General features: G+C 69.3%; 56 protein-coding genes (1 of these 56 only partly in view). 27 read left to right on the top strand and 29 right to left on the bottom strand.

Features of this window, described 5'->3' with window-relative positions; all coding sequences use genetic code 11:
* Positions 1-551, bottom strand: the 5' portion of a protein-coding gene (locus tag E1218_RS04035) for a LysR family transcriptional regulator (protein WP_202865757.1). 340 nt of this gene lie to the left of the window's left edge; only the first 551 of its 891 coding nucleotides appear in the window; its start codon is at positions 549-551; its stop codon lies off the left edge, out of view.
* A gap of 115 nt (positions 552-666) precedes the next feature.
* Between E1218_RS04035 and E1218_RS04030 the strand changes: the two genes are divergently transcribed.
* From E1218_RS04030 to E1218_RS03995, 8 genes are all read left to right on the top strand, one after another.
* On the top strand, positions 667-1692 hold the full coding sequence (locus tag E1218_RS04030; protein WP_132316362.1) for a hydroxyacid dehydrogenase: 1026 nt from the start codon (positions 667-669) through the stop codon (positions 1690-1692).
* Between the two features lie 12 nt (positions 1693-1704).
* On the top strand, positions 1705-2847 hold the full coding sequence (locus E1218_RS04025) for a mandelate racemase/muconate lactonizing enzyme family protein (RefSeq protein ID WP_132316360.1): 1143 nt from the start codon (positions 1705-1707) through the stop codon (positions 2845-2847).
* A gap of 9 nt (positions 2848-2856) precedes the next feature.
* Complete coding sequence (locus E1218_RS04020; protein ID WP_132316358.1) at positions 2857-4167, top strand: ABC transporter substrate-binding protein; 1311 nt, start codon at positions 2857-2859, stop codon at positions 4165-4167.
* Between the two features lie 5 nt (positions 4168-4172).
* Positions 4173-5114: a carbohydrate ABC transporter permease gene (locus E1218_RS04015; protein ID WP_132316356.1), complete on the top strand. Its 942-nt coding sequence runs from the start codon at positions 4173-4175 to the stop codon at positions 5112-5114.
* Positions 5104-5955, top strand: coding sequence for a carbohydrate ABC transporter permease (locus E1218_RS04010; protein WP_132316354.1), 852 nt, complete (start codon positions 5104-5106; stop codon positions 5953-5955). Before E1218_RS04015 ends, E1218_RS04010 begins: the two co-directional genes overlap by 11 nt.
* Before the next feature lie 3 nt (positions 5956-5958).
* Positions 5959-6777 carry a sugar phosphate isomerase/epimerase family protein gene (locus tag E1218_RS04005; RefSeq protein ID WP_132316352.1) on the top strand — a complete coding sequence of 273 codons (819 nt, stop codon included), beginning with the start codon at positions 5959-5961 and terminating at the stop codon, positions 6775-6777.
* 31 nt (positions 6778-6808) lie between these two features.
* Positions 6809-7264: a carboxymuconolactone decarboxylase family protein gene (locus tag E1218_RS04000; protein ID WP_132316350.1), complete on the top strand. Its 456-nt coding sequence runs from the start codon at positions 6809-6811 to the stop codon at positions 7262-7264.
* Between the two features lie 83 nt (positions 7265-7347).
* Positions 7348-7698 (top strand): YciI family protein, encoded by a 351-nt coding sequence (locus E1218_RS03995; protein WP_132316348.1) that lies wholly within the window; start codon positions 7348-7350, stop codon positions 7696-7698.
* Positions 7699-7788: 90 nt separating this feature from the next.
* Here the strand turns inward: E1218_RS03995 and E1218_RS03990 are convergent, their stop codons facing one another.
* From E1218_RS03990 to E1218_RS03965, 6 genes are all read right to left on the bottom strand, one after another.
* Positions 7789-7989, bottom strand: a complete 201-nt coding sequence (locus E1218_RS03990) for a hypothetical protein (protein WP_132316346.1) — start codon at positions 7987-7989, stop codon at positions 7789-7791.
* A 364-nt stretch (positions 7990-8353) separates the two neighbouring features.
* Complete coding sequence (locus tag E1218_RS03985) at positions 8354-9235, bottom strand: carbohydrate ABC transporter permease (RefSeq protein ID WP_132316344.1); 882 nt, start codon at positions 9233-9235, stop codon at positions 8354-8356.
* A 73-nt stretch (positions 9236-9308) separates the two neighbouring features.
* Positions 9309-10253, bottom strand: a complete 945-nt coding sequence (locus E1218_RS03980) for a carbohydrate ABC transporter permease (protein WP_132316342.1) — start codon at positions 10251-10253, stop codon at positions 9309-9311.
* 14 nt (positions 10254-10267) lie between these two features.
* On the bottom strand, positions 10268-11560 hold the full coding sequence (locus E1218_RS03975; protein WP_132316340.1) for an extracellular solute-binding protein: 1293 nt from the start codon (positions 11558-11560) through the stop codon (positions 10268-10270).
* A 92-nt stretch (positions 11561-11652) separates the two neighbouring features.
* The gene (locus E1218_RS03970) at positions 11653-12708 is read right to left on the bottom strand and encodes a LacI family DNA-binding transcriptional regulator (protein WP_132316338.1); all 1056 of its coding nucleotides are present in this window, start codon (positions 12706-12708) and stop codon (positions 11653-11655) included.
* A 35-nt stretch (positions 12709-12743) separates the two neighbouring features.
* Positions 12744-13454, bottom strand: coding sequence for an SDR family NAD(P)-dependent oxidoreductase (locus tag E1218_RS03965; RefSeq protein WP_132316336.1), 711 nt, complete (start codon positions 13452-13454; stop codon positions 12744-12746).
* A 55-nt stretch (positions 13455-13509) separates the two neighbouring features.
* Between E1218_RS03965 and E1218_RS03960 the strand changes: the two genes are divergently transcribed.
* Together E1218_RS03960 and E1218_RS03955 are read left to right on the top strand one after the other, a co-directional pair.
* Positions 13510-14088, top strand: coding sequence for a MarR family winged helix-turn-helix transcriptional regulator (locus E1218_RS03960; RefSeq protein ID WP_132316334.1), 579 nt, complete (start codon positions 13510-13512; stop codon positions 14086-14088).
* A 71-nt stretch (positions 14089-14159) separates the two neighbouring features.
* Positions 14160-16454 (top strand): ATP-binding cassette domain-containing protein, encoded by a 2295-nt coding sequence (locus E1218_RS03955; RefSeq protein WP_132316332.1) that lies wholly within the window; start codon positions 14160-14162, stop codon positions 16452-16454.
* Here the strand turns inward: E1218_RS03955 and E1218_RS03950 are convergent.
* The 8 genes from E1218_RS03950 to E1218_RS03915 form a co-directional block, all read right to left on the bottom strand.
* A complete protein-coding gene (locus E1218_RS03950; RefSeq protein WP_132316330.1) occupies positions 16428-17261 on the bottom strand; it encodes an SRPBCC family protein in 834 nt (277 codons plus the stop codon). The genes E1218_RS03955 and E1218_RS03950 overlap by 27 nt on opposite strands.
* A 32-nt stretch (positions 17262-17293) precedes the next feature.
* Positions 17294-18328 (bottom strand): winged helix DNA-binding domain-containing protein, encoded by a 1035-nt coding sequence (locus E1218_RS03945; RefSeq protein ID WP_165949113.1) that lies wholly within the window; start codon positions 18326-18328, stop codon positions 17294-17296.
* 91 nt (positions 18329-18419) lie between these two features.
* The gene (locus E1218_RS03940; RefSeq protein ID WP_132316326.1) at positions 18420-19208 is read right to left on the bottom strand and encodes an SGNH/GDSL hydrolase family protein; all 789 of its coding nucleotides are present in this window, start codon (positions 19206-19208) and stop codon (positions 18420-18422) included.
* A 137-nt stretch (positions 19209-19345) separates the two neighbouring features.
* Positions 19346-20392 carry a mandelate racemase/muconate lactonizing enzyme family protein gene (locus tag E1218_RS03935; protein ID WP_132316324.1) on the bottom strand — a complete coding sequence of 349 codons (1047 nt, stop codon included), beginning with the start codon at positions 20390-20392 and terminating at the stop codon, positions 19346-19348.
* Positions 20393-20394: 2 nt separating this feature from the next.
* A complete protein-coding gene (locus tag E1218_RS03930) occupies positions 20395-21171 on the bottom strand; it encodes an energy-coupling factor ABC transporter ATP-binding protein (RefSeq protein WP_132316322.1) in 777 nt (258 codons plus the stop codon).
* Positions 21168-21926: a cobalt ECF transporter T component CbiQ gene (gene cbiQ / locus E1218_RS03925; protein ID WP_132316320.1), complete on the bottom strand. Its 759-nt coding sequence runs from the start codon at positions 21924-21926 to the stop codon at positions 21168-21170. Before cbiQ ends, E1218_RS03930 begins: the two co-directional genes overlap by 4 nt.
* Positions 21923-22942: an energy-coupling factor ABC transporter permease gene (locus E1218_RS03920; protein ID WP_132316318.1), complete on the bottom strand. Its 1020-nt coding sequence runs from the start codon at positions 22940-22942 to the stop codon at positions 21923-21925. The genes cbiQ and E1218_RS03920 overlap by 4 nt, the downstream gene beginning before the upstream one ends.
* A gap of 43 nt (positions 22943-22985) precedes the next feature.
* On the bottom strand, positions 22986-24344 hold the full coding sequence (locus tag E1218_RS03915; protein WP_132316316.1) for a dihydrolipoyl dehydrogenase family protein: 1359 nt from the start codon (positions 24342-24344) through the stop codon (positions 22986-22988).
* 112 nt (positions 24345-24456) lie between these two features.
* On the opposite strand from E1218_RS03915, the gene E1218_RS03910 reads away from it, so the two are divergent.
* The 4 genes from E1218_RS03910 to E1218_RS03895 are packed head-to-tail and all read left to right on the top strand — an operon-like array spanning position 24457 to position 28600.
* Positions 24457-25959, top strand: coding sequence for a PstS family phosphate ABC transporter substrate-binding protein (locus E1218_RS03910; RefSeq protein WP_132316314.1), 1503 nt, complete (start codon positions 24457-24459; stop codon positions 25957-25959).
* A 9-nt stretch (positions 25960-25968) separates the two neighbouring features.
* The gene (locus E1218_RS03905) at positions 25969-26724 is read left to right on the top strand and encodes a metallophosphoesterase (RefSeq protein WP_132316312.1); all 756 of its coding nucleotides are present in this window, start codon (positions 25969-25971) and stop codon (positions 26722-26724) included.
* Complete coding sequence (tsaA, locus tag E1218_RS03900; protein WP_132316310.1) at positions 26724-27137, top strand: tRNA (N6-threonylcarbamoyladenosine(37)-N6)-methyltransferase TrmO; 414 nt, start codon at positions 26724-26726, stop codon at positions 27135-27137. Before E1218_RS03905 ends, tsaA begins: the two co-directional genes overlap by 1 nt.
* A 38-nt stretch (positions 27138-27175) precedes the next feature.
* Positions 27176-28600 (top strand): MFS transporter, encoded by a 1425-nt coding sequence (locus E1218_RS03895; protein ID WP_132316308.1) that lies wholly within the window; start codon positions 27176-27178, stop codon positions 28598-28600.
* Here the strand turns inward: E1218_RS03895 and E1218_RS03890 are convergent.
* Both E1218_RS03890 and E1218_RS03885 read right to left on the bottom strand, forming a co-directional pair.
* Entirely contained in the window at positions 28556-29290 is a 735-nt protein-coding gene (locus E1218_RS03890; protein ID WP_132316306.1) for a class I SAM-dependent methyltransferase, read from the bottom strand. The genes E1218_RS03895 and E1218_RS03890 overlap by 45 nt on opposite strands.
* 45 nt (positions 29291-29335) lie before the next feature.
* Positions 29336-31459, bottom strand: a complete 2124-nt coding sequence (locus E1218_RS03885; protein WP_132316304.1) for a peptidoglycan DD-metalloendopeptidase family protein — start codon at positions 31457-31459, stop codon at positions 29336-29338.
* 235 nt (positions 31460-31694) lie between these two features.
* Between E1218_RS03885 and lpdA the strand changes: the two genes are divergently transcribed.
* Together lpdA and E1218_RS03875 are read left to right on the top strand one after the other, a co-directional pair.
* Positions 31695-33092, top strand: a complete 1398-nt coding sequence (lpdA, locus tag E1218_RS03880; RefSeq protein ID WP_132316302.1) for a dihydrolipoyl dehydrogenase — start codon at positions 31695-31697, stop codon at positions 33090-33092.
* A gap of 101 nt (positions 33093-33193) precedes the next feature.
* Positions 33194-33655 (top strand): PGPGW domain-containing protein, encoded by a 462-nt coding sequence (locus tag E1218_RS03875; protein ID WP_132316300.1) that lies wholly within the window; start codon positions 33194-33196, stop codon positions 33653-33655.
* 31 nt (positions 33656-33686) lie between these two features.
* Here the strand turns inward: E1218_RS03875 and E1218_RS03870 are convergent, their stop codons facing one another.
* On the bottom strand, positions 33687-34583 hold the full coding sequence (locus E1218_RS03870) for a helix-turn-helix transcriptional regulator (RefSeq protein ID WP_132316298.1): 897 nt from the start codon (positions 34581-34583) through the stop codon (positions 33687-33689).
* A 182-nt stretch (positions 34584-34765) separates the two neighbouring features.
* Here E1218_RS03870 and E1218_RS03865 point away from each other — a divergent pair, with 182 nt between their 5' ends.
* The 4 genes from E1218_RS03865 to E1218_RS03850 all read left to right on the top strand — a co-directional run bounded on the left by E1218_RS03865 (position 34766) and on the right by E1218_RS03850 (position 40761).
* On the top strand, positions 34766-37588 hold the full coding sequence (locus E1218_RS03865; protein WP_132316296.1) for a family 78 glycoside hydrolase catalytic domain: 2823 nt from the start codon (positions 34766-34768) through the stop codon (positions 37586-37588).
* Between the two features lie 62 nt (positions 37589-37650).
* Positions 37651-38982, top strand: coding sequence for an ABC transporter substrate-binding protein (locus tag E1218_RS03860; protein ID WP_132316294.1), 1332 nt, complete (start codon positions 37651-37653; stop codon positions 38980-38982).
* 4 nt (positions 38983-38986) lie between these two features.
* Positions 38987-39913 carry a carbohydrate ABC transporter permease gene (locus E1218_RS03855; protein WP_132316292.1) on the top strand — a complete coding sequence of 309 codons (927 nt, stop codon included), beginning with the start codon at positions 38987-38989 and terminating at the stop codon, positions 39911-39913.
* Positions 39910-40761: a carbohydrate ABC transporter permease gene (locus E1218_RS03850; protein ID WP_132316290.1), complete on the top strand. Its 852-nt coding sequence runs from the start codon at positions 39910-39912 to the stop codon at positions 40759-40761. Before E1218_RS03855 ends, E1218_RS03850 begins: the two co-directional genes overlap by 4 nt.
* Before the next feature lie 45 nt (positions 40762-40806).
* Here E1218_RS03850 and E1218_RS03845 read toward each other — a convergent pair whose 3' ends face one another.
* Genes E1218_RS03845 through E1218_RS03810 form a run of 8 tightly spaced genes read right to left on the bottom strand, consistent with a single transcriptional unit; the run spans position 40807 to position 48289 of the window.
* Positions 40807-41544 carry an RraA family protein gene (locus E1218_RS03845; RefSeq protein WP_132316288.1) on the bottom strand — a complete coding sequence of 246 codons (738 nt, stop codon included), beginning with the start codon at positions 41542-41544 and terminating at the stop codon, positions 40807-40809.
* A complete protein-coding gene (locus E1218_RS03840; RefSeq protein WP_132316286.1) occupies positions 41544-42380 on the bottom strand; it encodes an amidohydrolase family protein in 837 nt (278 codons plus the stop codon). Before E1218_RS03840 ends, E1218_RS03845 begins: the two co-directional genes overlap by 1 nt.
* On the bottom strand, positions 42377-43150 hold the full coding sequence (locus E1218_RS03835) for an enoyl-CoA hydratase (protein ID WP_132316284.1): 774 nt from the start codon (positions 43148-43150) through the stop codon (positions 42377-42379). Before E1218_RS03835 ends, E1218_RS03840 begins: the two co-directional genes overlap by 4 nt.
* The gene (locus E1218_RS03830) at positions 43147-44316 is read right to left on the bottom strand and encodes a CaiB/BaiF CoA transferase family protein (protein ID WP_132316282.1); all 1170 of its coding nucleotides are present in this window, start codon (positions 44314-44316) and stop codon (positions 43147-43149) included. The genes E1218_RS03835 and E1218_RS03830 overlap by 4 nt, the downstream gene beginning before the upstream one ends.
* On the bottom strand, positions 44316-45650 hold the full coding sequence (locus tag E1218_RS03825; protein ID WP_132316280.1) for an ABC transporter substrate-binding protein: 1335 nt from the start codon (positions 45648-45650) through the stop codon (positions 44316-44318). The genes E1218_RS03830 and E1218_RS03825 overlap by 1 nt, the downstream gene beginning before the upstream one ends.
* A gap of 16 nt (positions 45651-45666) precedes the next feature.
* A complete protein-coding gene (locus E1218_RS03820) occupies positions 45667-46548 on the bottom strand; it encodes a carbohydrate ABC transporter permease (protein WP_132316278.1) in 882 nt (293 codons plus the stop codon).
* The gene (locus E1218_RS03815; protein WP_132316276.1) at positions 46545-47441 is read right to left on the bottom strand and encodes a carbohydrate ABC transporter permease; all 897 of its coding nucleotides are present in this window, start codon (positions 47439-47441) and stop codon (positions 46545-46547) included. Before E1218_RS03815 ends, E1218_RS03820 begins: the two co-directional genes overlap by 4 nt.
* The gene (locus E1218_RS03810; RefSeq protein ID WP_132316274.1) at positions 47438-48289 is read right to left on the bottom strand and encodes an NAD(P)-dependent oxidoreductase; all 852 of its coding nucleotides are present in this window, start codon (positions 48287-48289) and stop codon (positions 47438-47440) included. The genes E1218_RS03815 and E1218_RS03810 overlap by 4 nt, the downstream gene beginning before the upstream one ends.
* 91 nt (positions 48290-48380) lie before the next feature.
* Here E1218_RS03810 and E1218_RS03805 point away from each other — a divergent pair, with 91 nt between their 5' ends.
* The gene (locus tag E1218_RS03805; RefSeq protein ID WP_132316272.1) at positions 48381-49064 is read left to right on the top strand and encodes a GntR family transcriptional regulator; all 684 of its coding nucleotides are present in this window, start codon (positions 48381-48383) and stop codon (positions 49062-49064) included.
* On the opposite strand, the gene E1218_RS03800 is transcribed toward E1218_RS03805, so the two are convergent.
* Positions 49025-50155, bottom strand: coding sequence for an aminotransferase class V-fold PLP-dependent enzyme (locus tag E1218_RS03800; protein WP_233711988.1), 1131 nt, complete (start codon positions 50153-50155; stop codon positions 49025-49027). The genes E1218_RS03805 and E1218_RS03800 overlap by 40 nt on opposite strands.
* 26 nt (positions 50156-50181) lie before the next feature.
* Here E1218_RS03800 and E1218_RS03795 point away from each other — a divergent pair, with 26 nt between their 5' ends.
* The 4 genes from E1218_RS03795 (at position 50182) to E1218_RS36975 (ending at position 53085) form a co-directional block, all read left to right on the top strand.
* A complete protein-coding gene (locus tag E1218_RS03795) occupies positions 50182-50934 on the top strand; it encodes a glycerophosphodiester phosphodiesterase (RefSeq protein WP_202865755.1) in 753 nt (250 codons plus the stop codon).
* A gap of 86 nt (positions 50935-51020) precedes the next feature.
* Positions 51021-51698: a hypothetical protein gene (locus tag E1218_RS03790; protein WP_132316268.1), complete on the top strand. Its 678-nt coding sequence runs from the start codon at positions 51021-51023 to the stop codon at positions 51696-51698.
* Between the two features lie 65 nt (positions 51699-51763).
* The gene (locus tag E1218_RS36980) at positions 51764-52333 is read left to right on the top strand and encodes an MFS transporter (RefSeq protein WP_233711987.1); all 570 of its coding nucleotides are present in this window, start codon (positions 51764-51766) and stop codon (positions 52331-52333) included.
* 50 nt (positions 52334-52383) lie between these two features.
* Positions 52384-53085, top strand: coding sequence for an MFS transporter (locus E1218_RS36975; protein WP_233711986.1), 702 nt, complete (start codon positions 52384-52386; stop codon positions 53083-53085).
* Here E1218_RS36975 and E1218_RS03780 read toward each other — a convergent pair.
* Positions 53078-53830: an SAM-dependent methyltransferase gene (locus E1218_RS03780; RefSeq protein ID WP_132316266.1), complete on the bottom strand. Its 753-nt coding sequence runs from the start codon at positions 53828-53830 to the stop codon at positions 53078-53080. The genes E1218_RS36975 and E1218_RS03780 overlap by 8 nt on opposite strands.
* A gap of 177 nt (positions 53831-54007) precedes the next feature.
* Positions 54008-54184: a hypothetical protein gene (locus tag E1218_RS03775; RefSeq protein WP_165949112.1), complete on the bottom strand. Its 177-nt coding sequence runs from the start codon at positions 54182-54184 to the stop codon at positions 54008-54010.
* A gap of 537 nt (positions 54185-54721) precedes the next feature.
* Between E1218_RS03775 and E1218_RS03770 the strand changes: the two genes are divergently transcribed.
* Positions 54722-55093 carry an RNA polymerase-binding protein RbpA gene (locus E1218_RS03770; protein ID WP_130448290.1) on the top strand — a complete coding sequence of 124 codons (372 nt, stop codon included), beginning with the start codon at positions 54722-54724 and terminating at the stop codon, positions 55091-55093.
* Between the two features lie 72 nt (positions 55094-55165).
* A partial coding sequence (locus E1218_RS03765) for an SGNH/GDSL hydrolase family protein (protein WP_132316262.1) occupies positions 55166-56247 on the top strand: 1082 nt, incomplete at its 3' end.

Genomic DNA, 56247 nt, shown 5'->3' with positions numbered 1-56247 from the left:
GCGACCGGTCCCTCGCCGACCGCCAGCGGATGATCGGCCGGGACGGCCAGCACCAGGTCCTCGGAGTGCACCAGCACCGACTCGAACCTTTGCGGGATCGGCGGGCGCACCAGCCCGATGTCGATCTCCATGGTCGCGATCGCCTCGAATTGTGCCGGGCTGACGAGCTCGGTGAGCTCCGACGTCACCGCCGACGTCCGCTTCCCGACCATGGTGAGGAAGTCGGCCAGGACGGCGTACGCCCCGATCGCGGTGAACGCGATCCGCAGGGTTCCGGTCCGCCCGTCGGCCGCCCGCCGGGTCGCGTCGGGAGCCACCTCCAGCAGGGCGAGCACCCGCCGGGCGTGCTCGAGGAACACGTCCCCCGCCGCGGTCAGCCGGACTCCCCTGCCGGTCCGGTCGAACAGCCGCACGCCCAGCGTCCGCTCCAGCCCCTGGATCTGGCGGGTCAGCGGCGGCTGCGTCATGTTCAACCGCTGCGCCGCCCGGCCATAGTGCAACTCCTCGGAGACGGCGACGAATCCGCGCAGTTGCGGGAAGGACAGATCCATACGCGGCACCGTACCCATACCCGCGCGGTATCGGTCAATACGAAAACGGGCTTGGACCTGCATAGCGGAAAGCGCCTACCGTCGTCGGAACAGCCCGACCGAAGGAGTCCGCACGGTGCCCAGACTCGCCGCCCTGTTCACCCCCGAGCGCGCCGCCGACGTGGTCGACCCGCAGACCCGGCGTCTGCTCGATGACCGGTTCGAGGTCGTCTGGGCAGGACCCGAGCACGCCGCCGGCGCGGCTTCCCCGGGCAGACCTCCGGCCCTCGACCCGCAGGCGGTGCCGAGCCTGGCCGCCGGCGCCGACGTCCTGCTGACCAGCTGGGGTACGCCGCGCCTGGGCGAGGAACTGTGGGCCGACGGCAACGGTCCCCGGGTGGTCGCGCACGCGGCCGGCTCGGTGAAGAACCTGATCGACCCGGTGATCCTCGGCCAGGGGGTCGCCGTCTTCTCCGCGGGACCGCGGATCGCCTGGTCGGTCGGCGAGTACTGCCTGGCCGCCATGCTCACCCTCGCCCGCCGACTCCCCCGGTTCGACCATGCCATCCGTCACGGCGGCTGGAAGCAGAGCGGGTTCCGGGGACACGAGCTGACCGGTGCCAAGGTCGGCATCATCGGCGCCAGCTCGACCGCCCGGGCGCTGATCTCCCTGCTCACGCCGTTCGGCTGCGACCTCGCGGTGTACGACCCATACCTGACCGCGGAGCGCGCGAACCAGCTGGGCGTCCGCCGCACCAGCCTCGCGGACGCGCTCCAAAGCCCCTTCGTCACCATCCACGTCCCGAACGTGCCGGAGACGCAGGGCATGATCAGCCGGCGGCTGATCGGGCAACTGCCCGACGACGCCATCCTGATCAACTCCTCGCGCGGTCCGGCGATCGACCAGCAGGCCTTGCTCGACCACGTCCTCACTGGTCGCCTGTACGCCGCCCTCGACGTCTACGACCCCGAGCCACCGTCCTTCGACGTCAGCGTGCTGGGGGCACCGAACCTGTTGGTCACCCCGCACATCGCCGGTGACACCGCCGAGGGCCACCTGGCGCTCGCCGGCTACGTGCTGGCCGACGTCCTGCGATGGCTGGACGACGGCGCCCGCGGACCGAGCTTCGTCGATCCGGCCGCCTGGTCGATCGCGGCCTGAGAGGACGCAGCCATGTCCCGAATCGCGAAGGTCGAGGTGTTCCCGGTCGCGGTCCCGTTCGCGCGCCGGTTCGTTCTCGGCAGTGGCGCGGTCGGTTCTCCCGGTGACCGGCCGGACCAGGCCTCGGCGGTGCTGTTCGTGAAGCTGACGACCGAGGACGGGGTGGTCGGCTGGGGTGAGCAGCGGGCGCTGCCGAGCTGGAGCTACGAGACCGCCGAGACGATGGCCGTGGTGATCAGACGCCATCTGGCGCCGATCCTGCGCGAGCTCACGCCGTTCGACGTCGAGCTGTTCCACCAGCGCGCCGCCAAGCGCCTGAGCCCCGCGGTGTCGAACGGCTTCCCGTTCGCCCGGGCCGCGGTGGACGTCGCGATGCACGACGCGGCCGGCAAGCTGGCCGGCGTACCGGTGCACGCGCTGCTCGGCGGCAAGCTGCACGACGAGATCGCGCTGTGCTCGGCGATCGGGGTCGGTGACTCCGACGCCGTCCGCGACCATGCGCTGCAGTCCTCGGACCACGCGGCGTACAAGGTGAAGATCGGCGGCGACCTGGACGCGGACACCGCCGCGATCGAGACCGTCGCCGAGGTGGCCGGCGGCAAACCGCTCTGGCTGGACGCGAACCAGTCCTACCGCGCGAGCCTGCTCAGGCAACTCCTCGACCGCACCGCGGGCATCCGCACCCTCCACTGTGTCGAGCAGCCGGTGCCGAGCACCGACACGCTCGCGATGCAACGCCTGCGCAGCCTGATCGACCTGCCGATCGCGATCGACGAGGGCAGCTTCTCCGCGCAGGACCTGGCCCGCGCGATCCGGCTGGACGCCGCCGACCTGGTCGTCGTCAAGGTCTGCAAGTCCGGCGGCCTGCGCAACGCCCTGAAGACCGCCCAGACCGCCCTGGCCGGCGGTCTCGAGATCCTGGCCAGCGGCCTGACCGACTGCGGGGTCGCGTTCGCGGCCGCGCTGCACGTGTTCAGCCAGCTCGACCTGGCCCTGCCCGCCGAGCTGAACGGGCCGGAGCTGCTCTCCGACCTGTACGTCGAGGGCCTCACCATCACCAAGGCCGTTGCCACGGTCCCCACCGCCCCGGGGTTGGGCGTCCAGGTCGACGAGGACCGCATCCGGGCCGAGTCGATCGACCTTGACTACAGCTGAGGAGTAGCCATGCAGCAGAGGCTGTCCCGCCGCAGCTTTCTCGAGCTCACCGGCCTGGCCGGATTGGCCGCGGCCGCCGCCGGCTGCTCGTCCGGGCCGCCGGCCGGCGCCGCCACCTGGTCGATGTGGTCGAGCAGCGCCGCGGAGAAGAAGGTCTGGGAGGATTTCAGCACGTACGTCGAGCAGCAGCTGAAGGTCAGGTCCGTTCCGACACTGACCCCGTCCGGTGGATACCCGACGAAGCTCGACCTCCAACTGGTCAGCGGCACGGCCGGGCTGGTGACCGCCATCAACGGCACGCTGATCCCGACGTACGCCGCCCGGGGCGCGCACCGGCCGCTGGACGACCTGATCGCGGCCGACCCCGACTTCGACCCGGACGACTTCTACCAACCGAGCCGCCGGATCTCGAGCTTCAACGCGAAGACGTACGCGATCGGCTTCGACGTCGCCCCGACGGTCATGTACTACAACAAGACGCTGCTGCAGCAGCACGGCATCGACCTGCCGTCCCGGACCGAACCGATGTCGTGGGCAACCTTCCGGGAGCTGGCCGTCGAGCTCACCCGGCCGCCGGACCAGTACGGCTTCACCTGCGCGCCGGCGATCGACGACCTCGTCTCCTGGATCTACTGTGCCGGCGGCAACGTGATGGACGACCAGGCCACCCGCAGCACGCTCGGAGCGCCGGAGGCGATGGAGGCGCTGCAGTTCGTCATCGACCTGTTCGTCAAGGACAAGGTGACGCCGCCGATCAAGAACCTGGTCACCGAAAGCTCGATGGCCAACTTCATGGAAGGCAACGTCGCGTTCATGCAGAACGGCCCGTGGCAGGTGGTCAACGCCCGGAAGGCCGAGTTCGACTGGGACATCATCCCGTTCCCGGCCGGCGCGGTCGGTAGCACACCCCGGGTCTCCGGGTCCAGCTTCGCGATCCCCTCGGGCGTGCGCGAAGGTGCCGATCTCGACCTCGCCTGGAAGCTGCTGAAGACCCTTACCAGCACCGGTGCGCTCGACATCTACGCCAGGGCCGGCCGCAACAACCCGGCCCGGCTCAGCGCCGGCAGTGCGTTCCGCCCGCCGCCGGACAACCTCGGCATCGTCCAGCAGGTCCTGGCCGGCAAGGTCGCCGGCGGGCACGCGTTCGACGTCACCACGAACTGGAACCAGGTCAAGCAACTGCTCGGCCAGGACCTGCCCCGGACGTTCCTCGGCCAGGTCACCGTCGCCGACGCGATCGCCGGGCTGACCCCGCGCCTCGACGTACTGATGAGGCAGCACCAGGACAACATCCGCCAGGCCGCCGCCCGGAAAGGGTGACCATCATGTCCGTCGACACCCTTCCCGTGCCGGCCACGGCGCCGCCACGACCCACCCCGGAACCGACGCCGCGCTGGCGCAACCGGGAGTCCCTGACCGCCTGGCTGTTCCTGCTGCCGAGTCTGATCGGCTTCCTGGTCTTCACCGCCGGGCCGGTCGTCGCCGCCGGCGTGATCTCGCTGCTCGACTGGAACCTGTTCAGCCCGCCGACCTGGGCCGGGTTGAGCAACTTCGCCCGGCTGGGCCCCGACCCGACGTTCTGGTCGGCGCTGGGCAACACGGCGTACTTCACCTTCCTGAGCGTGCCGCTGACGATCCTGGTCAGCCTACTGCTGGCGCTGCTGCTGAACCAGGGGCTGCGCCGGGTCGCGGTCTTCCGCTCGCTCCTGCTCTTGCCCTACGCGACGATCACGGTGGCGGTCGCGTTCGTCTGGATCTGGCTCTACATCCCGCACGACGGCCTGGTGAACGCCGTGCTCGGCGCGATCGGGATCAACGGCCCGGCCTGGTTGATCTCCGACACCTGGGCGATGCCGGCGCTGGTCGCGATGAGCGTGTGGAAGAGCTTCGGCTTCGGCATGGTGGTGTTCCTGGCCGGCCTGCAGGCGATCCCGCAGCAGCTCTACGAGGCGGCCCGGGTGGACGGCAGCTCGGCCTGGCAGAGCTTCCGCAACGTGACTGTGCCGATGTTGTCGCCGGCCCTCTTCTTCGTGGTCGTCACCTCGGTGATCGGCTCGTTCCAGGTCTTCGACCAGGCGCTGATCATGACGAACGGCGGACCGGGCACGCGCACGACCACGCTCGTCATGTACATCTACCGGACCGGCTTCGAGAACTACGACCAGGGGTACGCCGCCGCGCAGTCGCTGGTGCTGTTCGCCTTCATCGTGCTGATCACCGCCACGCAGTTCGTCTTCCAGAAGAGGCTGGTGCACTATGACAACTGACGCCCTCCCTCTGGTCGCCGGCAAGGTTGCCGCCCGCAAGCTCGTCGTCTTCGCCTGTTTCCTGGTCACCGCGATCACCCTCATCCCGGTCGTGATGATGGTGCTGGTCGCGTTCCAGTCCGACGGCGAGTCGATGGCCGCAAAGCCGTCGTTCTGGCCGGGTAGCTGGCACCCGGAGAACCTCACCCGCGCGTTCGACCTGGTGCCCCTCGGCAAGTACCTGCTGAACACCGTGTACTTCGCCGCCGGCACGACCGTGCTCGAAACAGTCACCGCGGCGCTGGCGGCGTACGCGTTCGCCCGGCTCCGGTTCCCGGGCCGCAACTGGCTGTTCGGTGTCTACCTGGCCACCTTGATGATCCCGTCGCAGGTGACGCTGATCCCGCAGTTCGTGCTGGTCGCGAAGCTGCACGGCATCGACACCTGGCCGGGCATGATCCTGCCGCACGCGTTCACCGCGATCGGGGTGTTCCTGCTCCGGCAGTTCTTCCTCGGCATCCCCCGCGACTACGAGGAGGCCGCCCGCCTCGACGGCGCGAACCGCTGGCAGGCGTTCCTCCGGATCATCGTCCCGCTGGCGGTGCCGGCGATCGCGACGCTGGCGGTGTTCAAGTTCATCGGCCAGTGGAACAACCTGCTGTGGCCGCTGATCATCTCCAACAGCGACGCGACCCGGACGGCGTCCGTCGGCCTGCAGGTGTTCCAGGACACCAACGGCACTCAGTGGAACCTGCTCCTGATGGCCGCCACCGTCACCACCGTCCCGCTGATCGTCGTCTTCTTCCTCACCCAACGCTGGTTCGTCCGCGGGATCACCATGAGCGGGCTGGGAGGCCGCTGAACCTTGTCCGAGTCCGTCGTCACCCCACCGCCCCGGTCGACCTACCTCTGGTCCGTCTTCACCAAACCCTGGTCCGGCCTGCCCGGTGACCAGCTCGGCCGGCTGGTCGCCGAGCTGGGCTTCGGAGGTGCCGAGGTTGCGGTCCGCGACACCGCCTACGTCACCCCGGCGGACGCCGAGGCCGAGCTACCGAAGTACGCCGAGCAGTTGCGTGCCGAGGGCATCGAACCGGTCAGCGTCGCGAGCGACCTGTCCGAGCGTGTCTTCGCCGCCTGCGCGCAAGCCGGCGTGCCGATGATCCGGATCATGGCCGAGCTCGGTCCGGACGGCTACGCCGCCTCGGTCCGGCGTACTCGCGGTCTGCTCGAGGAGGCGGCGATCCTGGCCGCGCAGTACGACGTCCAGGTCGGTATCCAGCCGCATCACGGGAAGTTCGTGCCGTCGACGCTCGGCGTGCTCCAACTGCTCGACGGTCTGCCCGACCAGTTCAAGCTGGTGTGGGACGCGGCCCACGACGCACTCGCCGGTGACGATCCCGCGATCACACTCGAGCTCGGCGCCGGCCGGCTCGGCATCGTCAACTTGAAGAACGCGCAGTACATCCGGACCGCCGACGGCTGGACGACGCACTTCGTCCCTGGCGACGAGGGGATGTCCGACTGGTCCGCGGTCTTCGCCACGTTGCGACGACTCGGCTGGAGCGGGCCGATCTGCCTGACCGGTCAGTACTCCGATCCCGCCGTACCGGTGGAGGAACGAATCGCGAAGGATCTCCGCGACGCCCGTGTCACATCGTCCGGCGGCGTTCCGTCAGTGGGGTGAAGACGACCCCACACTCGATGGAGTACCTCCCATGACTGCTCGGATGAAGAACCCCGCGATGCTGCTGCCGGACGCCACCAAGGGAGTGCAGAACATCTTCAAGGCCGTCCACCAAGGCGGCGTGCCGGCGACGACGCTCGAACTCGTGCACCTGCGGGCCAGCCAGATCAACGGCTGCGGACCCTGTGTGTTCGGCGGCGTGAAGTCGGCCGTGAAGAACGGCGAGAGCGACGAGCGGCTGCACCAGGTCGTCGCCTGGCGTGAGTGCGACCTGTTCACCCCGGCCGAGCGGGCGGCGCTCGCGCTGACCGAGGCGGCGACCCGGCTCGCCGACCGGCCGGGCGCGGTGACCGACCAGATCTGGGCCGACGCGGCCGAGCACTTCGACGAGCACCAACTGGCCGCGATCATCCTGATGATCGGGCTGACCAACCTTTTCAACCGGATCAACACGACCGTACGGGAGCCTGCCGGCGCGACCTGGTGAGTGAGTAGCGTGCGGAACGTCGATGTCGAGGACGGCATCGGCGTTCCGACGTACCCGGGGTAGACCGGAAACCGGAGGCCGCGATGAAGTACATGCTCTTGATCTACGGGAACACCGACACCTGGGACGCCTTGCACGCGGCCGGGATCGACCAGGTGCTCGACCAGCACCGCCGGCTCGCCGACGAGCTGAAGGCGAACGGCGAGTACCTGGACGGCCTCGGGCTGACCACCGCGAACGCGCGGGTGGTCCGGGTCAACGACGGCGTGCCGGCGGTCACCGACGGTCCGTTCACCGAGGCGAAGGAAGTGCTGGCCGGCTACTACCTGGTCGACTGCAGTCTGGAACGGGCGACCGAGATCGCTGCCCGCCTGCCGGAGGCGAGGTTCTCGCCGATCGAGATCCGCGCGTTCACGGATCCGATGGAGGAGTAGGTCCGCTCCAGGAACTTGCCGGCCTCAGCTGGGCGTTGACACCTGAGACCGGCGAGTCACTGACTCAGCCCTGCGCGGGGCCCCTCGGGTTCAGCTGGGGACACCCGGCGTGAGGATGACCCCACCTGAAGGGGACTGGTCACCCATGCCCCGGCCACCCTGGACGAACACGGTGGCACCCTGCTCCGGAGCCGGGGCGCCTGCGCCGAGTCGCAGCGTGGTGGTCAGGCCGTTGCTCAACCTCAGCACCGCCACGCGTCGCGGTTCCACCGACGGGATCGACGAGCTCACCTCGTGGATGCCGGTGCAGACCGCCGGTTGGATCGAAGCCCGTCCGAGCCCTGCGTTGCCGTGACTCCTCACACCACGGCACTGCTCGGCGAGCCTTGTCATCGCTGACACACTTCCCCCTTCTCTCATCGTTCCCCGAGTGACGGTTGACGTGACCGCTGTGAAAACGCGCAGCAGTCACACACTCCCCCGTCCTTCCCGCACCCGGAAACGACGCGGAAGTGATCAGGGAAGCCTTGCTGAGAGTGACGACGTTTTCAAGGGATCGTGACAGGAATCCCGCGCACTGGAACCGCTGTCCAGCTTTTATCCGACGTCGAAGCGTGCGAGCAAGCGCCCACTTGAAGCAGTGGTCCTACTGCTCCTACTGGCCACCGAATCCGGTGGTCGCGATCCCCTTGATGATCTGGCGCTGGAAGAAGAGGAACACCACCACCAGCGGCAGTGCGGCCAAGATCGCCGACGCCATGTTCTGCGCGTACTGCAACCCGTAGGCGCTCTTCACCGTCTGCAGGCCCACCGGCAAAGTCATCAGGTCCGCGTCGGTGGTGACGATGAACGGCCACAGGAAGTTGTTCCAGGCACCGATGAAGACGAAGATCGCCACCGCCGCGAGGATCGGCCGGGACAGCGGCAGCACGATCGACCAGAACACCCGCAGCCGGTTCGCGCCGTCCACCCGGGCGGCGTCCTCGAGCTCGACCGGGATCTGGTCGAAGAAGCGTTTGAGGATCAGCACCATCGCGGGCGCGAACGCCTGCGGCAGGATGATGCCCCAGTAGGTGTCGACCAGGTCGAACGCGAGCATCTGCCGGAACAGCGGCACGATCAGCAGCTGGGGCGGGATGATGATGGCCGCGATGATCGCCGCGTACAGCCAGCGCCGGCCGCGGAACGCGATCCGCGAGAACGCGTACCCGGCCAGTGCCGAGGTCGCCACGGTGATCAGCGTGATGGCGACGGACGTGACCAGACTGTTCCAGGCCCAGGCCGGGATGTCGCCTGCGGACAGGACCTTGCGGTAGGCGTCGAAGCTGAATCCGCCGGGCGGGTTCAGCGTGATCTTCGACGCACCGGCGTCCGCCTCGGTCTTCAGCGAGGTCAGCACCGCCCACCCGAACGGCACCAGCCAGGTCGCGGCGAGAAACGCCAGTACCAGCAGCGCGACCATTCTGGACACGCTCCACGGATTCTCGCCGGGCTTGTGACCTTGTTTGATCCCACGCGACAACGTGTAAGTACTCATCGACGTCCTCGCTTCGCTCCAGGCGCCGATGGATACGACTCACTGTGCCTGATGATGAACTTGCTCCGCTCCTTCATGATGCACTCCGGCGGTTGATCAGCTTGTACTGCGCGATCGACACCAGCACGATGATCGCGAAGAACAGGTAGGAGATGGCCGACGAGTAGCCGAACCGGTAGCCGGTGAAGCCGGACTCGTAGATGTACTGCACGATCGACCGGGTCGAGCCGGCCGGGCCGCCGTTGGTCAGCATGTAGATCTGGTCGAAGACCTTCAGCGACGCCAGGATCTGCAGCGTCACGATCAGTGCGGTGGTCGGCGCCAGTTGCGGGATCACGATAGAGAACAGCTGCCGCCATTTGCCGGCACCGTCGATCGCGGCCGCCTCGAACTGCTGCTCCGGGATGGTCTGCAACGCGGCCAGGTAGAGCAGGAAGTTGAACCCGATCGTCCACCACAGCGTGGTCACCACGACCGAGATCATCGCCACGTTCGGATCCTGCAGCCACGCGACCGGCGCGACCCCGAGCTCGGCCAGCACGCCGTTGATCAACCCGAGCTTCGGGTTGTACATCCACGACCAGAACATCACCACGACGGTCGAGGCCAGCAGGTACGGCAGGAAGAACGACAGCCGCCACAACCACCGTCCGGGCAGGCCGAGGTTCACCAGCAGCGCGAAGGCGAGCGACAGCGCGACGAGCGGGATCGTGCTGAGCACCGTGAACCACACGGTGTTGCCCAGCGAGCGCCACATGTCCGGGTCGCGCAATGCCTCGGTGTAGTTGGCGAGGCCCAGGAGCTCGCCACCTGAGCCGGTCAACGTCTCACCGGTGAAGCTCAGGTAGAGGCCGTACAGGGCGGGCACAACGAGGAAGAGCACGAACAGGACGGCGAACGGCGCCGCGAAGGCCCATCCGGTGGCCGTGTCCCCACGCTTGGCCCGGGCCCGGCCGGATTCCGGGCCCTCGGCGACGACCGGCGTACTGGTCGCGGTGCTGTCGATGGCGGTCGACATCAGTGGCTCTCCTCTCACACCGGCTGCGGACGGTCGAGCAGCACGTTCAGCCGCTTCACGAACCCGTCGAACCCGGCCGCCGGGTCCCCGCTGCCCAGGTAGACGTTCTGCACGTTCTCGGCGAAGTACTTGTGGAAGTCGCTGCCCGCGCCGCCGAACCACGCGTCCGGGTCGTAGTTGACGTACCCGGGAATGTCCGCGTAGTTGGACTGCGGCTTCAGGTCCTTGAACTCCGCGCTCCGGACGACCGGCTGGTACGCCGGGATGTGGCCGGCGCCGGCCCACGTCACCGAGCGTTTCAGGATCTCCGCGACCATCTCGTACACGTGCCGGCGACGCTCCGGCGACACCTTCGACTGCCGGGGCAGCACGAACGTGTGCGAGTCGGCGTACGCGGCGTCGGTGCCGAACAGTGTCGGGATCGGCATCGCCTCGAGCGGCATCTTCGCGTCCTTCAGCACCGGCAACTCCCACACACCGCCGAACAGCATCCCGCTCTCGCCGTGCAGGAATTCGCTGGTCGCCGTGCCACCGTCGCCGCTGCGGGTCGCGATCGTGTCGTTGAGCAGGGAGCGGACGAAGGTGAGCGCCTTGACCGCCGCGGCCTCGTCCACCTGCGCGGGCTGACCGGGAACCAGCCTCATGTCGGCACCGGTCTGGCGGTAGAGCGTGTAGAAGAGCCGCCACATCTGCGAGCCGTCACCGAGGTAGCCGTAGGACAGACCGTGCTTGCCGGTCACCTTCTGCAGCCTCGCCGCAACCTCGGTGAACTCCTCCGCGCTCTTCATCGACCGCAGGGTGTCCACGACTCCGGCCTTCGCCGCGTGCTCGGTGTTGTAGTAGAGGACGAACGGGTGGATGTCGAGCGCGAGCGAGTACGGCTTCCCGTCGTAGATTCCCTTCTGCCACACCAGCGGCGGGAAGTCGCTTTCGCGGAGGCCGACCTCGGCGAGCAGGTCGAGGTCCCACGGCTCGAGCAGGCCGCCGGGGGCGTAGCCCGCGATCCGGGACGCGTGCATGATCGCGAGGTCGGGCGCACGGCCACCGGCCGAGGCCATCGCCAGCTTGGTGTAGTAGGGCGGGCCCCAGGCGAGCACGGTCTGAGTGGCCTTGAAGCCGAGATTCAGCCCGTTGACGGCGTCCACCAGACCCGCCATCACGACGCCGTCACCACCGGTCATCAGGTGCCAGTAACTGAGGTCGTCCGTCGAGCGGGAGGCACTCGGTGAGCAGCCGAGCAGCAGGCTGCCGCCGGCCAGCGCGGCGGCTCCGGTGAGCAGGCTGCGCCGGGAGATGTTGTCTGTCATTCGGTCTCCTTGGGGAGGGCGGGACCGATCATTACATCGTTAGAACGTAGCGACAAGGTTCCTTGATGTAGTTTTTTGAGGCAATTTGTCCGTTAGCGTGTGGTCCTGGTGCTGGCGCGTTCGACGATCCGGTGCGGGATGATCACTCGCCGTGGCGGCGCGCCCTTGTCCGCCATCCGCTCGGCCAACAGATCCAAAGCCGACTGGACGAACGCCCGCCGGTCGAAGTCGACCGTGGTCAGCGGCGGGATCATGAACTGGCTCTCGAGGATGTTGTCGAACCCGGCCACCAGCGTCTGCTCCGGTACGCCGACGCCCGCCGACCACAACGCCGACAGGGCGCCGGAGGCCAACGTGTCGGTGAAGCAGAAGAACGCGTCCGGCAACTCGTGCTCGGTCAGGTACTTCCCGACCACGGTTGCCGCACCTTCGGGCCGCCAGCGGTCCAGGTTGATCTCCAGCGCCGGATCGTTCGGTATGCCGGCCTCCTCGAGCGCTTGGCGATACCCTGCCGTCCGCAGGCGGGACGCCGCCGTCCCGGGCGCGTCCGCACTGCCGCCCAGGACTCCGGCGCCGCTCGAGCCGCGCGGGACCTCCGGCGTACCGACCGCCGCGATCCGCCGGCAGCCCTGTGCCAGCAGGTGTTCGGTCAGGTCCCGCGCCGCCGCCAAGTTGTCGATCGCGACCTGGCTGACCACGTCCTGGTCGACGTCGCCGATCAGCACGACGGGCGGCAGCGGCCCGGCCGTCATGATCGCGCTGTCGTCGACGTTCACCGGGTTCAGGATCAGGCCGTCGACCAGGTGCGCACGCCCCTTCGACAGCAGCTCGAACTCACGTTTCGGCTCGGCCGCGGTCTGCTCGATCTGCACACCCCAGCCACGCTCGTGCGCCAGTTCGACCACGAGATGGGTGATCTCCGCGGAGTACGGCCGGAGCAGGTCGGGCAGCGCGAGCGCGATCATCCCGGAGCGGCCGTTGCGCAGGCCACGCGCACTCATGTTCGGCACGTAGTCGAGCTCGCTCAGCGCCTGCTCGACCCGGGCGCGCGTCTCGGGACGGACGAAGACCACACCGTTGATGACGTTCGACACCGTCTTCGGGGACACCCCGGCGAGCTTGGCGACGTCTTTGACGGTGGCACGCATGCGGCCATTGTCACATCTGGCCGCGTTGTCACGACTCAGCGGCTGGTCAGCGCCCCGCCGTTGACGTGCAGGACCTGACCGGTGACGTGCCGGCCGGCGTCCGAGGCGAGGAAGTGGATCGTGCCGGCGATGTCGGCCACGGTGCCCTCGCGTTTCGTCATGGTTGCCTCCAGCAACCAGGCGCGGCGCTCGGCGGTGAGCCCGCCCCGGAAGAACTCGGTGTCGGCGGTGAAGCCGGGGGCGACCACGTTCGAGGTGACGCCGCGCGGCCCGAGGTCGGCCGCGACATCGAGGTTCCAGGTCGCCAGCGCGGCCTTGGCCGCACCGTACGAGCCCGGTCCGCGGGCGCCCGCGATCGAGCCCAGGTGGATCACAGCCGTCGTCAGCCGAGGCCCGAGGGCAGCGGTGGTCAGCACCGCGGACAGCAGGTTCGCCTCCAGGTTGGCCAGCCAGTTCGCCTTCAGCCGGGCGAGCCCACCCTCGCCACGGCCGAAGTCGGTGTTGCCGCCGGCGTTGTTCACCAGGACGTCGATGCGCTCCGGCAACCCGGCGGCCAGGCGCTGGACCTGCGCCGGGTCGGTCGCGTCACACACCACTCCCCTGGCGCCGAGGTCCGCGGCGGTCTTCGCCAGCACGTCCTCCCGCCGGCCGGTGATCACCACCTCGTCGCCGTCCGCGCGGAACCGCTCGGCGGTCGCCCGCCCGATTCCGGTCGCTCCTCCGGTCACCACGATCGTCCGTGACACGGTACTCCCTTACGTTTAGGTCTAAATGTTTAGGTCTAAACATAGCATGGTCCTCATGACACCCGAGGCGAACAATCCCGCGAGGCCATCGGGGGACGGCTATCCGTTCGACGGGCCGGGCACCTATCCGGCCGCGGAGATCGCCCGCGCCTGGCAGCGCGAGCGACCGGGTACGCCGACGGACTCGATCGAGATCGTCACTCCCCTGTGGCGGCTGGCGAAACTGTTCGCCGACGACCGCCGCCGGCTGCTCGCCGATCTCGGGGTCGATCCGGCCACCCTCGACCTGCTCAGCGTGCTGCGCCGGGCGGGTTCGCCGTACGAGCTCAGCACCCGTGAGTTGAGCCGCCGGACGCTCGTCACCGCCGGTGCGATCTCGCAGCGGGTCGCACGAGCCGAGGACAGCGGACTCGCCACCCGGCGGACGGCGGGCGACGGCACCCGCGCTGTCCTGGTCTCGCTCACCGAGGCCGGCCACGACCTGATCGAACGGACCGTCGACCAGGTCCTCACCCGGGAGTCCGAACTGCTCGCGTCGCTCACTCCGGCGAACCGCCGCCGGCTGGCCGGTCAGCTCCAGGAACTCCTCGACCAGGCCGGCCGGATCGCCCGCAAACCTTCGTCGGACGTATAAGCTTTTCCGCAGCCGATCACCGCGAGGCTCGCGGCAAGTTCATAGGGTCGGTTCAATGTCACAATTGAAGGATGCCTGCTACCGAATCGACCGGGTCAGCCGGTCCCACGGCCGCCGACAGTCACGACGTCATCCAGGTGCGGGGAGCCCGGGAGAACAACCTCAGCGGGGTCTCGGTGGACATCCCCAAGCGCCGGCTCACCGTCTTCACCGGGGTCTCCGGCTCCGGCAAGTCGTCCCTCGTCTTCGACACCATCGCCGCCGAGTCCCAGCGGCTGATCAACGAGACCTACACCGCCTTCGTCCAGAACTTCCTGCCCAGCCGCAGCCGTCCAGACGTCGACTCGTTGCGCAACCTGTCCGCCGCGATCATCGTCGACCAGCAACGCATCGGCGCCAACTCCCGCTCCACCGTCGGTACGGCGACCGACGCGCACACCATGCTCCGGGTCCTGTTCAGCCGGGCCGGGACGCCGTACGTCGGATCGCCGTCGGCGTTCAGCTTCAACCTGGCCGAGGGGATGTGCCCGGACTGCGAAGGGCTCGGCCGGGCCACCGAGTTCGTCGTCGACGAGGTGGTCGACCGGGAGAAGAGTCTCAACCAGAACGCGATCAGGGCGCCTGGGTACGCGGTCGACAGCTGGCCCTGGCAGCTGCTGGCGACCACCGGGCTGTTCGACCCGGACCTGCCGCTGAAGGACTACCCGGCCGAGGACTGGGACCGCTTCCTGTACTCCGGCCCCACCAAGGTCAAGGTCGGCAAGAGCAACGTGACCTTCGAGGGCCTGGTCTCCAAGCTGCGGCGCAGCTATCTCGGCAAGGACCGGGACTCGCTGCAGAGTCACGCCCGCGCGTTCGCCGACCGGGCGATCCGGCAGACCACCTGCGCGGCCTGCGGCGGCGCCCGGCTGAACGCGGCGGCACTGTCGGCCACGATCGACGGGCGGACCATCGCCGAGTGCTCGGCGATGCAGATCAGCGACCTCGCCAAGTTCGTTGCCACCATCAACCATCCCGGCGTCGCCCCGATGGTCGACGGCCTGCGGGAGACGCTGGACTCGATGGTCACCATCGGGCTCGGCTACCTCAGTCTGGACCGCGAGTCCTCGACACTGTCCGGCGGCGAGGCGCAACGGGTCAAGCTGGTCCGGCATCTCGGCTCGAGCCTGGCCGACGTCACCTACGTGTTCGACGAGCCGACCGTCGGCCTGCATCCGCACGACATCCAGCGGATGAACGACCTGCTGCTGCAGTTGCGGGACAAGGGCAACACCGTCCTGGTGGTCGAGCACAAGCCGGAGACGATCCGGGTCGCCGACCACATCGTCGACCTCGGCCCCGGCGCCGGTCTCGCCGGCGGGCGGCTGTGTTTCGCCGGTGACCTGGACGGGCTGAAGAAGTCCGGCACGCTGACCGGCCGGTACCTCGATCACCGGGTCTCCGTGCGCGACGACGTACGGCGTCCGACCGGCCGGCTGGCGATCGAGAACGCGACTTTGCACAACCTGCGCAACGTCAGTGTCGACATCCCGCTCGGTGTGCTGACCGTGGTCACCGGGGTGGCGGGCTCCGGCAAGAGCTCGCTGATCCATGGGTCGCTGGCCGGGCGGGACGGGGTGATCGTCGCCGGGCAGGAGCCGATCCGGGGCTCACGCCGGAGCAACCCGGCGACGTACACCGGGCTGCTCGACCCGATCCGGGCCGAGTTCGCGACGGCAAACGGCGTGAAGCCGGGACTGTTCAGCGCGAACTCGGTGGGTGCGTGCAAGACCTGCAGGGGCATCGGTCTCGTCTACACCGATCTGGCCATGATGGCCGAGGTGGCGTCGGTCTGCGAGGACTGCAACGGTGCTCGCTTCACTCCCGAGGTGCTCGCCTACCAACTGCGCGGCAAGAACATCAGTGAGGTGCTGCGGATGACGGTGACCGAGGCGCGGGACTTCTTCAGCCGTGGGCCGGCCCGGAGCGTGCTCGACCGGCTCTCGACGGTCGGCCTCGGCTACATCGGGCTCGGTCAGCCGCTCACCACGTTGTCCGGCGGTGAGCGCCAGCGACTGAAGCTGGCGATCAACATGGGGAAGACGGGTTCGGTCTACGTCCTCGACGAGCCGACGACCGGTCTGCACCTGGCCGACGTGGACCAGCTGCTGGCGATGCTCGACACCCTCGTCGACGACGGCAACACCGTCATCGTCATCGAGCACCACCAGGCCGTGATGTCCCACGCCGACTGGCTGATCGACGTCGGCCCGGGCGCGGGCCACGACGGTGGGCAGATCGTGTTCACCGGCACGCCAGCCGATCTCGTCGAGAGCAGCCCCACGCTGACCGCGGAGCACCTACGACGGTACGTCGCGGGTGACTAGCTCGGCCGCGAGTGCCTCGACGAGATCGTGCCAGGCATCGAGGTAGCCGGCGGCGGGGCCGGTCTGGGCGAGCACCACGCGGGCCCCGCCGTTGCCGTCCCGCAGTGTCCAGGACACCTCACCATCTGTCCAGGTGTACGTCAGCCGCTCCGCCTCGGCGACGTCGGTCACCGGGCCGGCCTCGATGCCCTTGGCAACGAATCCGGCCGGCGGCAGGGCGCCCGCGGTCGCGGTGGCCGCACCGGCCAGCAGCTGCCAGACGAGCTCCTTCGGCCGGACGAGCTGCCGCTCGAACCGGATCGCCCCGTCGGCGAGCACGACACCTTCGTCGAGGCCGTACACCTTGACGAAGTGCTCGTGCAGCACGGCGTAGTCCTTCGCCGGCACCGCCGAACCGCCGACCACCTTCTCCAGCGCGTCGAAGCAGAGCAGCCACCCGCTGGTGAAGCTCGCCGACCCCGGCCGGTCGTCATGCGTCGCGGTCAGGTGCAGGGTGCACCCGTCTGCCGTCGGGACCAGCTCCCAGCGAAGCACCTCGGTGCCCCAGGTGTACTCCAGCAGCCGGGGTGGCTCGCAGGCGCGGATCACCCCGCTGCTCTCCTCGTCGACCGGTGCGCCCGGGTCCTCCTCGAAGGTGAACCTGATCGGGCCGTCCAGCCGCAGGTCCAGCTCGACCGCGGCCGGGAACCACCCGGCCAGCTGCTCCGGCTCGGTGATCGCCCGCCAGACCCTTTCCACCGGATGCCGCAGCTCGCGCCGCATCCGCAGGATGGTCCGGCCGTTCTCGGTGCTCAGAGTCTCGGTCATGCGCCCATATATACCCGATGAGGCATATACGATCAACCGGCGAACCGGGCGACGTCCTCGAGTTCCGCGGCCAACCCGGCTGGTTCGCCCGTACGGCCGAACAGGTCGTAGCTCAGGTCGGCGTGCTTCCAGGAGCCGATCACCCGGCCGCCGATCGCGACCGCCGGACGCACCATGCCACCGCCGGGGTGGATGTGTCTGCGATGCTCGTCGGGCAGTGCGTGCCGGCGATCGTCGTACCCGAGGAGATAGGGGTCGAACTCCCCCAGCAGCCGCAGTTCCCGGGCGCCGGGCAGGTCTTCGACCGCCGAGAACTCGACTCCCTCGACGTCGAACGACCTGGTCGCGACGGCCCGCAGCCCCGTGCGCGCCGCAGGCACCGAAAGCCCCGACCAGGTGGCGAGGTCGCGTGCGGTCGCCGGACCGTACGCCGCCAGGTATCGCCGGGCGACGCCCTCGACGTCCGCCTCCAGATCCAGCGGCTTGCCCAGCCAGTCGCGGACGGCGACCCAGGTCTCGTCCTTGTCGTGGCCCGGTCCGTAGCACAACCGCCCGAGCAGGCCGGTGTGCCGGATGAGCGCGTACACCTGCTGGCCCTTCGACTCGGCGATCAGTCCGGCCGTTACCAGTACGCCGGCCAGCGCCGACCGACCCGTCGGACCGTTGGCGAGCAGATGTTCCTCGATCAGGTCGGCCGCGGCCGCGCGGATCGCCGGGGTGAGACCGAGCTCGCCGTACCGGCGCTCGGTGCCCTTGATCAGTTTGGGGCCGAGCAGGCCGAGCAGAGGACCGGCGTGCTCGGTGGCGACGAGGTGGAGCGTGCCGCGCATGAACCAGCCGCGGACGACCGAGCGATCGGTCTCCTGCGCGCGGGTCACGTCCGCGAGAGTGGTGGCGGTGGACCGGGCGCGCACGGCGTACGCGGCGCCTCGCCAGGTCTGCGCCTGCAGTCCCCCCGTCCGGCGCACGACGTCGGCCACCCCTCCGGGGCCGGCCTCGTCCACCGGACGCGCCAAGCAGTTGGCCTGGGACCGAGCCGCCAGCAGCCAGTCCACCGACCTCTGCACCACCCCAGCATGACACCACAAACCGCGTCGGAAAGCAGCACAACCGGTCTGCCGGATTGTCCGGCAGACCGGTTGTCCGACCGAACCCGGCTCAGTCGAGCTGGGCGCCGACCAGGTTCGCGTAGTTGGCCTGGCCGGTGACGTTGGGGTGGTACGACTCGGTGACCGGGTTGGACAGGCCGTTGATCCACTCCGGGCTGCCGCAGACGGCGTGCCCGACGAAAAGCTGCGTCGGGTTGACGAAGGTGAAGTTGGCCGCACCCGCCGACGCGGCGATCTTGGCGTTCAGCAGGTCGGCGGTCTGGTTCAGCCGGCTCATCTCGGCCGGGCTGAAGAACGTGCCGGCGTTGCAGTCCGTGCCGTTGAACAACCGCGGGTAACCGACGACGACCACCCGCGCCGCCGGCGCCTTGCTCCTGATCGACCCGTACAGGCCGTTCAACCGGCCGGGCAGCGTGTTGTTGATGATCGCCTGCGCGTTGTTGATCGCGCCGGTGCAGTCGCCGAGCCACGACGGCTTCGCGCACTCGGTGATCACCGACGAGAACCCGGCATCGTTGCCACCGACCTGGACCGAGACCAGGGTGGCCGAGGCCGTCACCGAGCCCAGCTGGTTCGCGGTCACATCGGCGACCCGGGCCCCGGAGCACGCCACGAAGGTCAGGTTGGCGCCGATCCGGGTCGCGTCGATGTACGGGTACGCCTTGGTCGAGCGTTGGCAGGAACCGCTGCTCGAGATGTAGCTCCGGGTCCCGACGCCGGAGGCGTACGAGTCGCCGAGCGCCACGTAGTTCGGCGCGGCCGCGTGCGCGATTCCGGGACTGATGAGCATCGCGGCGCCGAGGGCCGCGACGGACAGCAAACTGGCGATGGACTTCATGGGGCGGACCGCCTTTGCCTGTGCGAGGGGTGGCGACAGAAGTACTCACCGTCACCTTCGCCGACTCGCGAGTAACACACAAGAGGCTGGTAAGAAATTCACCGCCAGTTGCCGATCCCGGTAGGCGACGTTTCCGGCTAGTCGTTCCAGGAGGACAGCCCAGGGCCGAGGGGCAGCGGGTAGCAGCCGTCCACGAGCTCGACCCGGCCGTCGGCGGGCAGCAGTCCGCTCTCGACGTAGATCGTGTTCGGCAGGGCCGCCAGCACGTGGATGTGGGCGCCGCCGCCGTGCGACGCGTACGGCACGCCGAAACCTTCAGCCATCAGCCCGATCTCCAGACACTCGGTGAGCCCGCCGGCCCGCCGCAGATCCGGCTGTACGACGCCCACGCCGCCGCGGGCGATCAGGTCCCGGAAGGCGGCCTGGCCGTACCGGTTCTCACCGGTCGCGATCGGGATGTCCAGCTTCTCGGCCAGCCGGACGTGACCGTCGGTGTCGTCGGCGGGTAGCGGCTCCTCGAACCACCGGCAGTCGAGCTCCTCGTACACACGCCCCCGGCGCAGGGCCTCGGAGTACTCGAAGGCCTGGTTGGCGTCGACCATCAGCGGCGCGTCCGGGCCGATCACCGCGCGCACCGCCCTGATCCGCTGCACGTCCTCGCCGAGGGGGCCGCCGCCGACCTTCATCTTCACACCGCGGAAGCCCTGCTCCATCGCCTTGGCCGACACCGTCTCCAGGCCGGTGACGTCCAGCTCGAGCCAGCCCACCATCGCGTACGTCGGGATGGTCGTGCGCTGCGCGCCGAGCAACTTCCAGACCGGCACGTCGAGCGACTTGCCGAGGAGATCCCACAACGCCAGATCAATCGCCGAGATCCCGTACGACGACAGCCCGGCCGTGCCCTGGTAGTCGGTGAGGCTCCGCAGCTTCTGCCGGATCCCGCGGATCAGCGTCGGGTCCTCGCCGACGATCGCGGGAGCCAGCTGCTCGGTGACGATCCGGGCCAGGATCTCCGGCGAGCTCGCCACCCGGCCGAAGTACGTCGTACTGACGCCGCTCACACCGTCGTCGGTGTCGATCCGCACCCGGGTGTGCCCGTTGCGGTCGAGCAGCTGGATCGCGTCCCGGACGGGGTGTGCCTTGGACTCCGACACCACCTGGACGCTGATATCCGTGATCTTCATCGTCACCCCTTGCGTTCGGGACCGGGGACCGAGAGGGGGTCGAAGCCGTAGGGCAGCTCCAGGCGGTGGGCTGCCATCAGGTCGGCGTCGCCGAGGAGGTCCCGGGTCCTGCCGTCGGCGACGATCCGGCCGTCGTCCATGAGCAGGCTGCGCTCGCAGAGCTGGAGCGCGTACGGCAGATCGTGGGTGATCATCAGCAGGGTCACGTCGAGACCGGACAGGATGTCCGACAGCTCGCGGCGGGCGGCCGGGTCGAGGTTGCTCGACGGCTCGTCCAGCACCAGCACCTCGGGCCGCATGGCGAGTACCGTCGCGACCGCTACCCGCCGCCGCTGACCGAAGGACAGGTGGTGCGGCGCGAGGTCCGCGTGGTCCTGCATCCCGACCTGCACCAGCGCCTCGTGCACCCGGTCGTCCAGCTCGGACCCGCGCAGTCCGAGGTTCGCCGGGCCGAACGCCACGTCGTCGCGGACGGTCGGCATGAACAACTGGTCGTCCGGGTCCTGGAACACCAGCCCGACCTTCCGCCGTACCTCGGGGAGGTGCTCGCGGTGCAGGCCTGTGCCGCCGATCTGGATCCGGCCGCTGCCGGTTCCGCCGGCCACCGAGCCGAGGATGCCGTTGAGGTGCAGCACGAGCGTGGTCTTGCCGGCGCCGTTCGGGCCGAGCAGTGCGACGCGTTCACCGCGCTGGACGGTGAAGTCGACGCCGTACAGCGCCTGCCGGCCGTCCGGGTAGGCGAAGACGAGCCGCTCGACGTGGATCGCGGGACCGCTCACAAGCCCACCACCCTAACCGCGAGTGCCACGGCGACCGCGGCCAGGGAGATCGCGAGCCCTTCCAGCCACTGGGACGAGGTCGCGCCCCGGGTGCTCAGCAGCGGCATCCGGCCGGTGTAGCCGCGCGACCGCATCGCCAGGTGCACTCGCTCACCGCGCTCGAAACTGCGGACGAACAGGGCCCCCACTCCCCCGGCGACTGCCTTGAGGTGACCGGCCCGGCCACCGGCGTACCCGCGCGACTCCCGCGCGATCCGCATCCGGTGCAGATCGTCGGACACCACGCTGAGGTACCGGATCATGAACGACAGGATCGCCACCAGCGTGGCCGGCAACCGCAACCGCTCCAGGCCGGCGAGTAGATCTCGCGGACCGGTTGTCGCCGACAACACGATCGCCGCGACGACGCCGAGCGTGCCCTTGGCGAGCACGTTCCAGGCCCCCAGTACGCCGGACTGCGACAACTCCAGCCCGAGAACGTCGACCCGCGGCCCGGTCGCCACGAACGGCAGCAGCAGCGCGAACACGATGAACGGCGTCTCCACCGTCAGCCGCCTCGCCACCAGGAGAACCGGGAGCCTGGCCGTGACCACGGCGGCGACCAGCATGACGGCGTACAGACCGAAGGCCCAGAACGCCGCGGCGGGCGTGGACACGACAGCGAGCACGAGGACGAACAGGGCGACGATCTTGACGTGCGCCGGGAGGCGATGCACCCGGCTGTCGACCGTTACGAGGAGACCGTCACCGCTCATGAAGCCCGGTTCGCGCGCACCGACGCCAGCTTGGCGACCGCCAGCCCGACCACGATGGTGACCAGGACGCCGATGATGCCGGCGAGCGCGCCGGACACCTCGGCGTTGCCGATTCCGCTGACGCCGTAGTCGGCCAGCGGGCTGCCCGCGACCGCGGAGTCCTCGGCCGCGCTCTCGAAGCCGAGCTTCGCTCCGACGAACTCCAGGCCGTCCGGGTGGGCGCTGGCGAACAGGCTGAGTCCACCGGCCACCAGCAGGGAGACCGCGACGCCTACGCCCAGGGTCCGCCCGGCCGGCTTGGCCGCGATCGGCTTGTCCGGCGCCACGGTCGAGGTGTTGCCGTCGGCATCGACCAGGACCAGGTCCCGCTGCAGGTGGCGAGCGGCGTACACCAGGTCCGGTCGGTTCGCGACGACGGCGCTCAGGACCGCGGCGGTGATGACCGCCTCGCCGATGCCGACCAGGACGTGCCAGCCGACCATCGCGGTCGCGAGCTTCCCGAGCGGGATGTCGACCGCGCCGCCGATCGCGTAGAGCCCGGTGAACGCGAGCGCGGCGACCGGCACCGACAGCAGCGCACCGGCCGTCGCCGCCGGGACGACGCTGCCCATCCGCCGGGGCAGGACCTGAAGGAGCGCGCGGGTCAGGAAGTAGCCGACCAGCACGGTGACGACACCCATCAGCGTGATGTTCGTCCCGAGGGCCGTCAGTCCGCCGTCGGCGAACAGCAGTCCCTGGACGAGCAGCACCGTCGACATCACCAGAACGGCGGTCCACGGCCCGACGAGGGCCGCGGCCAGTGCGCCGCCGAGCAGGTGACCGCTGGTGCCGGCGCCGACCGGAAAGTTCACCATCTGCACCGCGAACACGAAAGCCGCGGTCAGCCCGGCGAGCGCCGGACCGGTCTCGCGGATCTCCCGGTTCGCCCGCTGAAGGCTGAAGCCGACCGCCCCGGCCGCGATCAGGCCGGTGGCAACGGAGGTGGACGCGTCGAAGAAGCCGTCAGGAACATGCACGGGCACATCTTCATCCTGTTGCGACCGGATCGCAACAAGAGTCTCACAACTGCTTCAGCGCGTCCCCGATCGCCCGGTGGAACGTCGGGTACGCGTAAATGAGCTGTTGCAGCGTGTGCACGGGAACGGCCGCGTGCACCGCCACCGCGAGCGCGCCGAGCACCTCGCCACCGGTCGGTCCGGCGCTGGTCGCGCCGACCAGCACACCGCGCTCGTTGTCGACCACCAGTTTGATGAGACCCTCGTTGCCGGCCTTGTGGATCCAGCCGCGGGCCGAGGACGGGATCTGGCTCAGTCCGGTCCTCACGTCCAGGCCGGCGTCCCGCGCCTGCTTCTCGGTCATCCCGACCGCGCCGATCTCCGGGTCGGTGAAGGTCACCCGCGGCATCGCGTGGTAGCTGGCCAGCGGTGCGCCCTCGCTGCCGAGGATGTCGAACACCGCGACGTTCGCCTGGTACATCGCGTTGTGCGTGAACGCGCCCACCCCGGTGACGTCGCCGACCGCCCAGACACGGTCCGCGGCGCGGACGTGCTCGTCGACCTCCACCCGCCGTACGCCGGGGTCGATGCCGACCTGGTCGAGGCCGAGCACCCGCACGTCCACCCGCCGACCGGTTGCCACCAGCAACTTCTCCGCGGTCAGCGTGGTGCCGTCGTCGAGGGTCACCGTGAAGGTGTCGCCGTCGTGCGCGACCTGCTTGGCCGGCGTGCCGGTGTGGAACCGGACGCCGTCGCGTTCGAGCGCCTCCCGGGCGAGCTCGCTGGACTCCGGTTCCTCCATCGCGAGAATCCGGCCGGCCGCCTCGACCACCGTCACCTCGACCCCGAACCGGGCGAACACCTGGGTCAGTTCGAGCCCGATCGCGCCGCCGCCGAGCACCAGGATCGAGGCCGGCAGCGTGTCCGCCTCGATCGCCTCGTGGTTCGTCCAGTACGGCGTACCGGCGAGACCGTCGATCGGCGGGATCACCGGGACCGTACCGGTCGCGATCACGATGCCGCGGGCCGCCTCGAACTCCCGGTCGCCGGCCTTCACCGTGCGCGGCCCGGTGATGGTGCCGCGCTCGCGCAGGAAGGTGACGCCCTTCTTCACCAACCGGTCGACCGCGACCTGGTCGTTCCAGCTGTCGGTGGCCTCCTCGCGGATCCGCCGGGCCACCGGCGCCCAGTCCGGCCGCACGGTGGCCGTGCCCGCCATGCCGTCCACCCGGCGGGTCTCGGCGATCAGGTTCGCGGCCCGGATCATCATCTTGCTCGGGACACAGCCCCAGTACGGGCACTCCCCACCGACCAGCCGGGGGTCCAGCCCGACGACGTTCAGCCCGGCCTCCGCCAGCCGCCCCGCCGTCTCCTCACCGCCCACCCCGAGTCCGATCACGACCACGTCAACCTGTTCAGCCATGCGGACCAATCTCGCAGACCGTCCGCACCCGGCCAAGCCCACACCCCGTACGTCATCACGCGGTAAGCACCCGTTCACCGGGGCTGACTAGCGTCGCCGGCGGGAGGGAACGGTGGATTTCTCGGGTCTGGGCGACATCAATCTCGAAACGATCATCGCCTTCGTCGCCCTGATCGGCACGGCGGTCGCCTGGCTGGTCGACCGGTACGTCCTGCGGCGCAAACGGCTCGTCTACCGGGTACAGGTGGACGCCCCGATCGGGGTCTACCCGAGCGCGGACAAGACGCAGCGGATGGTGGACGTCGAGGTCCGGCACCAGGGCGCGGTGGTCGAGAACCCGAGCATCGTGCTGCTCCGGCTGGACAACGCCGGCGGGATGGACATCGACCCGCAGGACATGCACGAGAAGGTGTCGTTCGCGTTCCCGGACCGGACGATCGTCGGGCTGAAGGTCACCGAGGCGCAACCGAAGGCGCTCGGCGAGATGCTGCAGCGCCGGATGGTCCCGGCGAACTACGTCGACACCAGCAAGCTGGTGGTGCCGCGGATCGCGATCAACCGCGGCGACCACTTCAAGTTCCTGCTCGTGCTGTCCGGCACCGGCAGGGGGGTCAGCCACTCCGGCTACCTGGCCGGCGGCTCGACCGGCGGCGGCGTGTACCACGAGCCCCGGCCGCGCGGGCCCGGCCGCCGGACGCTGACGTTCGGGGCGCTGTCGCTGCTGCTCGTCGGGGCGCTGGTCGCACTGTTCCTGGTCGACGTCCTGCAGCCGCCGGACAACTGTGCCTCCGGGCAGGTGCGGATCATCGGGTCGACCGCGGTCGAGTCGACGATGCGCGAGGTGCGGACGGCGTACGCGGCCGAGTGCACCGACGCCGACATCACCATCGCGGCGAACGGCAGCCGCAGCGGCGTCCGGATGCTCGCGGAGACCGGTGCCCGGGACGCCGGCGCGGCCGCGAACCTGATCGCGATGTCCGACGGTACCGCGGAGGACGCACCGGACCTGTGGGGCGAGCCGGTGGCCGTGGTCGTGTTCGCGGTCGCGGTGAACCGGTCGGCGGACGTGACCGGACTGACCACCGCGCAACTGCGCGACATCTACGGCGGCCGGGTGACCAACTGGAAGCAGCTCGGCGGCCGGGACCTGCCGATCCGGATGGTCAGCCGGGTCGGACCGGACTCCGGCTCGCGCCGGGTGTTCCGCGACAAGGTGCTGGCCGGCGACCCGGAGCTCGGCATCTCCTCCGACGACTGCCGCCGCGACGACCCGGTCGCCAGGCACCACCGGTGTGAGGTCGGGACCACCGAGGAGCTGCTGACCAGGGTGAACGAGATCGACGGCGCGATCGGGTACGCCGAGCTCGGCAGCACCCGGAAGTTCCCGGAGGTCACGGTCGCGTCGATCGACGGCGTCGTACCCGACGCGGCGAAGGTCGCGGACGGGTCGTACAGGTTCTGGGAAATCGAGCACGCGTACACCCACAAGGCACCCGAGCCCGGCTCGCTCACCGCGGCCTTCCTCGACCACCTGCGATCGGCCCAGGTCCGGCCGGTGCTGGCGCGTGGCGGGCTCGTTCCCTGCAACGATCTGCCGGGCGGTTTCTGCGGCTAAGGTGCTGGCATGTACGTGATCGCGCACCTCAGTGACCCGCACCTGGACGGCTCGGAGGAGGCACGGTCCCGGCTCCGGCGGGTCACGTCGTACCTGCGCTCGTTCCGGCGGCCGGTCGACGTCGTCGTGGTCACCGGCGACCTGGCCGACCACGGCCTGCCGGCCGAGTACGACGAGGTGGCCGCCGAGCTGACGCTGGACGTGCCGGTGCTGATGCTGCCGGGCAACCACGACGTGAGCGCACCGCTGCGGGCCGGACTGAGGTCGTACGTCGCTTCCCCGGGCGACGGGCATCCGGTCCATCAGGTGCGCGAGGTCGGCGATGCCCGGTTCGTTCTGGTCGACAGCACGGTACCGGGCGAGGACCACGGCCTGCTGTCCACGGGCTCCCTGACCTGGCTGGACGGCGTACTGCGCGAGCCGTTCGACGGACCAGTCTTCGTGGCCTTCCACCACCCGCCGCTGGACATGCACCATCCGGTCATGGACCAGTGGATGCTGCGGGACCGGGACGCCTTCGAGGCCGTCCTGACCGGGAAGGCGATCACCGCGCTGCTGACCGGACACGTCCACAACGCCGTCGTCACCAGCTTCGCCGGCCACCCGGTCCTCGGCGCTCCGGGCATCCGCTCGACCGTGCCACTCCCCTTCGAACCCGCGACTCCCGACGGCGGCCTGGTCGACCCCACGGCGTACCCCGGCCTCGCCCTGCACGTGCACACTCCCGGCGAGCCGCTGCAGACCCTCTACCGGTTCCCGCTCTGATGACACGCCAGTTCCTGGTCCGGCCGATCGGCCGGGTGGAGTCGGTGCTGAGGAGCAGGGACGAGGCGCCGCGGCAGCCCGACGAAGGTGCGCCGAGCGCCTGGCTGGTGTTCGACGAGTCGGTCCGCGAGGGCCTGCGCGACCTTGCGGCCGGAGACGAGATCATCGTCGTCACCTGGTTCGACCGCGCCGACCGGGAGGTGCTCCTGGTGCATCCCCGGGACGATCACAACCGGCCCGAGACCGGTGTCTTCAGCACCCGCTCCCCCGACCGCCCGAACCCCCTCGGCCTGCACCGCGTCACCATCGTCGCGACCGACGGCCCGCGGATCCAGGTGGATCGCCTCGAGGCCCTGGACGAGACGCCGATCGTCGACGTCAAACCGGTCCTGGGCGACGTCACCGAACGCTAGTTGACCTCAAGCCTTGTTGAGGTTCCACACTGCGACGCGTGACATCGACAAAGGATGAGATTTCCCTGGCCGGCCGGCGTGAGTGGCTCGGCCTGGCGATACTGGCGCTGCCCGCACTGCTGGCCTCCCTCGAGCTGACCGTGACCCACCTGGCGTTGCCGTCGATCGCAGCCGACCTGCGGCCGAGCGGCTCCGAACTACTGTGGATCGTGGACATCTACGCGTTCCTGCTGGCCGGCTCGCTGGTCACGATGGGCGCGCTCGGCGACCGGATCGGCCGTCGGCGGCTGCTGCTGGGCGGTGCCGCGCTGTACGGCGTCGCCTCGGTGCTGGCGGCGTACTCGGTCAGTCCCGCGATGCTGATCGGCACCCGGGCGTTGATGGGGCTCGCCGGGTCGACCCTGATGCCGTCCGTGGTCGCACTGGTCGCGTCCATGTTCAAGGACACCCGGCAGCGCGGCGTCGCGATCGGCATCGTGGTCGCGAGCGTCTCCGGCGGTACGGCGATCGGCCCGCTGGTCGGAGGCTGGTTGCTGGACAACTTCTGGTGGGGTTCGGTGTTCCTGGCCGGCGTACCGGTGATGGCGGCTCTACTGGTCGCCGGCCCGCGGCTGCTGCCGGAGTACCGGGCACCAGGTAGCAAGCGGCTCGACCCGGTCAGCGCGCTGCTGTCGATGGCCGCGATCCTGCCGGTCGTCTACGGCCTGAAGCAGATCGCCGCGGACGGGTTCGCGTGGCGGTGGACCGGTGCGATCGCGGTCGGGTTGGTCCTCGGGGCCGTGTTCCTCCGGCGGCAACGGCGGCTGGCCGACCCGATGGTCGACCTGGCGTTGTTCGCGAGCCGCGTGTTCAGTGCCTCCGCGATCGCGCTGGCGCTGGCGATCTTCGTGCTCTGGGGCGTGAACTACGCGATCGCGCAGTTCCTCCAGCTCGCGCACGGCCTGGATCCGCTGACCGCCGGCCTGTGGACGGCTCCGTCGGCCGCCGGGACGATCGCCGGATCCCTGCTCGCGCCTCGACTGGCCCACCGCTTCCCTCCGGGCGGCGTGATCGCCGCCGGCCTGGTCCTCGCCGTGGCCGGCTTCGCCGTCCTGACGCAGGTCGGTCCGCTGGGCCTGCTGGTGACCGGCTCGATCGTCATCTCGGCCGGCCTGGCCCCGACGATGGCGTTGGCCACCAACCTGATGATCGGCGCCGCCCCGGCCGAGCGCGCGGGCGGTGCGGCCGCGATCTCGGCGACCGCACCCCAACTCGGCGGCGCGCTGGGCATCGCGCTGCTCGGCAGTCTGATCACCGCTGTCTACCGCGACCAGTTCGGCCACGATGCCGAACTGACCCGGGAGGCGCTCGGCTCGGCGGCCGGCGCGGATGCCTTCACCACCGGCTTCCAGGTCTCGGCCGGCGTCAGCGCCGTACTCCTACTCGTCACCGCCGCGGGCGCCGCGAGGTTCCTGCCGCGATGAGCCGCGGATGTAGAGGAGTTGAGCGACCTCGCGCCACACCGGTGGGTTGTCCTGTGGTGATTCCCGGAGCTGGTCGATCGTGAGCCCGGCGGACGTGAGGGTGTTGACGTAGGTGCTGAGGGTCCGGTGATAGGCCCCGACCGGAAGCGCGTTGCGATGTGCCCCTGGCCCGTCCCAATAGCCCTCGGCGAAGTACTGGCCGACAGTACGCCGAACGCTCTGGTCCACGTGGTCGACCAGGTCTCCGCACGCGGGTGTCTTGAAGCAGGGGTGTGTGATCGTGGCCGCGTACCAGCCGCCGGGCCTCAGCACGCGAGCGATGGATCGCACGGCGCCGTCCAGGTTCGGGATGTCCATCAGCGCCATGTAGCAGACGACGCCGTCGAACGAGTCGTCCGCCAAGCCCGCCAACGTGTGCGCGTCGCCGTGCCGGTAGGTGATCCCGAGTCGCGTGGATCGCTCGTGCTCGCCGGCCTTCTCGAGCAGCTTCACGGACAGGTCGACACCGGTGACGGCCGCGCCCCGCGTCGCCAGGAAACGGGCCTCACGACCCTGGCCGCAGGCAACGACACAGACCTGCTCACCAGTGACGTCTCCGATCAGTTCGCTGAACGTCGGGTCGTCGAGTGCCGAGCCGGCCCCCACCCACTCGTCGTACTCGGCCGCGACATGGTCATACCTGGCTGTCATGTCGTGCTGACGTACGAGCCGGGCGCGGGGTTCCGCGTTCTGCCGTCAGGAGACGGCCGGCTTGCCGAACTCCCAGTGCCATGGTTCTTCGCGGGAGCCGCCCTGGTCGGCCCAGGACGGGTGGACCCAGCCGAACTTCGCTGCCTGCGACTTCATCCACTGGTACTGCGCGGTGCCGAAGCGGTCCACGCCGCCACACAGGTCGACCGCCACACCCCAGCCGTGGTTCGAGGTGCCGGGCAGCGCGGCCAGCGACGGCTTCCGCGCGTACAGGCTGACCTGGGACGAGTACGAGCGGTACGAGTCGGTGATGCACAGGGTCCTGCCGAACTGGGCACGGTAGGCACGGGCCAGTCGCAGGTAGGCGGCCGCCGCGTCACAACGCAGCATGTGGCCGGAACCCAGGGCGCACAGCTTGCTCGCGGGGATCATGCCGTTGCTGAAACCGCCCCAGCCCACCGTCGCGCTCCCGGTCGCGAGGAACGGCATCGGGTTGACCGGGTCGCCGCCGAGCCGGACCTCGAAGTGCAGGTGCGGGCCGGTGGAGTTCCCCTCGGAACCGACCGCGCCGATCCGTTGCCCAGCGCTGACCTGACTGCCGTCGGCCACGTCGACCGTGCTCAGGTGCCCGTAGTACGTCTCCAGCCCGTTGCCGTGGTCGATGCGCACCAGGTTCCCGGCCCAGGCCGGGTGCTCGACCCGGACGACACCGGAGGTCACCGCACGAACCGGCGTACCGACGGCGGCCGGGAAGTCCTGGCCGCTGTGGTAGCCGCTCGCCCAGAGCGAGCCCGCCTGCCCGTACGACGTACCGATCTCGTAGGTGCCCTCGGCCAGCGGCCAGGTCCAGGACCCGCTGCCGACGTTGTACGACGTCGCCGTGTTGCCGCACCGGAACGCGTACGCCTCCGAGGTCGCGACCGGGGCGGCCTGGGGCTTCACCGGCCTGCCGAGCGTCGGCCGCAGGGCGGCGTAGAGGTTGTCCGGGACCCTGGTCACGACGACCGCGCCCTTGGCCTCGTCCGCGGCGATCATCTCGCCGTTCTCGAGGGCGATCCCGATGTGGACCAGGCCGAGCGACTTGTTGCCCATCACGAGCAGGTCGCCCGGCTGGACCTGGGACGCGGGGACCGCCTGGTACTCCGGGTAGACCTTGCCGACCAGGTTCGGGAGCGTGGTGTACGGCTGCCAGGCGACCCGGGCCGCGCCGAGACAGCCGTAGCTGTCCGGGCCGGTCGCGGCGACGCCGTACGGCTTGCCGAGCAGACTGAACGCCTGGTTCACCGCCCGGATCGTCTCGGCCGGCAGCACCTTGACCGTTCGGCCGCCTCGGACCAGCGCGGCCGCACCGGGAACCGGAACGCCGGCGCGAGTCAGCGGCACCAGGCCCGCCGGCAGCCTGGCCGGGTTCTTCAGTGCGGCGGCGGCCGGTGGGGTGATCTTGGCCGTCGCCAGCTCGGTCAGGTACGCCTGCCAGCGCGCCAGCGCCTGCTGGTTCCGGGCGAGCTGCAACTGCTTCGACAAGGCCGAGGCGCCGTCGAGGTCGGCGTACTGGCTCTCCATCATCAGCGAGGCGCCGGCCGCCTTCTGCTGCACCTCCTGGCTGAGCTGCTTCGCCTTCGCCGCGGCCTCGTTGGCGGCGGCTCGCATGCTCGCGGCCTCCGACTTCGCCCGGCCTGCCTCGTTCTCGGCCGCCATCGCCGTCTGGTACTGCGTGACCTGCGTGCTGCCGAGCTGCTGGATGGCGGTCTGCCGGTCGGCGATCTCCTGCAGGTTCTCCGCGATCGGGGCGAGCGACCAGAGCATCGACTCGGCGCCCATCACCGTCGGGATGCCGGTCTGGTACGCCTGCACGGTCAGCAACCCGAGGCGCCGGCGCTCCTCGTCCGCCTTGCCCTTCGACGCCGTCGCCGAGGTCTCCGCCTTCTTCGCCGCGGCCTCGGCGGCCTGCGCCGCCTTCAGCGCGTTCGTGTAGGCGATGGTCGCCTTCGCGAAGTCGGCCTGGACGGCGGCCGCCTCGGCCTGGAGCTGCTCCAGGGAGCGGTTCACGTCCGTCACGGATGCCGGTGGTGGTGGCGTCGGGTCGTCGGCGTACGCGGGCAGCGCGAACACCGCGAGCAGTGTGCCGAGTGCCGCGAACCGCAGCCCCCGACGGCTCCCCACAACCATCAGGCCCCCATCGTCGATCGCCTCACGCGCGCAGAGGGTAGCGGCCACCGCGCTTGCCCAGCCTAGGCGGCGAACGGTTCCCGCGGAACCCCCGGACACGGACCGTGACCAGGACGGCCGCGGAACGCCCCGATCGTGACCGTGGGACGGGCCGTTCGGTGACCCCGGTCACGCTCGCGGCCCGGCGCCGTCCCACCGCTCCGATCCGCTGGCGCGACCCATTAAAGTTCACTTCATGGCCTCGCACTTTGACGTTGTTGTCCTCGGCGCGGGTCCGGGTGGGTACGTCGCGGCGATCCGCGCCGCCCAGCTCGGGCTCAAGACCGCCATCATCGAGAAGAAGTACTGGGGCGGTGTCTGCCTGAACGTGGGCTGCATCCCGTCCAAGGCGCTGCTCCGGAACGCCGAACTGGCGCACATCTTCCGCGCGGACGCGAAGACGTTCGGCATCAGCGGCGACGTCAGCTTCGACTTCCCGACCGCCGTCCGGCGCAGCCGCAAGGTCGCCGACGGCCGGGTCAAGGGCGTCCACTTCCTGATGAAGAAGAACAACATCACCGAGTTCGACGGCTGGGGCAGCTTCGTCGACGCGAACACCCTCGACGTCAGCCTCAACGACGGGCAGTCCGAAACCGTCACCTTCGACAACTGCATCATCGCCACCGGCGCGACCACCAAGCTGCTGCCGGGCACCCAGCTGAGCGAGCGGGTGCTGACCTACGAGGAGCAGATCCTCACCGAGGAGCTGCCGGGCTCGATCGTCATCGCCGGTGCCGGAGCGATCGGCGTCGAGTTCGCCTACGTGCTGGCCAACTACGGCGTCAAGGTCACCATCGTCGAGTTCCTCGACCGGATGGTCCCGCTCGAGGACGCCGAGGTGTCCAAGGAACTGGCCAAGGCCTACAAGAAGCTCGGCGTCGACGTGCTCACCTCCACCCGGGTGGACGCGATCGACGACTCCGGCGAGAAGGTCAAGGTCACCGTCACCGGCAAGGACGGCAACCAGCAGACGCTCGAGGCCGACAAGGTGATGCAGGCGATCGGATTCCAGCCGCGGGTCGACGGCTACGGCCTGGACAAGATCGGCGTGAAGCTGACCGAGCGCGGCGCGATCGAGGCCGACGGCTTCCTGCGCACGAACGTGCCGAACATCTTCGCCATCGGCGACGTGAACGCGAAGCTGATGCTCGCCCACGCCGCCGAGGCCCAGGGCGTGATCGCGGCCGAGACCATCGCCGGCGTCGAGACGATGGAGCTCGACCACGTGATGATCCCGCGCGCCACCTTCTGCCAGCCGCAGGTGGCCAGCTTCGGCTACACCGAGGAGCAGGCCCGGGAGAAGGGGTACGACGTCAAGGTCGCGAAGTTCCCGTTCACCGCGAACGGCAAGGCCCACGGTCTCGGCGACCCGACCGGCTTCGTGAAGGTGATCAGCGACGCCAAGTACGGCGAGCTGCTCGGCGCCCACCTGATCGGCCCCGAGGTCACCGAGCTGCTGCCGGAGCTCACGCTGGCGCAGAAGTGGGACCTGACCACGAAGGAACTGGCCCGTAACGTGCACGCGCACCCGACGCTGAGCGAAGCCCTCCAGGAGGCCTTCCACGGGCTCGAGGGCCACATGATCAACTTCTGACCCAGCGGCACCGGGCGACGGCAGATCCTGCAGGGGGTCTGCCGTCGTTCCGTTACGGCGCGGGACGTGGGATCGGCTGACCCCTCACGTACGCTTGGGGCGTGGCCGAGAAGAGGGGACCCGACCGCACTGATCACAACATCACGCTGGACGCTGAGGACGACCGGTGGGAGTGGCGGCGGCGGATACGGGCGGATCCGAAGAAGCACCTGATCTATCGGATCGGCGTCGGTGTGGTGGGTGGGGTGCTGATCATCGCCGCGCCGTTGACCGGGTGGCTGCCCGGCCCCGGCGGCATCCCCTTGTTCATCGCGGGTCTCGCCGTGCTGGCGAGCGAGTTCGAGTGGGCCCAGCGGGTGCTCTACAAGGTCAAGGACCGGGTCAAGGAACTGACCGCCTGGACCGGCAAGCAGCCGGCCTGGCTGAAGGCCCTCGGCACGCTCGCCCTGTTCCTCTGCGTACTGGTGGCGATCTGGCTCTATCTCGCCGTCCTCGGCGTCCCCGGCTGGTTCCCCGACTCCTGGGAGACCTTCCTCCACCAACTGCCGCTGCTGGCCGACTAGGCAGTTGCTGGATTCAACCGTTCGCTGCGCTTCAGCGCGGTGACGGGCTGAGCTTGCGCGCGTTGAAACGTTGTCGGTAGACGGAGGCGCTCAGGCCGTAGTGGGACTTGAACCGGCGGGCGAAGTAGTTCTGGTCGGGCCAGCCGACGGACTCGGCGATCCGGCTGATCGGCAGGTCGGTGTGCAGCAACTGGTCGGCCGCGAGCTCGACCCGGTGCCGGTTCAGGTACGCCATCGGAGGCAGCCCGGTCGCCGACTTGAACAACCGGACGAGGTACCCCGGCGCGAGGTGCGACGCGTTCGCAAGATCCGTCAGCATCCACTGCCGTGCCGGATCGGCCTCCATCATCCGCATCGCGTCCAGTACGGCGGGATGCGTCTGCTCACCGAGATCGTCCTGCTCGACCACCACCCGCGCGAGACAGCTCAGGTACAGCGACAGCCAGCCGATGACGTCGCCGCGATGCCGGCTGAGCGACTGGTTGCGCAACCGCCGGAGCTCCTCCAGGTGCTCGAGAGCTTCCTTGAAGGCGACCGGATCGAGTCTGGTCGTGAGCATTCCGCGTCGCTGCGCCGAGAACGGACCGGTCCACAACAGGTAACCCAGCAAGGGATCCTCACGGGTCCAGGCCAGTTCGCGCTGGACCAGGTCGGCCGAGAAGCAGCAGTTGTAGACCTGCAGTCCACGGCACTCGTCGTACTGGTGCCACACGCCGGGGCGAAGCAGGATGACGTCGCCGACCTCGAGCCGCTGGCGGCCGGCCAGACTGTGGTGGACCCCTTCGCCTCCGGTGATCAGAGCGATCTCGAAGAAGCTGTGGGTGTGCAGGGGGTGCGTGTTCTCGTGCAGGTGTGGACCCGCGTGCACCAGCGTCCCCTCGACGAAGTGCAGCAGCGTCCCGGTATGGGTCACCGGCTCGTCGGCCATGCCTCACGATACGGGCCGAGGTGCATTTTGTGCTACCACGAGTGCACATCGGGCTAGTCCTCGGCGGTCGGCACCTTCAGGATCGGGGGACAGGCGAAACATCCTCGCCATCAACCCGGAACAGACCGAGGCCTTTCGCCGCAGCCGCCAATGAATCGTTTCACTCGCCGGTTTGGAGACACATGTCGAACCTCGCCGCTCCCACTCAGCTCCGCTTCGAGCACCGCACCGACGCCGGGCCCGTCCTGGGCATCGGCACCGCGACGCCCAGGCTGTCGTGGCAGATCCCGGCCGCTGACGCCGGGTACACGCAGACGGCGTACGAGGTCGAGATCCGTGTTCCGGGCAGCGGAGCGGAGACCGCCAGGGCACAGGTGTACACGGTTCAGTCCCCTGATCAGGTGCTGGTCCCGTGGCCGGGCGACCCGCTGACCTCGCGCCAGGCGGCCGAGGTCCGCATTCGGGTTCGCGGCAGTGATGTCTCGGGAGACGACTGGAGCGAGTGGAGCGGACCAGCGACCGTCGAAGCCGGTCTGCTGAGCGCGGCCGACTGGACCGCCCGGTTCGTGAGTCCTCGGGGCAACCGCAACGGTTCGCCCGCTCCCCTGGTCGCCGGTGCGTTCGAGCTTCCCGCCGACGTCGTCAAGGCTCGCCTCTACTCGACGGCCTACGGCATCTACCTGCCTGAGCTCAACGGTGAGCGGATCGGCGACGAGGAGCTCGCGCCCGGTTGGACGGCGTACCAGGCCCGGCTGCGCTACCAGACCTACGACGTGACCGGTCTGGTCCGGCCGGGTGAGAACCGGCTCGAGTTCCTGGTCGGCAACGGCTGGTACCGCGGCCGGCTCGGCTTCCACGGCAAGAACTCCCTGTACGGCGAGCGTCTCGCGGTCCTCGCCCAGCTCGAGGTCACCACCGCCGACGGCCAGGTGCACACGTTCGGCAGCGACGACACCTGGACGGCCCGCGAGAGCGGAATCCTCGCCGACGACATCTACGACGGCCAGCGCACCGACCTCCGCCGCACCCTTGGTGAGGCCGTCGGGGTGGACGTCCTCGACGCCGACCTGAACGTGCTGGTCGCGCCCGACGGACCGCCCGTCCGGATCACCGAGGTCGTGCCCGCGGTCGAGATCAGTACGTCGCCGTCCGGCAAGACCCTGGTCGACTTCGGCCAGAACGTCGTCGGGCGGGTCCGGTTGACGGTCCGTGGCGGCGCCGAGGGCGACGAGGTCGTCCTGCGGCACGCCGAAGTGCTCGAGAACGGCGAGCTCGGCGTCCGGCCGCTGCGCACCGCCAAGGCCACCGACGCCTACGTGCTCGCCGGACCGGACGAGGTTGTCCTCGACTCGCCGCTCACCTTCCACGGCTTCCGCTACGCCGAGGTGACCGGAGTCGACGACCTGCGACTCGCTGACCTGGAGGCCGTCGTGGTCGGGTCGGACCTGCGCCGGACCGGCTGGTTCGAGTCGTCACACGAGCTGCTCAACCGCTTCCACGAGAACGTCGTGTGGGGCATGCGCGGCAACTTCGTCGACGTCCCGACCGACTGCCCGCAGCGGGACGAGCGGCTCGGCTGGACCGGTGACATCCAGGTCTTCTCCCCCACGGCCAGCTTCCTGTTCGACACCGCCGGGTTCCTCACCAACTGGCTCGCCGATCTGGCGGTCGAGCAGCAGAAGGACGGCTCGGTGCCGTTCGTCGTGCCGGACATTCTCCGGCACAGCGGGCCGGCCACGGCCGCATGGGGTGACGCGGCAACGATCGTGCCGTGGGTGATCTACGAGCGCACCGGTGACGCCGCGCTGCTCGCCCGGCAACTGCCGAGCATGCGGGCCTGGGTGGACCGGATGGCCGACCTGGCCGGCGAGGGCCTGCTGTGGTCCGGCGGGTTCCAGTTCGGCGACTGGCTCGACCCGACCGCGCCGCCGGACAATCCCTTCCGCGCGAAGGCCGACCCCGACGTCCTGGCCACCGCGCACCTGGCCCGCTCGGCCGAGGTCGTCGGCAAGGCTGCGGAGGTCGTCGGCGACGCCGAACTGGCCCGCGAGTACGCCGACCTGGCCGCCCGCGTCCGGCAGGCCTTCGCGGCCGAGTACACCACCGAGGGCGGCCGCGTACTGAGCGACGCGGCGACAAACTACGCCCTCGCCCTCCAGTGGGCGCTGCTGCCGACCGAGAGCCAGCGCAAGCGCGCCGCCGGGCGCCTCGCCGACCTGGTCCGGACGGCCGGCTTCCGGATCAGCACGGGATTCGTCGGTACGCCGCTGGTGGCCGATGCGCTGGCCGATTCCGGACATCCGGACCTCGCCTACCGGCTTCTGCTAGAGACAGGCTGCCCCTCTTGGCTGTACGCAGTGACGATGGGCGCTACGACGGTCTGGGAACGCTGGGACAGCATGCTGCCCGACGGCAGCATCAACCCCGGCCAGATGACGTCGTTCAACCACTACGCCCTCGGCGCGGTCGCCGACTGGATGCACCGCCGCGTCGCGGGGCTCGCCGCCGGCGACCCGGGCTACCGGACGATCGTCGTCCGCCCGCTGTTCACCTCGCACCTCACCCGCGCCTCTGCCAAGCACCTCACCCCGTACGGCGAGGCCGCGGTCTCGTGGACACGGGCCGACGGCCAGGTCCGGCTCAGCGTCACCGTGCCGGTCGGCTCGCGGGCCCGGGTCGACGTACCGGGTGAGGACGCGCCGGTCGAGGCCGGCCACGGCACGCACGAGTGGACCGCCGACGACCCGGCCGCGGCGACGCCGGCACTGACCGCGGACCCGACCATCCGGCAACTGATGGACCACGAGACCAGCTGGGCCACGATCGTTGCCGCCGCCGAGGACAACGACATCGTCGCCGACGACGCCGAGCTCGCGGCCAAGCTCGAGCGGTACCTGGACCAGCCGGCCGCCCAGCTCGTGGAAGCGATCAGCCCGCGTGGCTTCAGCCCCGGCGCCGAAGCCCTGCAGGCCAGGCTGGACGCCGTCCTCGACACCAGCACCTGACCCGGCCGACCGACCCCCGCCCCGATGCAGATGCCCTGAAGAAACACCCCTTGGAGGTCATGATGACGTTCCGCCCAGGTACGAGAGGACCGGCCGTCCTCGCGGTCTGCTCGCTCGCCCTGACCGCGTGCAGCGCGGGCAGCCTCGGCTCCAGTGACGACTCGGGCGGTGGCGGCTCGATCGAGATCACCTATCTGATCGGCAACCAGGAGCAGGATCTCAAGGAGGCCCAGCAGCTCAGCAAGGACTTCACCGCCAAGAACCCTGGCATCACCATCAACCTGGAGACACGGCCGTCCGGCAGCGAGGGTGACAACATCGTCAAGACCCGGCTGTCCACCGGCGACATGACCGACGTGTTCGCCTACAACACCGGGTCGCTGTTCCAGGCGATCGCCCCGGACAAGAACCTCACCTCGATCAACGACGAGCCCTACATCGGGGACCTGGACGAGAACTTCAGGAAGACGGTGACGTCGGGCGACAAGGTCTACGGCGTCCCGTCCGGCGGGTTCATGGGCGGCGCGGTCCTGTACAGCATCCCCGTCTACACCAAGCTCGGGCTGCAGGTGCCGAAGACCTGGGCGGAGTTCATCGCCAACAACGCCAAGATCAAGGCGGCCGGGGGCGGGGTCGCGCCGGTGATCCAGACGTACGGCGAGACCTGGACGTCGCAGCTGTTCGTCCTCGGCGACTTCCACAACGTGGCCGCCGCCGAGCCGGACTTCGCCGACAAGTACACCAAGAACCAGGCGAAGTACGCGAGCTCGCCGGCCGCCCTGAAGGGGTTCGAGCACACCCAGCAGGTCCACGACCTCGGCTACCAGAACAAGGACTTCGCCTCGGCGAAGCTGCCGGACGGGCTGAAGATGCTTGCCACCGGCAAGGGCGCGCACTACCCGATCCTGTCCGGCGTGGTCAACGACATGATCGCGACCAATCCGAACGCGGCCAAGGACGTCGGCCTGTTCGCGCTGCCTGGTGACGACGCGACCAAGAACGGCCTGACCGTGTGGACTCCGGGCGGCATCTACATCCCGAACACCACGACCGGCGACAAGCTGGAGGCGGCGAAGAAGTTCCTCGGCTTCGTGGCCAGCCCCGACGGGTGCAAGTCGCTGGCCAGCGCGGGTGTGCCGACCGGGCCGTACGCGGTCAAGGGGTGTGAGCTGCCGGCCGACGTACCGCAGGCGATCAAGGACATGCAGCCGTACCTGGACAAGGAGGGTGGCTCCAGCCTGGCGCTGGAGTTCCTGTCGCCGGTGAAGGGGCCGTCGCTCGAGCAGATCACCGTCGAGGTCGGCTCCGGGATCCGCAAGGCCAAGGACGGCGCGGCGCGGTACGACGAGGATGTGAAGAAGCAGGCACAGCAACTAGGCCTGGCAGGCTGGTGATTCCATGACCATCACCTCGGCCAGGCCGAAGTCTCGTACAGACTCGACCCCGGCCGCGCAGGCGGCCGGGAAGAGGTTCTACACGCCGTACTCGTTCTGGTTCTACCTGCCGACGGCGCTGCTCTACAGCGTGCTGTTCCTGATCCCGACGTTCGCGTCGTTCTACTACAGCCTGACCCGGTGGACGCTGTTCGACTCGACGTTCATCGGGCTGGACAACTTCGTGATGTTCTTCCAGGAGCCCGCGCTGGTCAAGGGCTTCACGAACACGTTGGTGTTCGCGGTGGTGACGTCGGGGTCGAAGGTGGTGCTCGGGCTGCTGCTCGCCGTCCTGCTGACCTCCCGGATCATCGGGCGCGGGTACCTGCGGTCGGTCGTGTTCTTCCCGGTGCTGGTCAGCAGCATCGGGGTCGGCCTGACCTTCCAGGTGCTGATGAACCCCGAACGCGGCCTGATCAACGGGGCGCTCGGCGTGATCGGGATCGACGGTCCCGGCTGGCTGACCGACCCGAGCTGGGCGCTGATGTCGATCGCCCTGATCGACGTCTGGAAAGGTGTCGGCCTGGCGACGCTGATCTACATCGCCGGCATCGTGTCGATCCCCCGGGAGTACATGGAAGCCGCCCGGGTCGACGGAGCCGGCTCGTGGGAGTCGTTCCGCCGGATCGTGCTGCCGCTGTGCAAGCCGGCCACGGTCACCGTCATCATCTTGTCGCTGATCGGCGGCCTGCGGTCGTTCGAGCTGATCTGGGCGACGACCCGCGGTGGTCCGGGCTTCACCTCGGACGTGATCGCGTCAGTGATCTACAAGCAGTACCAGGCCGGGTTCTACGGCCTGTCCACGGCCGGCAACGTGATCCTGTTCCTGGTGGTCACGGCGATCGTGCTGCCGCTGAACTGGTTCCTGAACCGCCGGGAGGTGGACCTGTGAGCACCGCTGAGCTCGTCAACCACAAGCCGGGCCGGAACTACCTGCTGAGCGCGATCGCGATCGTGTCGTCGGTCGTGGTGTTCGTCATCCCGTTCGTCTTCATCGTGCTCACCGCGGTGAAGGACCGGCAGCAGTCGGCGGACCTGGACTTCGCCTGGCCGCACCAGTTCCGGATCGTGCAGAATTTCGTCGAGGTGCTCGAGGCCCGCGACTACATGCTGGTGATCGCCTTCATCAACAGCACGATTCTGACCGTGGCCAGTGTGACCGGCATGGTCGTGCTGGCGGCGATGGCCGGGTTCGTGCTGCAACGCCGCAAGAGCCGGTGGAACCCGTTCATCAACTTCCTGGTGCTGTCCGGGCTGATCATCCCGCCGGCCGTCGTGCCGACGATCTGGGTGCTGCAGCAGCTCGGGTTGTTCCGGACGATGCCGGGGCTGATCCTGATCGAGATCGCGTTCGGGCTGTCGTTCTGCATCCTGCTGTTCCGGGCGTTCGTCGCGACCATCCCGCGCGAGCTCGACGAAGCGGCGATCATCGACGGCGCCGGCCCGTTGCGGCTGTTCTTCCGGGTGATCTTCCCGCTGCTCAGATCGGTCATCATCACCGTCGTGGTGGTCCAGTCGGTGAACGTGTTCAACGACTTCGTGAACCCGCTGTACTTCCTGCCCGGTGACCAGAACGCGACCGTCCAGCTGACCCTGTACAACTTCCAGAGTCAGTTCAGCACGCAGTACAACCTGCTGTTCATGAACATCCTGCTGATCACGATCCCGCCGCTGATCATGTTCCTGTTCTTCAACCGCCGGATCGTGGCCGGCATGACCTCGGGCGCGATCAAGGGCTGACCGGGCCGGCGGCGGTCGACCGCGACCGCCGCCGGCACCGTCGTCTCAGACGCTCGCGTAGTACGCCTCGACCGCCTCGTGGTCGACCGAGCTGTCCGGCGTGATGCCGAGCGCCTCGTAATGCTTGCGGCGTGCGCGCATGTCGGCGAGCAGGATGGCCCGGGCGTGCACCGCGACCTCGTCGGCGACCTCCGCCGGTACGACGATCACGCCGTCGTCGTCGCAGCCGACCATGTCACCGGGATTCACCTGGGTGCCGCCGCAGGAGATCGTGGTCTGGGTCTCCACCACCTTGATCCGGCCCGGGATGATCGTCCGGCCGCGCGACCGAGAGCAGATCGGCGTCCGCTGGGCGACGATCTCGGCGGTGTCGCGGCAGTACCCGTCGGTGACGATGCCGGCCGCTCCGGCCTTGACCGCGCCCATCCCGTTCTCCGAGCCCCAGAAGCCGACCTCCTTGCCGCCACCGGCGTCCATCACCACCACGTGACCGGGCTCCAGCCCGGCCGGCAGCTTCACGTTGCCGGTCTCCTCGAACCAGATCCGGTGCGCCTCGACGATGTCCTGGGTGCTGTCGAGCCTCCACATCGGCCGGTTCGACGGGACGGCGCGGATGGTGGCCGCCCGGCCCCAGAACTTCATCCCGAGCCACAACGGCCGGACGTCGGGCGACATCAGGCCGATGTCGAAGTACCCGATGCCGTCGAGCGCGTCGGCGACGTCCACCACGCGCAGGTGCTTGTACAGGCTGGAAAGGTCGTTCGGGTTGGCAGTTTCTGTCATCAGGGCTGACCCTTCGTTCGGTAGTAGTGAGCGGCGGTGCCTCCGAGCACCGCCGCGAGATCGTCCACAGAGCGCTCGACCGTCGAGCGCAGCTCGTGCCACGCCTGGTGGTACGAGGCCTTCAACAGCACGACCGGCCAGTTCGAGGCGAGCATGAGCCGGTCCGCGCCGAAGCATTCGGACACCCAGCCGACGTACCGGTCGAGCTGCTCCGGCCAGGCGGGCAGTGCGGTGAGCAGGTCGATCCCGAGCGACACCTTCAGCGCGACCCGCGGCGAGGCGGCGAGCTGAGCCACCTGCGACGCCCACGGCTCCCAGCCTCCGGTGTCGAGCGGTGGCCGGCCGAGATGGTCGACGACGATCCGCAGGTCCGGAACCGCCCGGGCCAGACGGATCACAGCCGAGGTCTGCTCAGCTGTCACCGGTACGACGTCCCAGCTCACGCCGGCGGCCGCCAGTTCGGTGAAGAGTTCGACCGAGTCCGGCGTGTTCAACCACTCGAGTGGATCACGTCCGACCAGGCACCGGACGCCGTTGCAGCCGGCGCCGATCCGCTTCCACTCGGCTCTCGCGGCGGCGGGATCCCGCAACGGCAGCCAGCCCACGACCGCGCCGACGTAGGGTGCTTCGGCGGCGTACCGAAGCAGCCGGTCGTTCTCCGCGGGCTCGTCGACGGACTGGACCAAGACCGTCTGGTCGACACCGGCGGCCGCCAGCTCGGCGGCGAGGTCGTCCGGTGTGTAGTCCCGGGCGATGGCGTCGTGCCGGTCGTCGCGCCACGGCTGCTCCTGTGCGGCCACCCGCCAGAAGTGGTGGTGCGCGTCGATGACCGTCATCGTCCCTCCCACTCGGCTCGTTGTTTGCTGAGGAACGCCGCCACCCCGGCCTGGAAGTCGCGGCTGCCGTACACAGCGGCCAGTACGTCGTCCGCCTCGGCCGCGGCCCCGTCCCGCAGGACCCGCCGTTCGATCTCCTTCAGCGAGGCGAGAGTGAGCGGCGCGTTCGCGCAGATCCGGTCGAGCAACTCGGCGACATGGGCGTCCAGCCCGTCCCGCTCGACCACGTCCGCCACCAGGCCCGCACTCGCCGCCTCTGTTGCTGACAGCAACCGAGCGGTCAGCAGCATCGCCGTCGTCCGCCCGGCCCCGAGTCGCTGGTGCAGCCGCGCGACGACCGCAGGCGGCAAGGTGTTGCCCAGCGTCCGCGCCACCGGTGCGCCGAACACCGCGTCGGGCGTGGCGACCACGAGGTCACTGCACGCGGCCAACGTCAATCCGGCACCGACCGCTGGTCCCTCCACGACCGCGATCACCGGCACTCTGACCCGCAACAGCGAGGCGATCACCCGGCCGACGCGGTGCTCGTACTCGACGCCCTGCTCGCCCGTCCGGAATTCCGTGAACTGCCTGATGTCCGTCCCGGCCGCGAACGCCTCTCCACCCGCGCCGCGGAGTACGACGACCCGGATCCCAGGATCGGCCGCGACCGTCGGCTCGACCTGCTGCAGGGAGTCGTACATCGGCCAGGTGATCGCGTTGCGCCGCCCCGGGTTGGACAGCGTCAGCCGCAGGATCGCACCGTCGCGTTCGACCTCCAGCGAACTCATTCGCCGAGGACCTCCTCGGTGTGTTCGCCGAGCAGGGGCGGATGCCGCCTGATCCGCGCCGGCGTCCCGCTCATCCGTACCGGCGACCCGAGCACCCGGACCTTGCCCTCGACCGGGTGCTCGACCTCCTGCACCATGCCGCGGGCACGGACGTGCGGATCCTCGTCCAGCACGTACCGGTAGTCACGGATCGGTCCGGCCGGCACACCGGCGTCGAGCAGCAACGTCACCCACTCGTCGGTGGTGGCAGTCGCCAGCCGCCCCTCCAGCTCGGCGGCCAGTTCGTCGCGGTACGCCATCCGGTCGGAGTTCGTGACGAAGCGCGGATCGGTGAGCAGGTCGGTGCGCTCCAGGGCCGCGCACAGTCGTTGCCACAGGCGCTCGTTGTTCGCGCCCAGGGTCAGGTACCCGTCCTTGGTTCGCAGTGCCTGGTACGGCGCCGACATCCGGTTGGCCGAGCCCAGTGGCTGCGGGACGTTTCCCGTCGCCCAGTACTCGGTCGACTCCCACACCGACATCGCCAGCGCCGCCTCGAACAGCGACGTCTCGACGTACTGCCCTTCCCCTGTCCGTTCCCGGGCGTGGACGGCCGAGACGATGCCCAGGGCGCAGAACATGCCCGCTCCGAGATCGCCGACCGGCAGGCCACACTTCACCGGTGTGCCGTCCGGAGTACCGGTGATGCTCATGACGCCGGACATCGCCTGCGCGATCAGGTCGTACCCGGGGCGCTCGGCGTACGGACCTGTCTGGCCGAAGCCGGAGACGCTGGCGTAGATCAGCCGCGGGTTGCGGGCGGCGAGCGCCTCGTAGTCGACACCCAGCCGCTTCGTCACCCCGGGCCGGAAGTTCTCGACCACGACGTCGGCCGTCTCGGTCAGCCGCAGGAACGCGGCCAGGCCGGCCGGTTCCTTCAGGTCGAGGCAAACGCTGCGCTTGTTCCGGTTCAGGGCGAGGAAGGCCCGGCTGTCCTCGCCGTGGACGGCGTACCCCCACGACCGCCGGGTCTGGTCACCGGCGCGCGGGTTCTCGATCTTGATCACGTCGGCGCCCAGGTCGGCCAGCAGCATGGTGCAGAACGGCCCGGCCATCACCTGGGTGAGGTCGAGCACCCGCAGTCCGTGCAGGGCGCCGGCCGGCCCCGTTGCCCCCGTCGATACAGCCATCAGCCGCCCAGCCCCGCATTCGCCTCGGTGAAGAACGATTCGGCCGCCTGCTCCACCGTCTTCTTCCCGAACGCGATCTCCTCGTACGACCGGGTGAAGGTGGACTCGAACGTCGCCTGGTAGCCGGGCGGGTAGAGGATCGTCGGCGGCTTCTTGGCCACGATCTGCTGGTACAGCGCCAGCTCGCGCTTCTTCAGCTCCGGCAGCTCGGGGTCGTCCAGCTGGGCCTGCAGCACTTTCTGGTTGGTGGCGGCGCCGTTGTCGGACTTGAACAGGGCGCCGGCCTCGGGGTCGTTGGTGAAGAAGTCGATGAAGGCGGCCGCCGTCGGCACGTTGTCGCAGTTGGTCGGGATCGCGAAGCCCGAGGTGAACATCGCGTTCCCGCCACCGGACGGTCCGGACGGCATCGGCAGCGTGGTCAGCTTCTGGCCGCCACCCTTGGTCGCCAGCGTGCCGGACGCGGGCGTCAGGGCGTTGCCCGGGATGCTGTCGGTCAGCAGCCTGCCCTGGGCGATGAAGCCCTGCTCGGCGCCCTCGGGCTCGTCGGCCTGGGCGTCGGCGCCCATCGAGGTGCCGGCCTTGCGCAGCTTCTCCCACATCGTCCAGTACTCCACCAGCGACTCCTTGGTGAAGCCGAGCTTGCCGTCCTCGGTGAACAGTTGCTTGCCGTTGGCCAGTTGGTAGGCGATGAAGAAGTTGGGCAGGCCGCCCCGCGACCCGGCGGCGAACGTCCCCTTCGGGAGCTTGGCCGAGGCACGGGTCATCCAGTCCGTGTACTGCGCCCACGTGTAGTTGTCCGGCGGCAGTCCGACCCCGGCCTGCGTGGCCAGCGTCTCGTTCACGCCGACGGCGTCGTACGCGGCGCCGTACGGGAGGAAGTAGAGCTTGCCGTCCGGTCCGCGGCCGGTGTCGACGACCTCCTTCGGGATGTCGTCGATCTTGATCGCGCCCGACTCGATCATCGGGTCCAGCGGCAGCAGCACCTTGCGCTTGGTGTAGTCGTTCAGCTGGCGGCCCTGCAGCTGCATCACGCACGGCAGCGTCTTGCTGGAGGCCTGGATGTTCAGCTTGTTGAAGTAGTTGCCGAAGTCGGCGTTCTGCCGGTCGATGGTGACGCCGGCGTGCTCCTTGACGAACATGTCGGCGACCGCGTTCGTCTTCGCGGCCCGGTTCGCGCCGCCCCAGAAGGTCAGCTGCAGCTTGCCGGTGATCTCGCCCTTTCCGTCCTGGCCCTCGCCGCCGCCGGCGCTGTCGTCGGTGACCGACGTGCCGTTGCACCCGGCAACCAGGAGGGCCGCGCAGGCCAGGGCAGTCGTACCAAGTCGTGTTCTCATCAGGATCTCCACAGGGTTACTTGAGGCCGGTGGTCGCGACGCCCTCGATCAGCAGCTTCTGGGCGACCAGGAAGAAGCCGACGATCGGTGCCAGCGCCAGCGTGGACATGGCGAACAGCGAGCCGTACGCCGACTCCCCGGTCACGTCCAGGAAGGAGTTCAGCCCGAGCGAGACGGTCCACAGCTCGGGGCGATTCAGGTAGAGCAGCGGGCCGAGGAAGTCGTTCCAGCTGTTGATGAAGGTGAACAGCGCGGTGGTGCCGATCGCCGGCAGTGACAGCGGAATGACGATCCGGGAGAACGTCCGCCAGTGTCCGCAGCCGTCGATCCGGGCGGCGTCGTCGAGCTCCCGGGGCAGCGTGCGGATGAACTGGACCATCAGGAAGATGAAGAACGCCTCCGCGCCGAGCCACTTCGGCACCACCAGCGGCAGGTAGGTGTTCATCCAGGCCAGCTCGTTGAACAAGATGTACTGCGGCACCAGCGTTACGTGGTACGGCAGCAGCATGGTGCCGAGCAGCAGTCCGAACAGCACCCGCTTCAGCGGGAACTCCAGCCGCGCGAACGCGTACGCCGTCAGCGAGCAGGCGAACAGGTTCCCGGCGATCGACAGCGCGGTGATCGCGATCGAGTTCAGGAAGTACCGGGAGAAGTCGAGCTGCCCGGCGCTCCAGCCGTTGCGGTAGTTGTCGAGCGTGTAGTTGCGGCTCAGGAGCCCGAGGCTGTTCATCACCTCGGCCGTCGGCCGGAACGACGCCGCCACCATCCACACCACCGGGTACAGCATCACCAGCAGCACGGCGATCAGCACGGCGTGCCGGACGAGCCCGATGACGAGCGGGTTGCGGGTACGACGCCGGCCGAGCAGCGGGCGCGCGGTGATCGACACGGTCGTCATCGTTCGTCTCCGTAGTAGACCCAGCGTTTCGCGGTCAGGAAGAGGAAGCCGGTGAAGGCGGCGAGCACGATCACCAGGGCCCACGCCATGGCGGAGGCGTAGCCCATCTTCAGCTCGGCGAAGCCCTGCTGGTACAGGTAGAGCGTGTAGAACAGCGTCGAGTCGGCCGGACCTCCGGAGCCGCGGCTGACCACGAACGCGCCGGTGAACGCCTGGAAGGCGTGGATCGTGTCCAGCAGCAGGTTGAAGAAGATCAGCGGGGTCATCAGCGGCAGCGTGACGCTGAAGAACCGGCGGATGGGCCCGGCGCCGTCGACCGCGGCCGCCTCGTGCAGCTCGACCGGCACCTGCCGCAGCCCCGCCAGGAAGATGATCATCGTCGCGCCGAAGGCCCAGAGGTTCAGCGTGACGATCGTCCACAACGCGGTTCCGGGATTGCCCACCCAGCTGCCGCGCTCGATGCCGAACACCCCGAGCACCTGGTTGACCAGGCCGCTGCCGCCGAAAATTTGCCGCCACAGCACGGCGATGGCGACGCTCGCGCCCATCAGCGACGGCAGGTAGAACAGCGCGCGATAGCCGGACAGGAAGCGGATGCCCTTGTTCAGCAGCAGTGCCAGCGCCATCGACACGATCAGGAGCAGCGGCACGGACACGGCGACGTACACCAGCGTCACCCGGACCGACGACAGGTAGCGCGGGTCCGCGGTGAACATCCGGCGGAAGTTGTCCAGACCGATCCAGCGCGGCGGGCTGAGCAGGTCGTAGTTGGTGAAGGCGAGGTAGGCCGAGTACAGCATCGGGCCGAGTGTCAGCAGCACGATCCCGATCAGCCACGGACTCAGGAAGACGTAGGCGGTCAGGCCTTCGCGACCGGTACGGGAGGACTTCACGAGACGTCTCCCTTGCGGGCGTGCGCTTCCACCTTCTCTGCGAGATCCTGGGCGAGCAGACCGGCGACCGGGACCTGCACGTCAGCGTCGCGGGCAGCGGCGACGACGTCCCACAGGTCCTTGCTCCACGGCCGGTCCTTCACGGGTGTCCCGGCCGACTCGTACGCCGCGGCGACCCGGTCGAAGAAGCCCCAGTTGCGGGTGATCCACGAGTCGCCGGTGCTGGTCGACACGGCCTCGAGCACGGTCTGCTCGGGTACGTCGTACGCCGCGGCCAACTCCAGGGCCTCCTGGGCACCGGCGAGTGCGGCGAACATCATCAACTGGTTCGCCAACTTCACGGCGGCGCCCGCTCCGGACGGCCCGACGTGAAGAACGGTCTCCGCGACCGTGTCGAGCACGGGCCGGACTCGGTCGAGCACGTCGGCCCGCCCGCCGGCCACCACGGTCAGCGAACCGGCCCGCGCCCGCTCCGCTCCTCCGCTGACCGGCACGTCGAGGAGAGCGAGCCCCTCGGATTCCGCTTGCTGCGCAAGGTGTTTCGCCGTACCCGGAAGGATCGTGCTGTGGACCAGGAACACCGAGCCCGCTGTCAGCAGCGAGCCCAACTCGTCCACCCACGCGGTCACCGCCTCGTCGTCCGGCACAGCCAGCGCGACGACCCGGCAGTCCGCCAGGTCCCCGGCACCGGTCGCCACCTCGGCATCCAGCCCCTGGGCGCGACCGGGGTCCCGGTCATGCACCTTGAGCCGCCACCCGGCGCCTGCCAGTGCCTGCGCCATCGGGTGCCCCAGGTTGCCGAGGCCGACAAAGGCCACCGGCGACGAACGATCGATCTCATCGGCCACGGACGCCTCCAGTTCACCGATTCTCGTCTATGAACTATTGTCTACAATAGATAATCGACGCTGACAAGATCGCAGGGTGAGAATGAGCGCTATGACAGAACAGTTGCGGTCGCCGAGTCTGGTGCAACTCGCGGTCGACGCGATCCGGCGGATGATCCTGGCCGGTGAACTCGCCGAGGGTGAGCGGCTGATCGAGGACCGGCTGACCGAGCAGCTCGGGATCAGCCGCCCTCCCCTGCGGGAGGCGCTGCGGATCCTGGAGCAGGAGGGCCTGATCGTCACCCGGCCGCGGCGCGGTTCGACGGTGGCCACGCTGACGGACCAGGACGTGTTCGAGATCCTCACCCTGCGTACCGCGCTGGAGCGGCTGGCGATCGAGCTCGGCGTGCCGGTCCAGGACCAGGGCCGGTTCAAGGACGCGCAGGAGGCGCTGACCGAGATGGAGCGCTGCGCCGACGCCGAGGACCGCGGCAGCCTCGTCCAGGCCGGGCACCGCTTTCACTCCGCACTGGTCGCCCTCGCCGGTCACCGCCGGCTGATCGAGGCCTACGCGTCAGTGCAGCAGCAACTGCTCCTGTGCATGGCGCGCAACCTCTACGCCCGCGAGCACTACTACGAAGACCTGCACGAACACGTCGCGCGGCACCGCAAGCTGCTCGATCTGGTGGAGGCCGGCGACCCGGACGCCGTCCTCGCCGAACTGGCAGTGCACGGCGAGCGGTCGTTCAGCGAGCGTCAGAGCACCGTCGGCAGCCGCTCGGCCAGCAACTCGTAGTCCCGGAGGCTGTTGTACGCGTGCGCCGACAGGCGGATGAAGCCACGGCCGTCGAACCCGGTCAGCGTGATCTCCGCCTTCAACTCGCGTGACACCCGTTCCTTCAACGCTTCGCCGGCCGTCAGGTCGACGGTCGCCGGGACCTCGACCAGCCGCATCGTGGCGGCCGGACGGGCGATCTCGGCGACCCCGGTCCCGAGCGCCTTGGCGACCACCCGGGCGCCCTCGTCGACCAGGTCGCTCAGCTGCGAACGCCGTACCGGCCACTGCACCTCGGCCAGCACCCGGAGGGACTCGGGCGCGGCGATCCAGGGCACGTAGTCGTAGGTGCCCTGCATGTCGAAGCGCTCCGGCAGGCGCTCGTCGTACTCCGACCACGACACGATCAGCGGCAGCGTCGCCGGGCGCCACTTCTCCGCGACGACGAGCCCGGCGGTCGCCCGCGGAGAGGCCGGCCACTTGTGGAAGTTGCCGGTCCAGAAGTCGGCGCCGTCGGCGGCCGGGGCATCGATCAGGCCGGGCGCGTGCGCGCCGTCCACGACGACGGCGACACCGCGGTCGTGGCAGGCGCCGACCAGCGCCGCGATCGGGAACACCATCGCGGTGGCTGAGCTGATCTGGTCCACCACCAGGACGGACGCCCGGTCGAGCGCGGCCGAGATCAGCGACACCACGGTCTCGTCGTCGGCCTCGAGCGGCACGTCGACGACGACCACGTCGGCCTGGCGCGCCCGGGCGGTCCGCTCGGCGGCGTACCGGACGGCGCCGTACGCGTGGTTCGTCAGCACGATCCGGCTGCCCGCCGGGATCGGCAGCGTGGCCAGCGCGGCGGTGATGCCGGCGCTGGCGTTCGGCACCAGCGCGAAGCCCTCCGGGTCGGTCCCCAGGTACGACGCCAACGCGAGCCGGCTCGCGGTCAGCCGGGCTGCGACCGAGCGGAACCACAGCATCGGATTCGCCTCGGTCTCGGCGCGCAAGGCGGCCATCAGATCCTGGGTCCGGCGGGGCACACCGCCGTACGAACCATGGTTCAGGTGCAGGACGCCGGGGTCGAGGGTCCACAGGTCGGGGCGGGGGCTGAGTACCGTCACCACCCAAACGGTACATACTTTCCGACGTGTACCCCTACCTCGACCATGTCGGGCCGATCGCGATGGCGCACCGTGGCGGCGCGCTGCACCCGGACAACATCGGGTACGAGAATTCCCTGCGCGCCTTCGAGCACGCCGTGAAACTCGGCTACCGGTACCTCGAGACCGACCTGCACGCAACCAGTGACGGGGTCGTCATCGCCTTCCACGACCACCGCCTGGACCGGGTCACCGACCGGACCGGCGTGGTCGCCGAGCTCCCCTGGTCCGAGGTCGGCAAGGCGAAGATCAACGGGCACGAGCCGATCCCCCGGCTGGACGAGTTGCTCGAGCAGTTCCCGGAGACGAAGTTCAACCTCGACATCAAGGCCGACAACGGGCTGCTGCCGACCGCCGCCGTCCTGCGGGCGGCCGACGCGATCGACCGGGTCTGTGTCTCGTCCTTCTCGCAGTCCCGGGTTCGCCGGATTCGCCGCGAACTGGGCCCCGCGCTCTGCACCGGGTACGGCGACTGGGAGACGGCTCTGATCCGGTTCCTCCCGTTCCCGCTCCCGTCCCGCGGCGGCTGCCTGCAGATCCCAGAGCGCTACGGACCGCTGCGCGTCCTCACCCCTGGACTCATCAGGCGGGCGCACGCCGCCGGCAAGCAGGTCCACCCGTGGACCATCGACGACCCCGCCACCATGCACCGCCTGCTCGACGCCGGCGTCGACGGCCTGATCACCGACCGCACCGACATCCTCCGCGACGTGCTGATCGAACGCGGCGAGTGGCACTGAAAGCGCGGTGAAAGCGCACCCGGCTTCGATGGGCGCACACGAACCGCCGATCGAGGAGTTCGGGTATGCGAAGAAGATGGACAACTGTGGCAGCAGTGATTGTCGCCGGCGTTGTGGTCGGCCTCCAGGCCACCCAGGCGCACGCCGAACTGCCCCGCCCGCTGACCTTCGGCAACCCGGGCGACGTTCCGATCGCCGGCGACTGGGATGCCGACCTCGATGACGAGCCAGGCGTCTACCGGCCGAGCACCAGCACGTTCTACCGGGCGGACGGCGTCGGGTACCCGATCCCGTACGGGAACACCGACGACACTCCGATCGTCGGCGACTGGAACGGCAACGAGCTCGACGAGATCGGCGTCTACCGTCCCGGCGAGCGCACGTTCTACCGACCGGGCAGGACTCCCGTCACGTTCGGGAATCCCGGTGACCTGCCGATCGTCGGCGACTGGAACGGCGATGGCCGCGACGACCTCGGCGTCTACCGGCCGAGCACAAGCACCTTCTACCGCCTGGGCTACACACCGATCGCGTACGGGAACGCCGGTGATGTGCCGATCATCGGCGACTGGACCGGTGACGGTGACGACGACATCGGCGTCTACCGGCCCGGCATCAGTGCCTTCTTCCGGGTCGGCATGACGACCGGCATCCGTTTCGGCAACACCGGGGACAAGCCGGTCATCGGCGACTGGGACGGCGACGGCCGCGACGACCTGGGCGTCTACCGCCCGGGCAACCGGACCTTCTATCCGTGGGACTGACCGGCGGCTGAAGTGTTATCCGCGGGTACGTCGTTTCGTCCCTGCGACCTGACACACTTCCGCGCATGGGACTTCTCTCCGCCCCGGCGGCGGTCGACAGGCGTGAGTACTGGGGGTTCAGCCTCTACGACTGGGCGAACTCGGGCTACGTCACCACGGTCGGCACGGTGCTGTTCGCGCCGTACCTGACGTCGGTCGCCGAGACTGCCGCGTGCGGGTACGTCGGATCGGCGGACAAGCCGTGTGACACCAACCTGGACGTCCTGGGGCTGGGCATCTCCCCCGGTTCTCTCGCCTTCTATGTCGTCACCGTCGCCACGCTGGTGTCCGCGCTCTTCCTGCCCGTCGTCGGGGCGGTCGCGGACCGGCTGGAGCGCAAGAAGCTGCTGATGTGCGGCTTCGCCTGGACCGGCGCGCTCGCGGCCTGCTCGATGGTGTTCGTCGGCGGGGGCCGGTGGGAGCTCGGTGCGCTGCTGCTCTTCGTCGGCAACCTGTGCCTGGGTTCGTCGCTGGTGGTCTACGACTCGATCCTGATCGACATCGCCGGGCCGGACGACCGTGACGACGTCTCGTCCCGGGCCTGGGCGTTCGGCTACCTCGGCGGCTTCATCCTGCTGACGATCAACCTGGCCTGAGCCTGCTGTCCGCCGGGTTGTGGTGGGGCGCGTTCACCTTCATCCCGTTCGTGAAGCTCCGCAACCGCCCGCCCACCCACGTCGTCCCGGTCCGCAGCGGCAGCCTCGTCCGGCAGAGCTTCGGCCAGCTGGCCGCGACGCTGCGGCACATGCGGACGTACCCGATGACGCTGCTGTTCCTGGTGGCGTACCTGTTCTTCAACGACGGCATCCAGACGGTCATCTCGGTCTCCTCGACGTACGGCGAGAAGCAGCTCGGGTTCGAGACCCAGGTGCTGATCGCAACCATCCTGCTGGTGCAGTTCATCGCCTTCTTCGGGGCGCTCGCGTTCGGCCGGTTCGCGCGCCGGTTCGGCACCAAGCGGACCATCATGGGCGGGCTGGTGTTCTGGATGCTGATCGTGGTCGCCGGCTTCCTGCTGCCGGCGCGGCAGATCGTGCCGTTCCTCGCGATGGGGGTGGCGATCGGCGTCGTCCTCGGCGGCACCCAGGCGCTGTCCCGGTCCGCCTTCAGCCAGCTGATCCCGGAGGGCCGCGAGGCCGAGTACTTCTCGCTCTACCAGGCCGGCGAGCGCGGCACCTCCTGGCTCGGCACCCTCGTCTTCGGGCTGGTCCACCAGATCACCGGCTCCTACCGCCCGGCGATCGTTGCCCTCGGCCTGTTCTTTCTCATCGGCCTCGTCCTGCTCTCCCGGGTGGACATGCGCCGAGGCATCACCGAAGCCGGCAACACCCAACCCGCCCTCATCTGACCTGGGCGACGACGCGGGTCAAACCGAGCAGTCTCCCACCGTCGGCGCGCAGCATCGTCTCGTCCGGCTCGTAGCCTCGCCCGACCAGGTTGCAGGCCTCCAGCCAGCGCAACCAGTCCTCCCAACCGCCGGGAACCATGTCGGCGACCTGCACGGTGACCAGTCCGGGTCGCTCCCAGTGGTGGCGCCACCAGGTTGGACCGAAGAAGGTACCCAGCTCGGGAACCCACCGGTCGGCAAGGTACGACGGAAGTGTTGCGCCGGGCTCCAGGTCCAAGCCAGGCACGACGATGCCGATGGAACCTCCCGGCTTGACGAACCCTGAACAATGCGCGAGGTACGCGGCGTCGGTCCCGAAATAGTGGTACGCGCCGATGCTGACGACGGCATCGAAGAAGCCGGCGGCGAACGGGAGGTCGCGGGCGTTCGCGTGGATCGGGTGAACCCGTCCTCCCAGGCCCGCGGCCTGAATGCGCTCCCAGTTCTCGGTCGGCTTCACCCACAGGTCGGCCGCATAGACCTCTACGTCGTACTCGTGGGCTAGGAAGATCGAGGACAGCGCCGTACCGCAGCCGAGATCCAGGATCCGCATCCCAGGCTTCAGCGACATCACCTGCATCAAGGCTTCGACCGACCACAGCGGATGCGGTCCCATCAGATTGTCGACGACCCATCGTTGGTCGTACTTCGCCGACCGCGGGTATTTGTCCACGGTCAACGCCCGTTGCAGCTCGGTCTCCACCATGCGCTCACACGATGCCAGCCGCTCCGAGCGCCCACAACGGATTTGCCGTCCACCCGGCCTGGGGATGCGGGGGCCGCGTCGATCGTGGTGGACCGGCAGGCCATCACAATGCGCGGCCGGCGGCGAGCCCGCGCTGACGGCCGGGACGCAGCCGTCATTGTGATGGCCTGGCGGTCCTCAGCGGGTCGAGGGGGTCGCGGACGGGGACGCCGATGCCTCCTCGGCGGCCCCGAGTGCCTCCCGGGCGTCGGTCAGCGTCTCCTCGGCGGGGTCGACCGAGTTGGCCGAGGCGATCTGGTTCTGCTCCGCGATCCGGAGCTGCCGCTCCGCCGCGGCCGGGTCGATCTTCGCCATCGGCGTTTCCTGGGCGACCACCTGGCCGACCTCACCATGATCTGCGTCACGGTGCCGGAGGTCTCGAACTGCGGCGAGGCGGTCCGCGAGCTCTGCAGGGTCCCGCTGGAAGCGACACTGGCGGTCACCTCGCCGTGGGCGACGGCCACGACCGGGCGCGCTGCGCTCGCGGCCGGTTCGTCCGCCCGGAAGAACAGCAGGTACGCCGTGACCGCGACAGCCAGGACGACGGCCACCAAGGCCAGATTGAGCAGGCTGAGTCGACGGAGCCAGTGGCGGGTCGGCACCCCAGTAGCAGCCATGGACGGTGACGCCAGGGACGTTTGCTGAGGAACTGATCCCCGAATCCTGGCAACTCGCTGTGAACTTGGAGCGTCGAACGACCGGCGGCTCGCGACACACCGTGATATGTGAACGCTCGATGACAGCGTGTCACGACGGTGCTGTCAGGTGCGAACATACGGCGTGGGCATGCCAAAATGGGAATGATCCGGGCCGGCCGACCGTTGGCACGGATGACGATCTCGGAGGTTTGACATGTCTAATCGCGTACTGCGTGGTTCGGGGCTGGGTGGGGTCAGCTTCGAGGATGACCGCGGTGTGGAGTTCGCGCCGCGCCAGATGATCACGTACGACTGCCCTCGCGGCCACGTGGTCGAGGTCACCATGGCGCACGACGCCGAGGTGCCCGCGGTCTGGGAATGCCCGCACTGCGGCAGCGAGGCCGCCCGCTCCACCGGTGAGAAGCCGGAGCCGAAGCAGGAGAAGCCCGCCCGTACGCACTGGGACATGCTGCGCGAGCGCCGCAGCATCTCCGAGTTGGAGGAGCTCCTGGCCGAGCGGGTCGAGCTGCTCCGCAAGGGCGAGATCGGCCCCGCCCACCTGCACCGCACCAAGCGCACCGCCTGACAGACGCCGGACGGGCCCTCACCGCAACGACGCGGTGCAGGGCCCGTTTCCATGTCCGGTTGACTGAGGGCCATGCGGAACTGGATCAGCACACCGATCACGGCCGACTTGTTGCGGGGCGCGGCCGAGCTGGAGCCGACCGACGAGGGCGTGCTGCCCCATCGGTTGCCGGGATGGGCTCGGCGGCAGTACGACGATCCGCAACTGGAGATGGCCGAGTCACAGCCGTCGGGCGTCCGGCTGGTGTTCAGCACCCGGGCCACGGCGATCGAGCTCGACACCAGGCCGACCAAGCGGGTCTATCTCGGCGCACCACAGCCCCCGGACGGCGTGTACGACGTACTCGTGGACGGCCTGCTGGTCGACCAGGCCACGGTGCCCGGCGGCAACGTCCTGACCATCGACCTCACCACCGGGACGACGTCACGCTTGGACGGCGAACCCGGGACGGTGCGTGTCGCCGGGCTGTCGGCCGAGGCGAAGACGGTGGAGATCTGGCTGCCGCACACCGAGACCACCGAACTCGTTGCCCTCCGCACCGATGCGCCGGTCGAGCTGGCCGCGGACACGGGCCGGCCGGTCTGGTTGCACCATGGCAGCTCGATCAGCCACGGCTCCAACGCGACCAGCCCGACCGGGACGTGGGTCGCCCACGCCGCGTCGCTGGCCGGTGTGGACCTGGTCAACCTCGGGTTCGGCGGGAGTGCGCTGCTCCAGCCGTTCATCGCCCGGACGATGCGCGACACGCCGGCCGATCTGATCAGCGTGAAGCTCGGCATCAACGTGGTGAACGCCGACGTCATGCGCCGCCGGGCGTTCGTCCCCGCGGTCCACGGCTTCCTCGACATCATCCGCGACGGCCACCCCGGCACTCCCCTGCTGGTCGTCTCCCCCATCCTCTGCCCGATGCACGAGGACACTCCCGGCCCGACCATGTGGGACCTGAACGCCCTCAGCCGGGGCGAGCTCCGCTTCCAGGCAACCGGCGATCCCGCCGACGTCGCAGCCGGCAGACTCACCCTCAACACCATCCGCGACGAGCTCGCCCGGATCGTCGCCCAACGCAACGACCCAGACCTCCACTACCTCGACGGCCGCGACCTGTACGGCGCCGCCGACAACGCCGAGCTGCCCCTCCCCGACGACCTCCACCC

The organism is Kribbella turkmenica (genome assembly GCF_004348725.1).
GTDB lineage: Bacteria > Actinomycetota > Actinomycetes > Propionibacteriales > Kribbellaceae > Kribbella > Kribbella turkmenica.
This window is presented reverse-complemented; position numbering and strand designations above follow the sequence as displayed.

What these genes read in the sequence shown, in the direction of transcription:
- E1218_RS04025 (WP_132316360.1), top strand. Translation starts at nt 1,705, where the DNA reads ATGTCCCGAATCGCGAAGGTCGAGGTGTTCCCGGTCGCGGTCCCGTTC.
- E1218_RS04020 (WP_132316358.1), top strand. Translation starts at nt 2,857, where the DNA reads ATGCAGCAGAGGCTGTCCCGCCGCAGCTTTCTCGAGCTCACCGGCCTG.
- E1218_RS04015 (WP_132316356.1), top strand. Translation starts at nt 4,173, where the DNA reads ATGTCCGTCGACACCCTTCCCGTGCCGGCCACGGCGCCGCCACGACCC.
- E1218_RS04010 (WP_132316354.1), top strand. Translation starts at nt 5,104, where the DNA reads ATGACAACTGACGCCCTCCCTCTGGTCGCCGGCAAGGTTGCCGCCCGC.
- E1218_RS04000 (WP_132316350.1), top strand. Translation starts at nt 6,809, where the DNA reads ATGACTGCTCGGATGAAGAACCCCGCGATGCTGCTGCCGGACGCCACC.
- E1218_RS03995 (WP_132316348.1), top strand. Translation starts at nt 7,348, where the DNA reads ATGAAGTACATGCTCTTGATCTACGGGAACACCGACACCTGGGACGCC.
- E1218_RS03985 (WP_132316344.1), bottom strand. Translation starts at nt 9,235, where the DNA reads ATGAGTACTTACACGTTGTCGCGTGGGATCAAACAAGGTCACAAGCCC.
- E1218_RS03980 (WP_132316342.1), bottom strand. Translation starts at nt 10,253, where the DNA reads ATGTCGACCGCCATCGACAGCACCGCGACCAGTACGCCGGTCGTCGCC.
- E1218_RS03975 (WP_132316340.1), bottom strand. Translation starts at nt 11,560, where the DNA reads ATGACAGACAACATCTCCCGGCGCAGCCTGCTCACCGGAGCCGCCGCG.
- E1218_RS03970 (WP_132316338.1), bottom strand. Translation starts at nt 12,708, where the DNA reads ATGCGTGCCACCGTCAAAGACGTCGCCAAGCTCGCCGGGGTGTCCCCG.
- E1218_RS03960 (WP_132316334.1), top strand. Translation starts at nt 13,510, where the DNA reads ATGACACCCGAGGCGAACAATCCCGCGAGGCCATCGGGGGACGGCTAT.
- E1218_RS03955 (WP_132316332.1), top strand. Translation starts at nt 14,160, where the DNA reads ATGCCTGCTACCGAATCGACCGGGTCAGCCGGTCCCACGGCCGCCGAC.
- E1218_RS03950 (WP_132316330.1), bottom strand. Translation starts at nt 17,261, where the DNA reads ATGACCGAGACTCTGAGCACCGAGAACGGCCGGACCATCCTGCGGATG.
- E1218_RS03940 (WP_132316326.1), bottom strand. Translation starts at nt 19,208, where the DNA reads ATGAAGTCCATCGCCAGTTTGCTGTCCGTCGCGGCCCTCGGCGCCGCG.
- E1218_RS03935 (WP_132316324.1), bottom strand. Translation starts at nt 20,392, where the DNA reads ATGAAGATCACGGATATCAGCGTCCAGGTGGTGTCGGAGTCCAAGGCA.
- cbiQ (WP_132316320.1), bottom strand. Translation starts at nt 21,926, where the DNA reads ATGAGCGGTGACGGTCTCCTCGTAACGGTCGACAGCCGGGTGCATCGC.
- E1218_RS03915 (WP_132316316.1), bottom strand. Translation starts at nt 24,344, where the DNA reads ATGGCTGAACAGGTTGACGTGGTCGTGATCGGACTCGGGGTGGGCGGT.
- E1218_RS03905 (WP_132316312.1), top strand. Translation starts at nt 25,969, where the DNA reads ATGTACGTGATCGCGCACCTCAGTGACCCGCACCTGGACGGCTCGGAG.
- tsaA (WP_132316310.1), top strand. Translation starts at nt 26,724, where the DNA reads ATGACACGCCAGTTCCTGGTCCGGCCGATCGGCCGGGTGGAGTCGGTG.
- E1218_RS03890 (WP_132316306.1), bottom strand. Translation starts at nt 29,290, where the DNA reads ATGACAGCCAGGTATGACCATGTCGCGGCCGAGTACGACGAGTGGGTG.
- E1218_RS03885 (WP_132316304.1), bottom strand. Translation starts at nt 31,459, where the DNA reads ATGGTTGTGGGGAGCCGTCGGGGGCTGCGGTTCGCGGCACTCGGCACA.
- lpdA (WP_132316302.1), top strand. Translation starts at nt 31,695, where the DNA reads ATGGCCTCGCACTTTGACGTTGTTGTCCTCGGCGCGGGTCCGGGTGGG.
- E1218_RS03870 (WP_132316298.1), bottom strand. Translation starts at nt 34,583, where the DNA reads ATGGCCGACGAGCCGGTGACCCATACCGGGACGCTGCTGCACTTCGTC.
- E1218_RS03865 (WP_132316296.1), top strand. Translation starts at nt 34,766, where the DNA reads ATGTCGAACCTCGCCGCTCCCACTCAGCTCCGCTTCGAGCACCGCACC.
- E1218_RS03860 (WP_132316294.1), top strand. Translation starts at nt 37,651, where the DNA reads ATGACGTTCCGCCCAGGTACGAGAGGACCGGCCGTCCTCGCGGTCTGC.
- E1218_RS03855 (WP_132316292.1), top strand. Translation starts at nt 38,987, where the DNA reads ATGACCATCACCTCGGCCAGGCCGAAGTCTCGTACAGACTCGACCCCG.
- E1218_RS03845 (WP_132316288.1), bottom strand. Translation starts at nt 41,544, where the DNA reads ATGACAGAAACTGCCAACCCGAACGACCTTTCCAGCCTGTACAAGCAC.
- E1218_RS03840 (WP_132316286.1), bottom strand. Translation starts at nt 42,380, where the DNA reads ATGACGGTCATCGACGCGCACCACCACTTCTGGCGGGTGGCCGCACAG.
- E1218_RS03835 (WP_132316284.1), bottom strand. Translation starts at nt 43,150, where the DNA reads ATGAGTTCGCTGGAGGTCGAACGCGACGGTGCGATCCTGCGGCTGACG.
- E1218_RS03830 (WP_132316282.1), bottom strand. Translation starts at nt 44,316, where the DNA reads ATGGCTGTATCGACGGGGGCAACGGGGCCGGCCGGCGCCCTGCACGGA.
- E1218_RS03825 (WP_132316280.1), bottom strand. Translation starts at nt 45,650, where the DNA reads ATGAGAACACGACTTGGTACGACTGCCCTGGCCTGCGCGGCCCTCCTG.
- E1218_RS03820 (WP_132316278.1), bottom strand. Translation starts at nt 46,548, where the DNA reads ATGACGACCGTGTCGATCACCGCGCGCCCGCTGCTCGGCCGGCGTCGT.
- E1218_RS03805 (WP_132316272.1), top strand. Translation starts at nt 48,381, where the DNA reads ATGACAGAACAGTTGCGGTCGCCGAGTCTGGTGCAACTCGCGGTCGAC.
- E1218_RS36980 (WP_233711987.1), top strand. Translation starts at nt 51,764, where the DNA reads ATGGGACTTCTCTCCGCCCCGGCGGCGGTCGACAGGCGTGAGTACTGG.
- E1218_RS03780 (WP_132316266.1), bottom strand. Translation starts at nt 53,830, where the DNA reads ATGGTGGAGACCGAGCTGCAACGGGCGTTGACCGTGGACAAATACCCG.
- E1218_RS03775 (WP_165949112.1), bottom strand. Translation starts at nt 54,184, where the DNA reads ATGGCGAAGATCGACCCGGCCGCGGCGGAGCGGCAGCTCCGGATCGCG.
- E1218_RS03770 (WP_130448290.1), top strand. Translation starts at nt 54,722, where the DNA reads ATGTCTAATCGCGTACTGCGTGGTTCGGGGCTGGGTGGGGTCAGCTTC.